We start from the raw sequence: 56,335 nt of genomic DNA on the forward strand, positions 1-56,335 counted from the left end.
GCCCAGCTCCATGATGTCTTCCAGTTCGGCAAAGGCCATCTCGGGCTCGATCATCCAGAACTCGGCGGCGTGGCGCGGGGTGTTGGAGTTCTCGGCGCGGAAGGTGGGGCCGAAGGTGTAGACGCGGCCCAGGCCCAGGGCCAGGGCTTCGGCTTCCAGCTGGCCGGACACGGTCAGGTTGGCCTGACGGCCGAAGAAGTCCTTGGAAAGATCCTTTTCACCGGCGGGCAGGGCGGTCACGCGGAACATCTCGCCCGCGCCCTCGCAGTCGGAACCGGTGAGGATGGGCGTATGCACCCAGGAAAAGTGCTGGCTGTGGAAGTAGTCATGCACGGCGCGCGCCGCTTCGGAGCGGATGCGGAAGGCCGCGCCGTACTTGTTGGTGCGCATGCGCAGGTGGGCGATGCCGCGCAGGAACTCGTCGGAGTGGCGCTTCTTCTGCAGGGGGAAGGATTCGGGATCGGCCAGGCCGAACACGCGGATGCTCTCGGCACGCACTTCCCACTTCTGTCCCTTGCCGGGGGAGGCCACCAGCTCGCCGGTGACGGCCACGGAAGCGCCGGTGTTGGCATCGCCCAGGCCTTCGTGGGCGGCGGTGCCCGCATCCACGATGCACTGCATGTTGGTCAGGCAGGAACCGTCGTTGATCTCCACGAAGCTGAAGTCCTTGGCATCGCGGCGGGTGCGGATCCAGCCGCAGACGGTGATCTGGCGCTGCGGGGCCTCGGAGGCCAGGGCATTGACGATAAGGGTGCGTTGCATGACGACTCCTTGTGTCGCAAAAAGGTAGAATGTGTATGGATAAGGCTCTTGCCGTATGTTCGGGACAGGGGACGCGGTCCTGTGAGCGGAACGCACCCCAACACGCTACTATAACGGCAAAGACGGCGCCCTTCAAGGCCGGGAGCCGGGGCGGCGCCGGGGGATGGAGCTTGGTTTTTGGGCGGGAACGTGCTTAGATGGAGGGATAGGACTGCCCTCCATCCCCGGCAGTCATGAAACAAGGAGACTCGGACATGAAAAAGATCGCCACGCTGGCCCTGTGCGTCCTGATGCTGGCCCTGACGGCCCCCGTGATCCAGGCGGCCACCCCCCAGGCCGGAGCGCCCAAGGCCGACAAGCCCGCCAAAGTCGATGCCCGCAGCACGCCCGTCTGGGTGGAGCTGGAAGGGACGGACAGCATCGGTGCCCGCCTGGGCATGCGCCTCAAGGAAGCCTTCAACGGCAGCAACCTCTTCAGCCTCACGGACAAGGACATGCCCAAGATGCGCCTGCTGGTGAGCACGCAGTCCGAATTCCCCGGCCGTCCGGGCGTGGGCTCCGTGTACTCCATCTGCTGGACCTTCACCCAGGGCGAAGGCTACCTGGGCTATCTGCTGGCCCGCGAAGTGGGCACCCTGACCTATGAGGAGATCGACACCCTGGTCAACCGGCTGGTGGAGCGCACCGACGGTCTCTCGGTCAAGTACAGCAACCTCTGGAAGTAGTTTTTTCTGGGAAAAGCTCGCTCTGCGCTGTTGAAAAAGCCGCTGTCCCCTTGGGGACGGCGGCTTTTTGCATGGCAGGACATGCACGCGGGAAGATGTGTTGACGAGGGGAAAGGAGGCCCTTTTGGCTGGCGCGACAAAAGGGCCTCCTTCCCCCTCGTGCTCCCCCTTCCTCCCCAAAACGCGCTCATGGCGTCCCGTGCTCCGCCAGGACGCGGATATCCGTCATGACGGGTGGTCGGGGGAGCTGCAAGCAGCCGTGCCGTCATGGGGCAGACCGGGACAGACGCAGGAAGCGGAGGGGAAAAAGGTCAGTTCCCCATGCGGGTGACGTGCAAGCGGGCGGCCAGGGCCTCCAGCACGCGGGCGGGCGTGACGTTGAAGCCCAGGGCCTCCTGCGCCTCGTTGAACCAGAAGCAGCACTGGACGCGCTTCTCGCGGGGCAGCAGGGCCAGGGCCGTGTCCAGGGGGCAAAGGGCGTCGTCATTGCCGGACATGACCCGGCTCATGGATTTCTGGCAGGCCAGCAGTATCTGCCCGGCCAGACGGGCGTCCAGGGCGTTGCGGGCGCCGGTGCGCTCGAACAGGCCGCGACCGCTGGTGATGAACAGGGCCAGGGCCTCTTCCCAGGGCTGGAGGGCCGGATCACGGGAGAGGCTGTCGGGCCAGGGCAGGGTCAGGCAGAGGGAGCGCGAGACCAGCGTGGGCAGGAGCTGTTCGCGCTGGGCGGCCAGCAGGACGAAGCAGGAGGAGGGCGAGGGTTCTTCCAGCGCCTTGAGCAGGGCATTGGCCGCATTGCTGCGGTTCTGTTCCACGCCCATGAGCAGCACCACGCGGCGGCCCTGGCCGTGGGGAGCGTCGCGCAGCTTTTGCTTGAGCTCGCGGATGTTGTCCATGTTCAGGGCGCGGATGGGGCCGGGATGGGCCTCGTCGTCGGCATTGCTGATGCGGCCGTCGTAGGCCAGCACGTCCAGATGCTCACCGGCATCGATCTGCATGCAGGTGGGGCAGATGAGGCAGGGCCCGCCCTCGCCGCCCGGCTGCTGGCAGTTGGCGCAGGCGGCCCAGTAACGGGCCGCGGCCAGGCGCTGGGGCTCGGTGCCGCCTTCCAGCAGCAGGACCTGCGGCGGGTTGGCGGCCAGGCGGTGGAGCACCTCGCGGATGCGGTCGAAGTCCGGCGTGCTGATGTCCTGGAAAAGCGGCATGGCGTCCCTCGCGGTGCGGGAGCGTGACGGTCACGCACATGGCAGGACTGCCCTGATGCGCCTCAGGCTCCACCAAAGATGGTTGGAAGGAAAAGGACCGGCCGGACAGGGCGGCATACGCCGCCGGCCGTCATGGTCCAAGCTCCCCCTGATAAAAGTTTTTGGAAAAGAGAGGGGGGAGCGCGAGGGGGGAGAGGGAGAACCTTTTTTCAAAAAGGTTTCCCTCTCCCCCCTCGCAGGATCTATCTCAAGCGCGAACGCTTAACGGACGATGGTCTGGGCGCGGTCGGCACCCACGGAGATGAAGGAGACGCGCACGCCGGTGAGCTCTTCGATGCGGGCGATGTAGGCGCGCACGTTGTCGGGCAGCTGCTCGACGCTGGTGCACTGGCTGATGTCGTCCTCGAAGCCGGGCATTTCTTCATAGATGGGCTTCACGCGGCCCAGGGCGCCTTCTTCCTGCGGGGGGTATTCCAGACGCTGGCCGTCCAGTTCGTAAGCCACGCAGATCTGCAGGGCGGGCAGGTTCTGGAGCACGTCCAGCTTGGTCAGGGCGATGTCGGTAAGGCCGCACAGGCGCACGGTCTCGCGCAGGATGACCACGTCCAGCCAGCCGCAGCGGCGCGGACGGCCGGTGGTAGCGCCGAACTCATGACCGTTGGTCTGGATGTAGCGGCCGGTGTCGTCTTCCAGCTCGGTGGGGAAGGGGCCGGAGCCCACGCGGGTGGTGTAGGCCTTGACGATGCCCACCACGCGCTCCAGGGCGGAGGGGCCCACACCGCTGCCGGCGGCGGCGGAGCTGGCCACGGTGCTGGAGGAGGTCACGAAGGGATAGGTGCCGTGGTCGATGTCCAGGTGGATGCCCTGGGCGCCTTCGAACAGGATGTCCTGACCGGCGGCCTGGGCCTTCTGGATCTCGGAGGAGGCGTCCTTCAGATAGGGCGTGATGCGCGGGGCGATGGCCAGCAGCTCTTCGCAGACCTGGTTCTCGTCCAGGGTGTCGTACTTGTAGAGCTCGCGCAGCAGGACGTTCTTTTCCAGCAGGGCGTGATGCACTTTTTCGCGCACCAGCTGCGGGTTGGTGAGGTCACCGGCACGCAGGCCCACGCGGGAAGCCTTGTCCTCATAGCAGGGGCCGATGCCGCGGCCGGTGGTGCCGATCTTCTTGCCGGCACGCTTGGCTTCGCGGGCATTGTCCAGGCTCTTGTGGTAGGGCATGATCAGGTGGGTCTTTTTGCTGATGCCCAGACGGCTGGGGGACACGTCGATGCCCTTGGCCGCCAGTTCGTCCACTTCCTTGAGGAAGACGAAGGGGTCCAGCACCACACCGTTGCCGATCAGGCAGTTTTTGTCCTCGTGCAGGATGCCCGAGGGGATCAGGTGCAGGATGGTCTCCTTGCCCTGGACCTTGATGGTGTGGCCGGCGTTGTTGCCGCCCTGGAAACGCACGATCAGCCCGCTCTGCGCGCTGAGCATGTCCACAATCTTTCCCTTGCCCTCGTCGCCCCACTGGGCGCCGATAATGACCGTATTTGCCATATATCCACCTGCACTGCCCGCATGGCGCGGGCCAAGGCTGAAGTTTTGTCGTCCACACGCGAAAACCCCGTAGCCTGACGACTAAGGGGAACAACGTTGGCCGCAATGCCTTAGTTTTTTCTAGCCGCTAACAGCGGACAAGTCAAATGCCGGGGCCGCCGGGGGAGAAAAATGGGTAAAATTTTATGAGATCCGCGTTCCGGCAGGGCCGGGGCCGCGAAAAAAGGGGGAAAGGGACATCCCTGCCGGGATGCTCCTTCCCCCCTTTCATGACGCTGCCGGAGCAGCGGGACCGTTATTGGTAGGCGCCTTCACGCGTGCACTTGGAGGCATCGAACAGGGTGCCTTCCATGCGGTACTGTTCGAAGATGTAGGCGTTCTCCTTGTGCTCGCTCCAGCGCGCGCCGCCGCAGGCATGGGTGAGGATGCGCGGCTTGGGCAGGGCGGCCGGGTCACGCATCTCGAACTCGTCGGAGGCACCCACGCCCTGCAGGGCCAGGGTGGGCACGTCGGCGCTGGACATGAAGGCATCGCTGATGCGCAGCTCGCCGCGCTGATGGGGTTCCTTGACCATCAGGAGGGCGTGGGGACGGCCGGGAGCGTAGGTCGCGGTCTGGAAGACGGTACCGTCGGGGTATTCCTTGCCGTCGTTGTAGGCACGCTGCACCATGGGGCTGTCGCTCTCGCCGTGGTCGGAGACCAGGATGATGCGCGTGTTGTCGTAGATGCCGGCTTCCTTGAGCTGGTCGAAGAAGATCATCAGATAACGCAGCAGGTGGCGTTCGGCGTAGTAGTGTTCGGGCAGCAGGCCGTCGACGAAGAAGAGCTGGCCCACGGTGGCCGGATAGGGGTCGGCCACGATCTCGGGCTGGCCGTCCTTGAGGTCGGGGGCGTAGTGCCACATGTAGTGGGACAGCATGGTGTAGAAGACCTTGGCCGTGCTGCGCGGGGCATCGGTGGTGATGCCCGAGGTGAAGGCGAAGCGGAAGAAGGCGTCGCCCGCGCGGCAGGCGTCCATGCTGGCCACCAGGATGCCGTCGCCGGCGTCATGCCAGTTGCCGTCGTCGTAGATCTTCTGCTTGATGATGTTGGGCGAGGCCTGGAACAGGCCCAGCATGGCGAAGAAGCTGCTGAAGTCCCGCAGGCTGGTGCCCTGGTGGTACTTGAGCTGGAAGTCGTCCTTGACCTGGGGCACGGTGGTGACGTTCTCCACCTTGCCGAGGTGACGCTCATAGAAGTCCTGGTTGAAGAACTCCAGGCCGTTGAGCATGCAGACATCGTAGCCGTGGGCCGCGAAGTTGCGGGGCATCACGGCAAAGGCGCTGTTGATGTTCTCTTCCAGGGTCACGTCGCGGCGGGCGTTGACGGCCGCCGGGCTGTAGGCGTGGCCGCCGTAGATGCTGGGCAGGCTCATGACCGTGGCGTCGGCCATGGAGATGGTGTCGGGGTACCAGACGAAGCCGTCCATGCCCTTGCGGAAGCCGTTGGTGAACCAGGGGTCGTCCAGCATCCGCTCGATATGGCCGCCGGTGAACATGTCCATGACGATGACGATGACGTTTTCGCCGTCCTTGGAATAGGACTGCATGTCAGCCACATAGGCGGGCGGGGTGAAGCTGGTCTTGGCCTGTTCGGGCTCTTCGGCGGTCAGGGCGTTCCAGGCCGTGAGGGCCACCAGGGAGAACACGGCGATGGAGAGCACGCGCGGCAGCTGCAGGCGCACCTTGGGGAAGGCGAACAGCAGGGCCGTCAGGCCCAGGGCCACCAGCACGGGCAGCAGGCCGTCCTTGAAGGTGCTCATGGGGCCGGTGAGGGCGGCCTCACGCAGGAAGCGGATGCCGTCCAGGGCGCCGAAGTGGCCGGGCAGCACGAAAAGGTTCACGAAGGCGAGGCTCAGGGCCCAGAAGGCCACGAAGGCCGGGATGGTCTTGGCCTTGGCCGGGAACCAGAGCCAGAGCACGAAGACCACGAAGAAGGTCAGCGAAAGGTAGCGCACCATGCCCAGCAGCACGTCCAGGGGACCGGCGGCGAAGAAGTTGGGGTCGCTGGCGTAGGACTGGAAGGGCACGTACAGGAAGATCAGGATGGCCAGACCGGCGCAGGACAGGCTGTAGACCGAGCGCATGGTGGCGGCCATGACGGTGTTCATGCCGCCCTGGGCAAAGCCGGGCTTGCGGAAACGGGGCAGGCGGATGGGCAGGCGCAGGTTCTGGAGCAGGAAGAAGACGTTGTTCATGGTCCAGAAGATGAGCAGGGCCGAGGCCGCGTTGTACAGCAGCGCCAGGAAGAAGAAGGCGATGATGATGGCCTGCAGGGTGTCCTTGCGCGTCAGGCCCGGGGTGGTCAGCGTGGCGATGATGTTGACCACGGTCATGACGATGGGCAGGGCGTTGACGCCCCAGAGCAGGCCGTCGGGCTGCGAAAGGTCGGGGATCATCAGGCAGGGCTGGCCCTGCAGCTGGGTGAGCCCCAGGATCATGTAGTACGCGCCGGTCAGGAAGGGGATCTGCAGGGCCACGCCGAAGGCCGAACGGACGGCCAGCAGCGGATGGTAGGCATAGCGCTTGTAGAGGTTGTTGATGCGGCGCTGGCGTTCGGCCCCCTTGGATTCCTTGCGGATGCGGGCCAGCTGCGGGGCCATGATCATCTGGAGTTTCTTTTCCCGGGCCTGGGTGCCCACGGCCAGACGTCCCAGGGGGATGAAGGCCACGGCGCTGATGCAGGACAGGACGAGGATGCTCAGGCCGTAGTTGTGGGTGAACTGGAGGCTGCCGAGATAGATGGCCCGGTAGATGATCTCGATGGGCAGGATGAATATTTCATACAGAAGCGACATGGCGTTTCCTTGAAAGCATATCCGGCAAGGGCCGTGCTATTTCGTTTTGGTGGCGGCAGCTTCGGCCGCGTGTTCGGCGTCCATGCGGGCCAGGGTGTCCACGGTCCACTGGGCGATGGCTTCACCGCTCCGGCCCCAGCAGGCCACGGATTCCTCGCGGAAGGCGGCGATGGCGGAGGAAGGCGTCTTGAGGGCGCGTTCCACCACGGGCACGATGTTGTTGAAGTCCTCGGGCGAGACCACTTCGCCCAGACGGGCGGCCACGGTGTCTTCCCAGATGACGCCCAGGTCCGCCACCTCGTAGAGTTCGGGGTTGCGCACGGGGATGTCCAGGGTGATGACGGGCTTCTCGTAAAGGAAGGCGAAGTCGAAGCGCACGCACGACTTGTCCGAGATCATGACGTCGGCCCGGCTCATGGAGGCGGTGGCATCCATCTCGGTATCGAAGCTGACGTTGGGGTAGTCGCGCAGCATCTCGTGGATGGTGTCCAGCATCTCGGTCTCCACCTTGAGGGACTGGGGATGCGGGCGCAGGATCACGTCATAGCCGGCCTTGGCCAGATCCAGCAGGAAGTTGGGGCCGCAGATGTTGAGGCAGCCCTTGTTGCCCCACGAGGGGGCCACCAGCACCACGGGCGGGGTGCTCCGGCCTTCCTTCTTGCGGGCTTTGGCGGCCAGCTCGTCCAGATAGGGCAGGCCCAGGGAGACGCATTCCTTGGGCGGCAGGCCGCGCAGCTCTTCCACCTTGCGGATGCTGGGCAGCATGAAGTCGCCCACCATCAGGACGGCGTCGTAATGGTCCAGGGAGCCTTTCTGGTACATGGCGATGTCGCCCACGCCGTGGCAGATATGGGCCAGGTTGGTCACGCGGCGCGGACGCGGCATGGGGAAGCCGGGCGTGCCGATGTTGGGCGTGGTGGAGAGCATGATGTCGGCGCGGCGACCGGCGGCGCGGGCAAAGGCCGCGGAACCCGTGCCGATGTAGCGCGAGTTCATGAGGTCGTTCTCGATGGTCAGGGCCGGGTCTTCCACATCCATGGTGATGTAGGAGAAGGGCACGCCGCGGCGCAGGAAGGCGTCGATGACGGGCTTGAAGGTGTAATAGTAGCTGCGGCCTTCGGAGAACATGAGGATGCGCTCGTGGTGCAGCTGCTTTTCGGGACGGCGCTCACCCTTGGCCCTGCCCATGATGGCGTAGACGATGTTCTTGACGAAATAGAGCACCGTACCCACCAGGCTGATGGCCAGGTAGACCAGCACGTTGCCCGTGCCGGGGTCGAGGTAGGCGTAGGAGGGCGCGGGGAACAGGGCTTCCAGCACCAGCCAGAGCCCCAGATAGGCGCCCACGGAAATCAGAAAACCGCGCTTCATGCCAGTTGTTCTCCGCGTTGCAGCAGTTTCAGGTTGCGGTCCATTTCCGCGATGCGGCCACGACCGTAGTCGATGCACTCGCGGTAGAAGCCCCACAGGCCCCAGATGTAATCCACGATGATCATGGCCTTGAGCAGGCGGGTGCGGTCCGCGCCGCTGGCTTCGATAAAGGCGTCCAGCAGGGGGCCGGAAAGACGGGTCTCGGTGACGAAGCTGGCGTAGTCCCAGTAGGGCGAGCAGAAGCAGGCGTACTCGAAGTCGATGAGCTTGATGTCGTCGCCCTTGCGCAGAATGTTCTCCAGCACGAAGTCGCGATGGCAGAAGCGCTTCTCGTCGCTGTCCATCTCGCGGGCGAAATCGTAGAACAGGCTGCGCTCATGGTCGGCCAGCAGGTTGACGCCGCTCTGGCGTTCGTAGAGCTTGACCTCGGAAAGCACGGAGAGCACGGCGCTGGGGCCGTACTTTTCGCGGAAGCCTTCGGGCATGCGGATGTCATGCAGGCGGCGCATGATGTCCACCACCCCGCGCACCTCGAACCGGTCCAGGGTGTCGTGGTTCAGGATGCGGTAGCCTTCCAGAAAGTCCGTGGTCTTGATGCCGCCCGCGTAGAAGTGGCACTCGGGCGTGATGTCCAGATCCTTCACCATCTCCAGCATGGCCGCTTCCACGCTGCGGTCGATGATCTGGTCGGTGCCCTGGCCGGGGATGCGCAGCACAAGGCCCTTGCCGTCCAGCTGGATGTGATAGGTGTCGTTGGTCAGGCCCTTGAGCTTTTCGGCCATCTGGGTCTCGGAGCACTGGTCGGCCAGTTCGTCGGGCGTCAGCAGGCCCAGGGAAAGGGCGTCGCTCAGGCTGTCGATCTCGCAGAGCAGCATCTTCACCCGCGTGGCGTAGACGGGCACGCGGTCCAGGATGCGGATGACGGAGTCTTCCCAGTAGTCGTCCGGGCCGCTCCTGTCCAGTTCCTCGCGGATGAGGGCCGCGGCCTCCTCGGTCCAGTAGGAGACGCCGGACATGCAGTAGCCCGAGGGCGAATCCTTGCGCACGGAGACCACGCGGTCGTCGGCATCGGTGATCAGCTCCCATTCATGGCCCTGCTGGGTCTGCTGGCAGATGAACTGCGAGACCCCGGGACGCACCAGGGGCACCACCGGACGGCGGATGTAGGTGTCACCGTCGATGACCAGGCTGTCGCCCAGGCGGTGGGCCACCAGCTGGAGGGAGGAATAGTTGTTGGCCGTGGCATACTGCGCCGAGATGATGAGCTGGACGCCGTATTTGTCCACAAGATAGTTGAAGCATTCGTGCTTGTAACCGACCACCAGGGCGATGTCGGTGACGCCGTCGGCATGGAGCTGGCGGATGGTACGTTCCACCAGCGGATATCCGCCGATGTTGAGCAGGGGCTTGGGCTTCAGATAGGTGAAGGGGCGCAGACGCGTCCCGAAGCCGGCACAAAGAATGTTGGCACGCATGGGAACCACTCCTGTGCGTTGTGCAGGGATGTGACGGACATCCCCGATGCTGGTGAGGGGGACTGCGCTTGCGCAGGAAAACCTTATCCCCCGGGGTTCGCGATCCCGGATGCCGTATCCGGGGTGCGGAGGTTTCTCACGACACGCAAAAAAAGGCAAGGGCTGTCTGGCGGTTGTCGCCGGACGGGGCAGGCCGGGAGGTGCGGAAGACGGCCCGGCCCATGCTGTACAAGGCGAAGCGTTAGTTTTTTGTGAGCGGGATGCAGCGCGGGAAGGGCCCGGCTCAGTCGTCCTTGCGGGAGGGGGCCGTATCTCCCGGCGCGGGGCGGAACGAAAGGACGCGGCAGCGGTGCGGCGCGGGAGCTTCCGCCTGGCCCTGCATCAGGTCGAAGTCGGGGGCCAGGGGCTGGGCCGCGGGGGCGGGGCCGTCTTCATGCGGCTGGGCCTGCTGTGCCCAATAATAGTTGAACAGCTGGTTCTTGTAGCGTTTGGCCTGGATCATGGAAAAGACCAGGACGGCCTCTTCCCAGCGCTGGGTCGGTTCGAAACGGCTGGCGATGGTGGCGTACTTGCTCCACAGCGACATGAGCGACGCCTCGTCGAGGGCGTCCAGCTGGCGGGCAAGGCGGGTGAGCAGTTTTTCCATGGTTTCCTCCGGCAGAAGCGCGTATATCGCGCCGTCGTTATGGCCCATTTGCGGGCCTGCGTCAAATCCGGCGCCCCTCCGGGCCGGGAAGGCGCCTGCCGGCGGGCCTTTCTCCCCCCGGGGGACGCACTGGTGGAGAGGGGCGTTTTGTGCTACACCATTGCCGCGCCGCGAAGCGCTTTCACCTTTTTTGCTAGGCATACCTGGAGGCATCATGACGACCGACCTGAAGGCCATGTACAAGAAAGTCCACAAGGACGCTTTTCCCGAGACCATGACCATTTTGCTGGGTGACGAAAAGCTTGTGTACCACAAGCGCGTCTGGACCCTGGACAACGAGGAAAAAGGTCTGCGCTACGGCGAAAACCCCGACCAGCCCGCTGCCCTGTATGAACTGCGTGAAGGTGGCATCACCTGCGGCGGCCTGCGCTGGCGTGGCCCCGGTCAGGGCATCGTGTCGGCCATGACCGAAGCCCAGATGATCCAGGCCGGCAAGCATCCCGGCAAGACCAACCTCACCGACGTGGACAACGGTGCCAACATCCTGCAGTACCTCAGCGAGCGTCCCGCGGCCATCATCCTCAAGCACAACAACCCCTGCGGCGCTGCCTGGGACGACGGCGGCGTGGCCGCTGCCCTGGACAAGGCCTTCTGGTGCGACCGCATCGCCGCTTTCGGCGGCGCGGTGGTGGTCAACCGTCCCTTCACCCGCGAGGCCGCCGAGATGGTGGCCGCCAGCTACTTCGAAGTGGTGGCCGCTCCTGCCTATGAAGAAGGCGCCGTGGAGATCCTCAAGGGCCGCAAGAACCTGCGCATCATGGAACTGCCCGGCCTGGGCCGCCTGGACGAACTGACGCAGTCCGCCTTCCTGGACATCAAGAGCCTGGCCGACGGCGGCATCGTGGTGCAGAAATCTTTCGTGAACCGCATCCTCACCGATGCCGACTTCCTGCCCGCCGAAGCCACGGACAAGAACGGCGTCACCGTCACCGCCCGCAAGCCCAACGCCCAGGAAATGGCCGACCTGCGCTTTGCCTGGGCCGTGGAAGCCGGCGTGACCTCCAACTCGGTCATCTTTGCCCGCAACGGCGCCACCGTGGCCATCGGCACCGGTGAACAGGACCGCGTGGGCTGCGTGGAACTGGCCATCCACAAGGCCTACACCAAGTACGCCGATACCCTGGCCTTCCGCGAGCACAACCTCTCCTTCTACGAGCTCAAGCAGAAGGCCGCCACCGACGCCGCCCTCAAAGCCGCTCTGGACGACATCCAGGCCCGTACCCAGGAAGCCCGCGGCGGTCTGCCCGGCACGGTGCTGATCTCCGACGGCTTCTTCCCCTTCCGTGACGGCGTGGACGCCGCCATGGCCCAGGGCGTCACCGCCATCGGCCAGCCCGGCGGCTCCATGCGTGACACCGAAGTCATCGCGGCCTGCAACGAAGCCAGCCCGCAGGTGGCCATGGTCTTCACCGGTCAGCGTTCCTTCAAGCACTAGTCTCCCGCAGGGCACGACACCGGCCGGTGTCGTGCCCTTTTTTCATACCCGCGGCCCTGCCGCCTTCCCGTCAGCCAAGGATGCCCGCCGTGTCTTCCCATCCCCGCACGCCCCGCGCAGGGGCCTCGTCCGCCCGTATCTGCATCTCCGCCCTGTCCGGGGGCGGCGGCAAGACCCTGCTCTCGCTGGGCCTGGCGCGGGCCTTTTCCCGGCAGGGGCTGGCCGTCCAGCCCTTCAAGAAAGGCCCGGACTATATCGACGCGGCCTGGCTCTCGCTGGCGGCCGGACGGCAGGCCAGCAATCTGGACCCCTATTTCCTGTCCCCCGCGCGTCTGCGGGCCCTGTTCCGTCATGTGATGGGGCGCAGCGGGGCCCGGCTGGCCCTGCTGGAAGGCAACCGCGGCCTTTTTGACGGCATGGACGTGCGCGGCTCCTGCGCCACGGCCGAACTGGCCCGCACGCTGGACTGCCCGGTGCTGCTCAGTCTGGATTGTACCAAGATGACCCGCACGGCCGCTGCCCTGGTGGCCGGGGTACGGAATTTCGAGCCCGGCCTGCGTCTGGCGGGCGTGGTGCTCAATCAGGTGGCCTCGGCCCGGCATGAAGGCATTTTGCGTGAGGCCATCACCACCTACACGGACGTGCCCGTGCTGGGGGCCATTCCCCGCCTGCGCGAGAACCCCCTGCCGGAACGGCACATGGGGCTCGCCTCGCTGTGCGGTGACGATCTGAGCCCGCAGGCCCAAGAGATATTGGAAAAACTGGCCGATGTGGTGCGCGACCATGTGGATATGGACCGCGTGTTGTCCATCGCCGACGACCTGCCCGCTCTGCCCGAAGAGCCGGATTTCTGGGACGAGACCGCCTGGGCCGGGGAGGGCGCTGTGGCCTCTTCCGGCGAAGGGCAGCCTGTGGTCTGCTCCGAGGCTCCGGCCCCCGCTGCCGGGGCTGGGACGTCCCCCCGGGCGGATGCCCCGCGCATCGGCTATGTGCGCGACCGGGCCCTGTGGTTCTATTATGAGGAGAACCTCGAAGCCCTGCGCCGGGCCGGTGCGGAGCTGGTACGCCTTTCCCTGCTGGATGACGCGGCGTGGCCGGAGCTGGACGGCCTGTATCTGGGCGGCGGTTTCCCCGAAGACTGGGCCCGGGAGCTGTCCGCTTCGCCGCATCTGGCCCGGCTGGGTACACTGGCCGCCAGGGGCTTGCCCATCTACGCCGAATGCGGCGGCTTCATGGTCCTGGCTTCGGCTCTGGAGCGCGACGGACAGCGCTGGCCCATGAGCGGCATCTTTCCCGTGGAGACCCGCTTCTGCCCCAAGCCGCAGGGCCTGGGCTATGTGCGGGCCGACGTGGTGTTGCCCAATCCCTATTTTCCCCAGGGCTCTGTCCTGCGCGGACATGAGTTCCACTACTCCCTCTGCCACGAGCCTGCCGCCGTCAGCGGCCGTCTGGATCATGCCCTGCGCCTGCGCAAGGGCACGGGCATGGGCCGCGATGCCGAGGGCCACGGCCGGGATGGTCTGGTGAGCGGCCGGGTCTGGGCCGCCTATTGTCATATCTTTGCCCCGGCAGTGCCCGGATGGGCCCCCCGTTTCGTGGAGCTGGCCCGTTGCTACCGCCAGGAACGGATGGGAGGATAGCATTTTTATGAGGGGGGAGAGGGACACCTTTTTGGAAAAAGGTTCTCCCTCTCCCCCCTCATGCTCCCCCCTTTCCCTTCCAAAAACTTTTATCAGGAGGCGTCGCAGGATATGGCGGGCCTGCTGACAGTGCTATGGCGGGTACGATCAACGGATAGCGGCCTGTCTGGTGTTGATGAGATGGAAAAGGCAGCGTTCCCGGAATATTGGCTCCGGGAACGCTGCCTTTTTTGCTGTGGGGGAACGGAGGATGCGGGAAGGGAGCGGTGACCGGAGGCAGCCCGAAGGGCCTGCCCATGGTTGATGCAGGCCTCTTGTGGGGCCCGGCAGCAGAGATATGGGGCTCCCCCCAGTGTGTCCTGTGCGTTCCTAAAAACGGTTCAGGATGAGCTTGTCCAGGGCCAGCTTGGGCACATAGTGCACCTGTTCGGCGTCACGCCAGTAGCCCAGGGCGCCGCTTTCGGGTACGTCGGCCACGCGGCGCACTTCCTTGGCCACGCCAAGGCCCAGGACCAGCGTGGGGCGCAGCTCGTCGGGAAGCTGGACCAGCTCGCTCACGCCGCTATGGTCGAACGAGGCGATCATGCAGCAGCCCCAGTCACGGCTGGAGGCCGCCAGCTGGATGGTCTGGGCCGCGATGCCGGTATCCAGCCAGACCAGGTCGCCCGCGTTCTTGGGCATGCTCATGACGATGAAGCCCGTGGGGCGCTCACCGGGGAAGGGCCCCCCCCAGTCCTTGAGGGCCGCCGCCCATTTGGTCATGCCGAACAGACGCCGGCAGGTCTCGCCGGGACCCACGAGGCTGTAGCGCAGTTGCTGGGCGTTACGGGCGCAGGGGGTCAGGCGGGCGCAGTCTACCAGCCATTCCAGATCCGCCATCTGCAGCGGACGCTCTTCTTCGAAACGGCGGCAGGTACGGGCCGCCAGTGCCAGTTGCTTGAAATCCATATGGGCTCCGCAGGTGAGAAGGGATCGCCGGGATCGCCCGGCGGGGAGGAGAAAAAAATAGCACCTGCCGGAGCACGCGTCTACCGTGGGCAGAGCGGCTGCGGCGAAGCGGAAGGCATGGTCGGGATACGATGTGGCGACACGGCCGGGAAATGCTGGCGGCAGGGCGAACAGACCGGCAGTCACGCAAACGGGGCCGCGGAAGTTGCCTGCGCTGGGCCGTAGGGGAGCCATCGTGCCGTCCGCAGCTCTCGGGCACGGCGCCATGCAGAGCCTGGGCGTATGGCCTGTGGGCGGTCAAAGATAAGAAAGGGGAGACGCCTGTGGGCATCCCCCCTGAAAAATCATGGCGGCCTGGCCTAGCGGTGCTGGCTCGTGTGATCGAAGGCCAGGGCGTAGAGATGGTGGAAAAAGTCCACATACTCCACATGCACATGGTCCGGGGTCTTGATGCGCGCCGGGGCGAAATTGAGGATGGAGGTGATGCCCGCATCCATCAGGTGCTGGGCCGCACGCTGGGCGCGTTCGGGCGGCGTGGTGATGATGCCGATCTCGATGTTCTGCTCGGCCACCATGGCCTTGAGGTCCTTGGTGCAGTGCACTTCCAGACCGTGGACGATCTCACCGATCTTGAAGGGGTCGCAGTCGAAGATGCCCACGATGTTGAAGCCGCGGGCGCGGAATTCACCGTGGTTCAGGATGGCTTTGCCCAGGTTGCCGACGCCCACGAGCGCCATGCGCCATTCGCGGTCGACCCCCAGGGAGGAGGTGATGGCCGCAATAAGGGAGGTTATGTGATAGCCCACGCCGCGGATGCCGAATTCGCCGAAGTAAGCCAGGTCCTTGCGGACCTGGGAGCCGTTGACCCCGCAGGCTTCGGCCAGGGGGTTGGAGGAGATGACTTCAACGCCGTCGCGCGCAAAATTTTCCAGCACCTGCACATAGGTGGCCAGGCGCTGGATCGTGGCGCGGGGGATGTGTTTGCTTTTGGGTTCCGTGGGCATAATCAATACCTGCTCAAGCTTGTGATGCTTTTGTGAAATTTAGTCTTTTCAATTTACTGGAAAAAAAAAGAATCCGCAAGCACCGGAAATACAACCTTTATTCCTTGCATGCCCGGGCTGGCGAAATGATATGCCAATATAATCAGTCTGCTGGCGGTGTGAATGGGGGAAAAGGAAAAAAGTTGGATTTTAGAAAATATTTTTAAAAGTTTAGGGACATCCTTTCAGCACCCGGGGTTGAGGCCGGTCCGCAGAAAAAAAGACATTTTGTTACATTATGAAATAATTCCGTGAAGGGGCGAACAACCACGGCCTGCGCAGGATCAAAAAAAAGGGGGGACCGAAGTCCCCCCGTTGCAGCATTACTGCCTGGACGGCCTACGCATAGGGGTTGGCGTACAGCAGGATGAAGCTGATAACCAAGGCGTAAATGGCCAGGGATTCGATGAAGGCGAAGGCCAGGATCATGGTACCGGTCACTTTGCCGCTCACGTCAGGGTTGCGGGCGATACCTTCGCAGGCGCCCTTCAGGCCCAGACCCATACCGATACCGCAACCGAAAGCGGCGATGCCGATGCCGAGAGCGGCGGCCAGGCAGGTGTAACCCAGGGAAGCGGAATCAAGCTGGTTGGCGGCGAAAGCCATGGAAGCCATACCCAGCAGGGCCACGGTGTTCAGGGCGATCATCAGAAGTTTGCGCATGTGACACTCCTTCAACAGTTTGTATAAGTTGGGTCGTTTCCGACCATTCCCCACATATTCGGGGCTGCCGCAAGGGCAGCGGGCTGATTAATGTTCCGGGGCCTCGATGGCGCCCTTGATGTAGAACATGGTCAGCATGAAGAACACAAAGGCCTGCATGGTCTTGCCCAGCAGGAACAGGGCGTAGATCGGGATGGTGCCCAGGATGGGAGCCATGATGAAGAAGAGCACCATAACGATTTCTTCACCGCGGATGTTACCGAAAAGACGGAGAGACAGAGAGACGGGACGCGACAGGTGCGACACGATCTCCAGGGGGAACATCAGCGGGATGAGGAACTTGGAGGGCCCGGTGAAGTGGTGCACGTAGTGCGCCTTCCAGCGGATGATGCCCAGGGCGTTGTAGAACACGAGCACGAACAGGGCCATGCTCACGGTGGTGTTCAGGTTGGCCGTGGGGGCGTCGAAGCCGGGGATCAGGCCCAGCAGGTTCATGCCGAAAATGTAGATGAACATACCGGCCAGCAGCGGCACGAAACGGCGGCCGGCCTCGCCCATCGTGTTGCAGATGAAGTTCTCGATGGTGTCGATGAGAGCTTCAAAGAAGTTCTGCATGCCTCCGGGCACCAGGGTCAGGCGACGGCGCACGAGATAGGCCACCACGAAGAGCACGGCCATACAGACCCAGGAGTAGAAGACATGTTTGAATTCCACCACCTGTCCGCCGATCGTGATCTGGTCCATGTTGCAGAACGTGGAGAGTAATACCGGATGCGGCAAACCACCAGCCATGAGACATGCCTCCTGCTCGGTTAAGGTGAAAAATCCGGCGCTAGCGCTTTCCGGCCGCGCGGCTTGCCCACGCGTAGGTAATGAGCGCCAATGCCGTGGCGGCGGCCAACCCTCCCAGCAGGGCCGTCAGCGGCGCCCCGCACACTGCAAGGGCCACATAGGTCACCACGGCCAGTACGGCCAGTCTGCCTCCCCAGCGCAAGAGCACCACGCGCAGGAACGCCGTACTGTATTCACCAAGGGGCTGCCGCAAGAAAAAGCGGGCCAATCCCCAAAAAGTCCAAGTAATCATTGCCGCGCCCACGCCAAACCAGAACAGGCCGGGCATGTGCGCATAACCGACGCCGCCCATCCCAAGGCAAATGCCGGTAAACAAAATCAAATTCCGCACCAGCGGCAGAATGACCGGATGACTTATACCCCGACGCCAGAGCCAGTTGTCAATATCTTTCAGCAAGGGTCCCAACATTATCCGTCATTGCGGTCGTGACCGCCGGTCTTCGTGCCTTCGCCCTCGGGGGCTTCCGGGCTGGTCGTGCCGGTGCGCAGCTGCGCACTGGGGGCCCTGCCGCCGGTTTCCCGGCTGACGGCGGCGGTTTCCGCCGCGCAGGCCCGGGCGATGCTGTCCGGGACGACCGTTTTTTTCTTCACCGTGACGCGCTCCGGCCTGTCGGCCAGGGCTTCGGCACGTTTTTGTTCTTCTTCGCGGGACATCTTGCGCAGCAGACGCTGGGTATCCTCATAGACGTTCATGAAACCGGCGATGATCCCGATGACCAGGAAGACCAGCTTCAGCCAGGGACCCGTCTCCAGCCAGGCGTCGAGTCCGTAGCCTATGGCGAAACCCACCAGCGGGCCGCTCACCATATGCATGCCGATGGTGCCCGTGGTGGCAAGGGATTCCATGCCCTTGCTCTGCTGTTTGAAAATGTCCTTCAGTGACACGTTTTCTCCTGCCTTCGGCTGTGATGACGGGCGGGTGAGGATCGCAAAATCCTTTGGACCCCCTGAAGCCGTGTCAATGTACAAATTATCACAATGGCATCGCTGCGTCAATGCAATTTGTGGATTTGCACCGGCTCCCCGTCTGGAAGACCTTGTGAAGTGTTGCGCTATCTTATTGAAAAATAAATTGTTTTTTAACTATCTGACATATTTTATAAAAAGGATCGAAAACCCCGGAAGCGTCAAAAATCCGTACCGTGCGACACCGGCAAAAGCGGGCCGTCTCAGGCGCGACGCTGCCAGCAGCTCACGCTTTCCACGTGCGGGCTGTGGGGGAAGAGGTCCAGGGGCGTCACCTGCACCAGCTCATAATCGGCGGACAGCATCCGGGCATCGCGGGCCAGGGTGGCCGGGTTGCACGAGATGTAGACCAGGCGCTCCGGAGCCAGATGGAGCAGGGCCTCCAGCGCTTCCGGGGCCACACCGCCGCGCGGCGGGTCCAGCAGGGCATGATCCCAGTGCCCGGGGCCGTGCTTGCGGGCCAGGGCCGTCAGCAGGCGGGCGGCGTCCCCGGCCTCGTAGCGGCAATGGCCGAAGCCGAAACGGCGGGCATTGCGCTCCGCCAGGAGCACGGCGCGGCGGTCGTACTCCATGCCCAGCACCTCTTCAAAGTGTCCTGCGGCCAGCAGGCCAGGAGCCCCCGCACCGCAATAGACATCCAGCAGACGGCGGGGCGTCACGCCCGCCTGGGGGGAGAGGAGCAGATCCACGGCCGTGGCGGCCAGCAATTCGGCGGCCCGGCTGTTGACCTGGAAAAAGGATGCGGGATCGATACCGAACCAGCGGCCGCCCAGGGGGAGATACAGCGGCGCTCCGTCGTCCGGCAGGGCCTCGTCCCGGCGGTCGAGGCAGAGCACGCGCGTCTCTCCGGCCACCAGAGCGTCAGGGGTGGCACGTTCCTCATGGACGAAGGCCTGGATGTGCGGGAAGGCGTCCAGCAGTTCCCGGCCCATACGGGCCACGGTACGGCGCTGTTCCGCCGTGCCCGGGCTGGTGACGCAGGTGAGCCACCAGCGGCGTCCCGGAGCATCGTCCGCGGCGGCCTGTGCCGGAGCGGGATCGGGCCAGCCGTAGCGCACCACCAGGAAGCGCCAGAAACCGCAGTCTTCCGTAGCCGGGCGTTCCCGCCGGGGGCGGCGCCCGCGATTCTTTTCCGCCCGGGGCCGCAGGCGGCCTTCCTCGGCGGCGCTGCGCGGCGGCACATAGGCGGGCAGGCCGCTGCGGGCGGCCAGATCGGCGCAGGCCCTGACCAGCTCCAGCCCCTCGCCGGGCGGCAGGGCGCAGCCGGGCACCGGCAGCACCTGCAGGCCGCCGCGTCGGCGCAGGCCCAGGCACAGGCCGCTGCCGTCGGCAGGGCCGAAGGCGAATTCCATCTTGTTGCGGAAGGCCCGCTGTTCCGGGGAGCCCAGAGCGGGCCGCAGGGGCAGGGCCGCATCACGGCCCAGACCGCCGATGCGCTCCAGGGCATCGCGTACCAGCTGGCCTTTCCAGCGCAGCTGGGCCGCATAGGGCAGGCGCTGCCAGGGGCAGCCGCCGCAATCCTCGCCGTGGGGACAGATGTCCGCCGCCAGGGCCACGTCCTCCAGCACCGCCGTACGCTGGGCCTCCCAGAAGCGTTTCTGGCGGCGGATGATGCGGGCCCGTACCGTCTGGCCGGGCAGGGAGCCCGCGACGAAAATGACAGGCCCGCCGTCCTCGGGGCGGTGCAGGCCGCGGCCGTCGTGGCTCAGGGCGTCGATGCGGCAAACGATCTCATCGGTCATGGCGGAACAGGGGGTTGGAGTGGCGGGGAACAGGCCGGAGAGGCCTGCGGCACGATGATCTTTCTTGTAGCGGCTTTGCCCCGGGCTGGCAATGCGCGGCAGGGCGGAGCAAAGGGGGACAGCCGTCCCTCTGCGGCGGGAAAAGCGCGTCCGGCGCGGAAAAAAAGCGGCGGAAGGCAAAAAAGCATTGCCTCCCGGCGCTTCCTGTGCTATGCAACGCAACTGGCCTACGCCTCTGTCTGGCCCCGACTACCGCGCGTCCCACCACAGGATGCGTGGCCTGTGGCGCGGCCAAGAACAAAAATCACTTGACTTTTCTTGTAGCATGAGGCAAACAGGCCTCTCTCTTTTCGGAGGTTTAAGAGCATGTACGCTATTATTGAAACGGGCGGCAAACAGTACCGCGTCGAAGAAGGTTCCAAGATCGTTGTGGAAAAGCTCGCTGGCGAAGCCGGCAGCGAAATCAAGCTGGACAAGGTGCTGATGCTTGGCGGCGCCGACGTGAAAGTGGGCGCTCCCTATGTGGAAAACGCTGCCGTGACCGCCGAAGTGGTGGAACAGGGCCGCGGCGCCAAGGTCATGGTGTTCAAGCGCTGGCGTCGTAACGACTCGCGCAAGCTGCGCGGTCATCGTCAGGACTGCACCACCATCCGCGTCAAAAGCATTAACGGCTAGCTTGACGGCGTGTCCCTGCGGGGACGCACGGCAATCTGCCTTGTAAGGAGTATACCATGGCTCATAAGAAAGCAGGCGGCTCTTCGCGTAACGGCCGCGACAGTGCGGGCCAAAGACGCGGCGTGAAGCGCTTTGGCGGCCAGAACGTGCTGGCTGGCAACATCATCGTGCGTCAGCTCGGCACCAAGATCTATCCCGGCACCAACGTGGGCATGGGCAGGGACTACACCCTGTTCGCCAAGGTTGACGGCGTGGTGCGTTTTGAAAAGTACATCCGCAAGCGTCGCGTGCTCACCCGCGTGCATGTGGAAGCCCCCGTTGCCGAATAACGGCGCGGCAAGGCGTGATTTTTGAAGGGAAGAGGCCGCAGGGCTTCTTCCCTTTTTTGCTTTTTTCAGGCCCCTGTGGCCTGCGGTACGCCCGCAAGGCGTCCCGAAGATCAGGGTGGTGACACCCGGGAGATTTTTCATGCGTTTTGTGGACGAAGCTACTATCCAGGTCCGGGCCGGCAAGGGCGGCCACGGCTGCGTGTCTTTCCGGCGTGAAAAGTTCGTGCCCCGCGGCGGGCCGGACGGCGGTGACGGCGGCAAGGGCGGTTCCGTCATCCTCAAGGCGGACAGCCGCCTGCTTTCCCTTTATGACTTCCGCCTCAAGCGCCAGTACGAGGCCCGCAACGGCCAGCCCGGCATGGGCAGCCAGTGCAACGGCCGCAAGGGCGATGACCTCATCCTGGGCCTGCCCGTGGGCACCCTGGTCTATGCCCGCGACGAGATGGGCGAAGAATACCTGCTGGCCGACCTGCGCGAGCCCGACATGGAAGTGGTGGCCGCCCAGGGCGGTCGCGGCGGCATGGGCAACGAGCATTTCAAGACGTCCACCATGCGCGCCCCGCGTTTCGCCCAGCCCGGCGAACCCGGCGAAGAACGCGAGCTGCGCCTGGAACTGAAGATCCTGGCCGACGCCGGCCTGCTGGGCCTGCCCAATGCGGGCAAGTCCACCTTCATCTCGCAGGTCTCGGCGGCGCGGCCCAAGATCGCGGCCTATCCCTTCACCACGCTGACGCCCAATCTGGGCGTCATGATCGACGAATACGATCCTGACCGCCGCATGGTCATCGCCGACATCCCCGGCCTCATCGAGGGCGCCCACGAAGGCCAGGGCCTGGGCCACCGTTTCCTCAAGCATGTGGAGCGCACCCGCTTCCTGGTGCACATCCTCAGCATCGAGGACGTGAGCGACGACAATCCCTGGGCCGGTTTCGAGCTCATCAACGAGGAGCTGCGCCGCTTCGACCCCGAACTGGCCGAACGTCGCCAGATCGAAGTGGTCAACAAGATCGACCTGGTGGACGAGGAGCGTCTGGAAGAGCTGCGGGCCCGCGCCCGCGCCGACGGCCGCGAGGTCTTCTTCATCTCGGCCCGTGACGGCATCGGCATCGAGGATCTGGTGGCCGCGCTCTGGAAGCTGCGCGACGAAGTGCAGGTGCACGAGCCCCTGCACCACTTCGTGGAAGCCGAGAACGTGGACGAAGAGGAATTCGAGGACATCGAAGTCATCTACACCCGCGAGTGATGCGTGCGGGGCAGGGATGCGGGACCGCCGCTTGGCAGGCCGCGTTCCTGCCCCGTTTTTCGTCACTCAGGAGGAGAAGCATGAAACATATCCTTCTGTCCTGCCTCCTGCTGCTGGCCCTGTGCGCCACCGCTCTGGCCGCCCCTGTGGAGAAGCAGACCTTCCGCGTGGTCGCCCCCGAGGGCTGGACCGTGACCGCCGTGCCGGACGTGAGCGAAGGCGTGGTGCTGGTGGCCCCGGACAAATCCGTGAGCGTCACCATCGTCACCGCCGCCAGCGGGACCATGACGCCGGAACAGCTGGCGGCCGATTACGAGCAGAAGCTGCACGCCGCCCGTGTGGCGCAGAACGGCAACTATTACGGCCTCAAGGGCATGGCGGGCGATCTGCCGCTGGAGGTCTGCCTCTGGACCTTCGACGGCATGCACGGCGTGGCCAGCATCGTGGGCCGTACCGGCCATCCCGCCCTGCAGGGCATCGTGGACTCGCTGGAGTTCTACAAGTAGTCCCGTACCCCAGTGTTTTATGAGGGCGGGGGGACTTTGTTCTGCTGTCGCTGCCCGTAACGCCCGTATGGTAACGGGCACGGCCCTCCGGGCCGCCTTTCGGCCGCTCTGCAGAAAAGTCCCTCCGCCTTCATGCCTTCTCACCCCTTCAAAAATGTTGTCCGAATCCCTGTGAGGAAGACGGGAAACGGCAGGGCCCCGGCCTTCTGTCTTCCGTGCTGCCTTCAGCAGCCATCGAGCAGGGGGATGCATAGCTGCCTGTGCTCCCCTGTGCCGGGAAAAGTCTCGCAGGCTGCCGGATGGGATGCTTCCGAAGGACATGCGCCTCTAAGGGCATAGGAAGGCCTCCCTCGCGCGCCGGCAAATGGCGGCCCCTCCGGGACAGCGCCCGCTGGATGCAGAACACTGCGGATACCGGCAGCCGCTATAGGCGCCTTCTTCGCTGGCGCGGCCGCAGGGTGCTGGCTGTTTGTCGTGCTTTGGGCTATGGTCAGGCGGCGTCCGCCGGAGGCGGACAGGAATTTTTTAGAGCCCTTGTTAGGAGCGATCATGGAAAGACAGGCCGATTGGCGACAGGAAAAAGCACAGGCGCTGGCCCGTGCCCGTGTGGTGGTCATCAAGGTGGGCAGTGCGGTATTGACCGATGCCCAGGGGCTGAGCACGCCCGTGCTGGAAAGCCTGGCCCGTCAGATGGCCGCCCTGCGCACCGCGCCGGACGGGCATGAGCGCCGTCTGGTGCTGGTCTCTTCCGGGGCCGTGGCGGCCGGTCGCGCCGTCCTGCGCGCCCACGGCCACAGCGGCGAGACCTCCGGCCTGTCCGCCCGCCAGGCGGCTGCCGCCGTGGGACAGGGCCAGCTCATGCGCGCCTGGGACGAGGTCTTCCGGGCCTATGATTTCCCCACCTCGCAGGTGCTGCTCACCCGTGACGACCTGCGCGCCCGCCAGCGTTTCCTCAATGCCCGCAACACCTTCGCCGAGCTCATGGACTGGGGCGTGCTGCCCATCGTCAACGAGAACGACACGGTCTCGGTCAGCGAGCTGAAATTCGGCGACAACGACTGTCTGGCCAGCCTGCTGGTCAACCTCATCGGTGCCGACCTCTACATCAACCTGACCTCGGCCCCGGGCGTCTACGCGGCCAATCCGCAGGAAGTGCCCGACGCGGGCATCCTGGAATGCGTGGAGGACGTGGCGGGCCTCGATCTGGGCCGCATGTGCGGCGGCAAGACCAGCGTGGGCACCGGCGGCATGTACTCCAAGCTGCAGGCCGCGCGCCGCGCCGCCCAGCTGGGCGTGCCCACCCTCATCCTGCCCGGTCGCGAAACGGACGTGCTGGCGCGCGCCTTTGCCGGTGAGGCCGTGGGCACCTGGGTCCGTCCCGAGGAACACGCCATCCCGCGGCGCAAGTTCTGGCTGGCCTACCAGTCCGATCCGGCGGGCACGGTGCTGGTGGATGCCGGTGCGGCCGAGGCCCTGCTCAGCAAGGGCAGCAGCCTGCTGCCCGGCGGTGTGCGTCAGGTGCTGGGCAATTTTCAGAAGGGCGCGCTGGTGCGTGTGGCCCGTCTGGGCGAAAGCGACGGCCACGCCAGCCTGGGCGTGGGCCTGTCCAATTACAGCGCGGCGGACCTGCGCAAGATCATGGGCCTGCGGCGCCATGAGGTGGCCGCCATCCTGGGCGATGCCCACTATCCCGAGGTCATCCATCGCGACAACCTGCTCATGGATGCCGCCATCTAGGCAGCAGCGTTTGCCGGGCGGCAGGGCGTATCCGTAGGGCATGCAGCGCTGAAGAGCGGGGCTTGGCCCGACGGCGGGAGCCGGAGCGGCTTCCCTCCTTGGGCGGAGGAGCCCGGAAGACGGGCAGATCCTTAGGAGTTGGTGAGCGATGGTCATATTGATCGCAGGGGAGAGCCATACGGGAAAGACCCTGCTGGCGCAGAAGCTGCTGGAGGCATACCGCTATCCCTGCCTGTCGCTGGATCACCTGAAGATGGGGCTCATCAGGAGCGGCCAGTGCGCGCTGTCTCCTGAAAGCGATGGTGCCGAGCTCACACGCTACCTGTGGCCCATCGTCAGGGAGATGATCAAGACATGCATAGAGAACCGCGAGAACATGATCATCGAGGGATGCTATATCCCCTTTGGCTGGGAAAATGATTTCCCGGACGAGTACAGAAAAGAAATCGCCTATGTCTGCCTCGTGTTCAGCGAGGGCTACATCAAAGAACGATATGCGGACATAGCCAGATATGAAAGCGTGATCGAAAACAGGAAAGAAGCATGTCCTGCGCCTGAGAGCCTGCTTGAGGGAAATCGGCGCAATTTGCGGCAGTGCATCCTGCATTCCTATAAGTACATTCTGATGGACAAAGACTATGCCCTGGATATCGAAATGATACGGCGGCTCCTGCATACGGCAGCGCCCAAGGCCGATGCCGTTGCGGGATAATGAAGTCTTTTTCCCGTGCGCCTGCCCCAGCAGGCAGGGCATAGAGGCATCCTGCAATCCACTGCTCTCTGTCATCAAGGAGGGACCATGTCCGGCAAAACAACTGTCATGAAACCCGGTGCGGCCATCGCCGCCTGCTTCGGCAAATTCGCCCGCTGCTACGGTCGCAGCTGCCGGGCCGAGTTCATCTGGTTCCTGCTGTTCTTCCTGGTGCTGGGGGCGCTGGCCGTGTGGTTCACCTCGCCCATGATCGTGGGCATGCTCTGGGCCCTGCTGATGATCCCGCTCAGCTCCGTGGGCATCCGCCGTCTGCACGACCTGAACCTGCCCGGCGGCATCTGGACGGTCTGGCTGACCATCACCGTCATCCTGCCCATGTTCGGCCTTTCCAACTACATGAACAATGAAGGGCATTTGTCGGACTACATGCTCTATCTGCACTATGCCTGGCTGTTCGTCACCGGTACCTTGCTGCTTTTCCTCTGCTTCGCCAGCGGTCAGGAAGGCCCCAACAAGTACGGTCCGGCGCCGTGCGTGAAGGCCGCCGTCGCTGCGGACGAGGAAAAAACGGCCAAGGAAGACTAACCATCTTTTCCTGTTCGATACATTACATGATGAAGCGGAGCCCTCGGGCTCCGCTTTTTTCATGGCGCACGGGGCGGCCCTAAAGAGGCCCCGCATCTTTGTGCGAGCTCTTCATATCCGCAATGGCCGGGCTGCCCCATGAGCGGCCATCCGTCATCTTGCGCATCGACTTTTTTGCCTGTCATCAAAAAAGGCCCGCGGCCCGCCATCTGGCGGGACGTGGGCCTTGGTAAAGCGCGCTGGGGAGGGATGGGGGTACGGGGGAAGGGGACACCTCTCGCGCCAGCAGAGGGGGCCCCTTCCCCCGTCCAGTTCGTTACGCGAAGTCGTAGCCGGCCTGCAGGGCCTTGGCGTTGACCGGGATCAGTTTGGCGTAGTGGGCGCTGACCACGCGGTTGAGGGCTTCCTGCACGGCTTCCAGGGGCAGGGCGCCGGTGGCCTTGATCCAGGCGCCCAGGGCCACCATGTTGGCCAGTTTCACATTGCCCAGTTCGTGGGCGATGTCGTTGACCGGGATGTAGACCGTGCGGTGCTTGCCGTCCAGCAGGCCTTCGGAGATGAGCGAGGCGTTGACGATCTGCACGCCGTCGGGATGCAGCCGGGGCTGGAACTTGGCCAGCGAGGGCTCGTTGAGCACGATGATGGAGCGGGGCGTGTTGACCAGGGGCGAACCCACGGGATGCTCGTCCAGCACCACGGTGCAGTTGGCGGTACCGCCGCGCATCTCGGCGCCGTAGACCGGGATGAAGCTCACTTCGAGGCCGTGTTCCATACCGGCCTGGGCCAGCAGGTTGCCGATGAGCATGACGCCCTGGCCGCCGAAACCGGCGATGATGACGTCCTGATACTTAGCCATGCTGCACCTCGCTTTCGGCCGGGGCGGTCACGTCTTTGTACACGCCCAGAGGGAATACAGGGATCATGGCCTCGCTGATGCGCTTGTTGGCGCTGACGGGGTCCATATGCCAGTTGGTGGGGCAGCCGGAGAGCAGCTCCACGAAGCCGAAGCCCAGGCCCTGCAGCTGTACTTCGAAGGCCTTGCGCAGGGCCTTCTTGGCCGCGCGCACATGCTTGACGCTGTCCAGGGCGCAGCGTTCGGAATAGGCCACGCCCGAGAGCTGGGCCATGAGCTCGGCCATGCGGATGGGGCCGCCTTCGTGGCGGGCCATGTCGCGGCCGCGGGGGCTGGTGGTGGTCTTCTGGCCCAGCAGGGTGGTGGGGGCCATCTGGCCGCCGGTCATGCCGTAGACGGTGTTGTTGATGAAGATGCCGGTGATGAGTTCGCCGCGGTTGGCCGCGTGGATGGACTCGGCCAGACCGATGGCGCCCATGTCGCCGTCGCCCTGATAGGTGAAGACAACGCTTTCGGGGCGGGCACGGCGCACGCCGGTGGCCACGGCGCAGGCACGGCCGTGGGGGGCTTCGAGGCCGTCCACGTTGAAGTAGTCGTAAGTGAAGGTGGCGCAGCCCACGGAGGCCACCAGGATGGTCCTGTCGGCCACGCCCAGCTCGTGCAGCACCTCGCTCACCAGGCGGTGGGCGATGCCGTGGTGGCAGCCGGGGCAGTAGTGGGTCACGCGCTCGTTGAGCACGGGATTGGTGTCGAAGACCAGGGTCTCGCCATCCTGGGGCACAAGGGCCTGTTCAAGTTCGTGCGCGTGCATCTTAGTTCTCCTTGCAGGCCTGACGGATGGGATCTTCCAGGGCATCGGCGCCGATGAACAGGCCGGGCATGACGCCGTGCCAGTCCACCTTGGCGTTCTCGCCCATCAGGGACAGGCGCACATCTTCCACCATCTGGCCGGTGTTCTGTTCGATGACCAGGAAGCGGCGGCCCGGAGCCAGGGCGCGCAGGGCGTCGGCCGGGAAGGGATAGAGCGTCTTGGGACGGAACAGGCCCGCCTTGAGGCCTTCTTCGCGCAGCTTGCGGATGGCGCTGCGGGCGATGCGGGCCATGGAGCCGAAGGCCACCACCACGAGTTCGGCGTCGTCGGTGTTCCAGCATTCGGCGCAGGCTTCGGCCTGCATGGCGGCGTACTTTTCCATGAGCAGGCGGTTGCGGGCGGCCAGGGCGCCTTCGGCCAGGTACACGGACTTGAGCAGACGGGGCTTGGCGCCGGGGCCGCGCTTGCCGTAGCCTTCCATGCGCCAGGGCGCGGCCAGTTCGGCCAGGGCCTCGGGGCTCAGGGCGTCGGCCGGGGGCTGACGGCGCACGGGCTCCTTGATCTGGGCCACGATGGCGTCACCCAGCAGCATGACCGGGTTGGCGTACTTGAAGGCCAGAGCGAAGGCGCGGAACATCATGTCGTAGCATTCCTGCGCGGTGGAGGGGGCCAGCACCAGGTTGCGGTGGTCGCCGTGACCGCCGCCCTTGACGGCCTGGAAGTAGTCGCCCTGCGAGGGACCGATATCGCCCAGGCCCGGGCCGCCGCGTTCCATATTGACGATGACGGCCGGGATATGGCTGCCCGCCATGTAGGAGATGCCTTCCTGCATCAGCGAGATGCCGCAGCTGGACGAAGAGGTCATGGCCGGGATGCCGCAGGCGCCGGCGCCCAGCAGCATGTTGATGGCGGCCACTTCGCTTTCGGCCTGCACGAACTGGCCGCCGCATTCGGGCAGCCGGAGGGACATGGTCTCGGGGATCTCGTTCTGCGGCGTGATGGGATAGCCGAAATAGCAGCGGCAGCCGGCGTCCAGGGCGCCAAAGGCCACAGCTTCATTGCCCTTGATGAGAATGCGGTCGTGACTCATGCGGTCTTCTCCGTTTTTTTGGATTTGAAGACACGGATGGCCACGTCCGGGCACATGAGCGCACAGGAGGCGCAGCCCGTACAGCGGCCTTCGGTTTCCATCACCTCATAGCCCTGGCGGTTGAACCGTCCCGAGGGGCGAATGATGTGCGCCGGGCAGACCGTTACACACAGGCCGCAGCCTTTGCAGCGTTCTTCCAGAAAAACAATTCGCGACATGCTGTTCCCCTGATCGATACAGATTGCACATGGCGCGGCATCCTGCCACAGGGTGCCGCACCATGCGGTGTTGACACTTATCATGCCCCGAAGGGCCGGTTGCGGATGCGTCCGGCTCCGTCCGTACCGGAAAGCCGGGCAGCCGCAAAAAACGCCTACCGGATGAGCATGGCATCCCCGTAGGAGAAGAAGCGGTAGCCTTCCTTCACGGCCTCCTGATAGGCTTCCAGGATGCGTTTGCGGCCCGCGAAGGCCGAGACCAGCATCAGCAGGGAGGACTCGGGCAGGTGGAAATTGGTGATGATCCCGTCCACCACGCGGAAGGGACGGCCGGGGTAGAGGAAGATGTCCGTCCAGCCGGCAAAGGGCTGGGCACGGCCGCAGACCTGGGCCACGCCTTCCAGCGTGCGCACCGAGGTGGTGCCCACGGCGATGACGGGCCGGTGCCGGGCCTTGGCCTCGGCGATGGCGTTGGCCGTCTCTTCGGGCAGTTCCACGTATTCCCGGTGCATCTGGTGGTTGCGGATGTCTTCGCAGCGCACGGGGCTGAAGGTGCCGTAGCCCACATAGAGCGTCACTTCGGCCCACTGGAAGCCGCGCCGGCGCAGGGTCTCGCGCAGCTCGTCGGTAAAGTGCAGGCCCGCCGTGGGCGCGGCCACGGAACCGGTCTTCTCCTCGCGGGAGTAGATGGTCTGGTAACGGCTGAAATCTTCTTCGGCGTCGGAACGCTTGATGTAGGGCGGCAGGGGGATGTGCCCGGTGGCGGCAAAGGCGTCGGCCACGTCGCCCTTCCAGCACATGCGCACACGCCGGTGGCCGAAGGTGCCGCATTCAAGGATGGTCACGCTGATGCCCGCGCCGAAGTGCAGGGTCTCGCCTTCGCGCACGCTGCCCCCGGAACGGACCAGGCCGTTGACCTCGGCGCTCCAGGTGTCCTCACGGCCCTTGACGGGCGTGGCGGCGGCCCGCACCAGCGGCAGGGGCGTCAGCAGTAGGAATTCCACCTTGCCGCCGGTACTGCGGCTGCCCAGCAGGCGGGCCTGCAGCACGCGGGAGTTGTTGGCCACCAGCAGGGAGCCTTCGGGCAGGCAGTCCGGCAGGTCGCTGAACATGTGGTGCTCCAGGTCCAGGGCGCCGTTGCGGCGCATGGTCAGCAGGCGCGACGTGCCCCGCTGCTCCGGCGGATACTGGGCTATCTGCTCCTGAGGCAGCTCGTAGGTATAGTTTTGCAGCAGAAAATCATCTTCGGAAACGAAAACAGGCGGCATGGGTCTTTTCCTTCACTTCTCTTCGGGCCGCGTGGCGGCCGCAACATCTGCCGTCGGACAGGGCCGGGCGATGCCGTTTTCCATGCCCGCCCCGCAGGGGGAGGGGCAGCCGGGCAGCCGGAGAGACGCTTGTCAGTCCGTGCCGGAGAGGCTATCCTTTTCGGGCTGTCCGGCCTTCCGGACGACAGTTGAAGGAGTATAGCCAATGCGACGCCTACTTGTCACCTTGATCCTTGGGGTCTTCCTGGCCAGCGCCGCCGGTTGCGCGGACCTGGGCATCAGCAACCCCTTTGAATCCACGCCGACCGCCGCAAACAGCCAGCTTTTGGGCATCAGTCTGCCTGCGGGCATGGAACTTTCCACGCAGCACTGCGCCCGCACCACCGGCAGCGACGGCCAGCCCCAGGGCATGGAGACCGCGTACGGTCAGGCCGACCGGATGCAGGTGGCGCAGAGCCTGTTCAACAACATGCAGGGGGCGGGCTGGAACGTGCGCATGAGCCTGCGCAAGGCCGACCGCATCATGCTGGCCTTTGAGAACGGCAACCGTCTTGCCGTGATCAGCCTGTATTCGCAGACGGTCTACAGCTGCGTGGCCGAGATCTGGGTCTCGGAAAAGATGGCCGACGGTTCCTCCCTGAACCTCCTGCCCCTGCGCGGTGAGGGCGGCCAGAACAGCGGCGGTTTCGGCGGCTTTGGCGGCAGCTCCGACGGTGTTTCCGGCGGCGGCTTCGAAAGCAACGGCCCCGCCACGGGCGGCGGTTTCGAGACGCCCGACGGCGGCAGCACGCCGCCTCCGGTGGGCAACAGCGGGGGCTGGGGCTCCTCTTCGGGCGGCAGCAGCGGCAGCGGTCTGCAGGAGCGTCTGCTGTGAGCGCGTCGCCCTTCCACAACAGCCGCCGTTTCGCGGGCAAGCGTCTGCATCTGGGCGTGTGCGGCTCCATCGCCTGCTACAAGGCGCTGGATCTGCTGCGCGCCCTGCACGCCCTGGACATCCACGTTTCCGTCACCCTCACCGACGGCGCGCGCCGTTTCGTGACGCCCCTGCTTTTCGAGGCCCTGGGCGCCATGCCGGTCTATGGCCGCATGTTCGAGGGCGACGAGGTCTTCGATCATCTGGAGCCGGGCCAGCGGGCCCAGGCCATGCTGGTGGCCCCGGCCTCGGCCGATGCCCTGTCGCGTCTGGCGGCCGGAGCGGCGTCGGACATGCTCTCGGCGCAGGCGCTGGCCTTTGACGGGCCGCTGGTGGTGGCCCCGGCCATGAACCCGCGCATGTGGCGGCACCCGGCCACCCAGGACAATGTGGCCACCCTGCGGCGGCGCGGGGCCCGGGTCGTCGTGCCCGGCTGCGGCGGCACGGCCTGCGGCGATACCGGCCAGGGCCGTCTGGCCCCGGTGGAGGATCTTTTTCTGGCCGCCCTGCGTGCCCTTTCGCCGCAGGACATGGCGGGACAGCGCGTCATGCTGACTATGGGCCCCACCCGCGAAAAGTGGGACGGCGTGCGCTACTGGACCAATCCCAGCAGCGGCACCATGGGTGCGGCGCTGGCCACCTCCGCCTGGCTGCGCGGGGCCGAGGTCACGGCCGTGTGCGGGCCCGGCTGCCCCGACCTGCCCGCCGGGGTGGAGCGCATCGGCGTGGGCAGTGCCCGCGAGATGTTCGAGGCCGCGTCCGACTGCTGGCCCCGCATGGACATGGGCCTGTTCTGCGCCGCTGTGGCGGACTTTTCGCCCGAACCGCTGGGCCCGCAGAAGTTCAAGAAAGAAGGGCGGCAGGACGGCTTCAGCATCCGCTTCACGGCCAATCCCGACATCTTGCGGACCCTGTCGCACCAGCGGCGGGAAGGGCAGAAAGTGCTGGGCTTCGCGGCCGAGACCACGCCCGACATGGACAGCCTGCTGGAGCTGGCCCGCGGCAAGCGTGCCCGCAAGGACGCCGATCTGCTGGCGGGCAACCGCGTCAACAGCGGCGACAGCGGCTTCGGCGCGGCCACCAACAGCATGGCCGTGGTGGACCGTACCGGCCATGAAGAGATTTGGCCCAACCAGAGCAAGGCCGACGTGGCCTGGGATCTTTGTTCGTGGCTTTTGCGCCTGTAAACCCGCTGGCGGCCCCCTGGCAGGCACGCGGCCTCGACTGGCTGCTCATGCCCGAGGATCTGCCCCCGGAGCTCTCCCTGTGCGTCATGCCGGACGCCGTCCCGGCCGCGCCCGTGCGCCGTCCGCAGCCTGCGGCCCCGCGGGCGCCCCGTCCCGTGCGTCCTTTGCCTTCCCAGCTGCAGCAGGAAGGCCAGGGCAGTGCGTCCGCCGCACCGGCACAGGCCGTGAGGCAGGGCGGTGCCCCCGTGGCTTCTCCCGCTCCCGCAGCGCCCGCCCCGGAACAGCGGCGCCCGTCCCGTCCGCAAGCCGCGGAACAGGCCCCGGAGACCGCCGCACCGGTCAGGAGCTGGCGGCCCCTGCCGCCCCACGTCTGGCCCGCCGTCTGGCAGGAGCGCCTTTCGCGCACCCGGCAGGGACGGGTGGTCTGGACCTACTGGAACCTCGGCCCGGACCTTTGCGAAGCGCAGGCCCCGGGCAAGGCGCAGCGCAGCGCCTTTTTCCGCCGTCTCATGCAGGATCTGGCCTATCCGGCGGGCACCAGCACCTTCTGGCCCGCCTGTCTGCCCGATCCTGACGCCATGCCCGCCTCCCCGGCCCCGGCCGAGGGGGAGGACAGGCCCCGCTACCAGCCCAATGCCGACGTGTTCTGGTCCGGCGTGCAGGCCCTGCATGCCCGTGCCGTGGTGGTCATGGGCTCCGTGGCGGCCCGCGCCCTGGGGCTGCCCGCCGGGGTGCGCCCCCTCCAGCAGTTGCGGCATCGCGGCACGCTGGTCTGGGTGCTCTGGGACGTGGAATTCCTTCTTGATGAACCGCAGCGCTACGCGGCCATGCTGGCCTTTGTGCGCCGGGCGCTGCAACAAATCTCCAGACGCTGAAAACAACGCCATGTTCACTGCTATCGGACTGATGCTCACGGGCATCGCCCTGGGCTTTGCCCTGCGCTCTTTCCAGTGGCCCGAACTGCTGGGCCGCGCCATCTCTCCCACCATCATGCTCATGCTCTTCGCCCTCGGCGTGGCCGTGGGCGGCAACGAGACCCTGATGACCAATTTGCCCGTACTGGGCGGCAAGGCCCTGATCCTCACCGTGGCCTGTGTGGCGGGCAGCCTCATCTGCATCGTGGCCGTGCGCCGTTTCTTTCCCGATGCCGGGCCCCGGCGCCATGCGGCCGCTGGGGCCGACAGCGAGGACGCGGGCGCGGCCATGAGCGTGCGCCGTGACCGGGAAGACGGGGAGGGCCGGGCATGAGCGGGAGCCTGATGATCCTGGGCTGTTTCGTGCTGGGCGTGCTGCTGGCCTGGCTGGGCTGGATACCGGACTATTTTCTGGAGCACGACGGCACGCTCTACATGCTCTATGTGCTGATGTTCCTGGTGGGCATCTCCATCGGGCACGACCGCCGTCTGGGCGAGATATTGCGCACCCTGCGGCCCCGGGTGCTGCTGCTGCCCCTGGCCACCACCGTGGGCACCTTTGCCGGGGCGGCCCTGGCCAGCATCACGCTGGCCTATTCCCTCAGCGAATGCCTGGCCGTGGGTTCCGGCTTTGCCTATTATTCCCTTTCGTCCATCTTCATCACCCAGTACAAGGGCGCGGAGCTGGGCACCGTGGCCCTGCTGGCCAACATCATGCGCGAGCTGGCCACATTGCTTTTCACGCCGCTCATGGTACGCTGGATCAGCCCGCTGGCCGCCATCTCGTGCGGCGGCGCCTCCACCATGGATTCCACCCTGCCGGCCATCACCCGCTTCGCGGGCAAACAGTGGGTGTTCGTCTCCATCGTGCACGCCATGATCCTGGATTTCAGCGTGCCTTTCTGGGTGACTTTCTTCTGTACCCTGTAACGCAAGGAGCTGCGCCATGGCCCGTATGCGTGCCGTCAAACAGCAACTGAAAGATCTGCTTTCCGCGCCCGACTGGCGTGACCATCTGTCCGAACTGCGCTCCATGGGCCAGCCCGCCGTGGGGCCGCTCTTCTCCTTCCTGCTGCTGGAACCGCTCATGCGCCACAAGGCCGCCCTGGCCCTGGGGCAGGTGGTGGCCGGTCTGGAAGAGGGCAGCGCCGAAGACATGCACAACATCATGCGCCGTCTCATGTGGCACATGAACGAGGAGTCCGGCAACATCGGCTGGGGCATCCCCGAAGCCTTCGGCGAAGTGCTGGCCGCCTGTCCCCGCGCGGCCAAGGAGTTCCACCGGGTGCTCATCTCCTATGTCATCGACCTGGGCCGGGACGACAACTTCTGCGATCATGGCCCGCTGCGCCGCTCCTGCTTCTGGGCCATCGGCCGTCTGGCGCAGGCCCGGCGGGACCTGGCCGTCATCGCCCGTCCCTGGCTGCTCAAGGGGCTGGAGGACGAGGACATTCCCTGCCGCGGCATGGCCGCCTGGGCCCTTGCCCAGCTGCCCCGCGACTTCATGGATGCCCCGGCCCTGCGCCGTCTGGCCGAAGCCGGACATGAGGAGATCTGCGAGGTCTTCGACGGCGAGAAGGTAGTGGAAAAGACCGTTTCCGAGCTGGCCCGCGAGGCCCTGGGGTAGAGTGATGCCGTGTTGAGGGGGAGAGGGGAACTTTTTTGGGTAAAAGTTCCCCTCTCCGCCTCAAGCTCCCCCTTTCCCTTCAAAAAACGCTGTTCCGGTCATTGGGCGGGGAGCGTGGCGCCCCTGTCCGTACCGTGTTTGATGGTCCCCCGGTAGTGCGGGGGACTTTTTTTGTGCCCGGTGGACGGAGCGGGGGAAAGGATGGGCCGGGGACAGATACCACAGGATGGGGCAGGCAGGACGGGAGCGGGGCGGGGAGGATGGCGCGGACGTCTTGGGATGGAAAGAAAGGCAGGGGAGCGGGCAGTTCGGACAGCGTCCGCTTTTTGAGGCTGACGGGCTTGAAATATATGCAAAAGGCCACCCGAGCGGGTGGCCTTTTGTGTTCATGGGGATGCCGGAGCAGGGCAGGCCCGCTCCGGGGGATTTTTTACAGGCCCTTTTCCTGCATCAGGCAGACCAGGTCGCAGACGCGGTTGGAGTAGCCCCATTCGTTGTCGTACCAGGCCACGACCTTCACCAGATTGCCGTTCTGCACGGTGGTGTAGGGCGCTTCCAGGATGGAGGAATGCGGGTCGCCCTTGAAGTCCATGGAGACCAGGGGCAGGGTGTTATAGCCCAGGATGCCCTTGAGGTAGGTCTCGCTGGCGTCCTTGAGGGCGGCCAGCAGGGTCTCGGTATCGGTCTCCTTTTCCAGGATGCCGTTGAAGTCCACCACGGAGACCGTGGGGGTGGGCACGCGCAGGGAGTAGCCGGTGAATTTGCCGGCCAGTTCGGGGATGACCTTGGCCACGGCCTGGGCCGCACCGGTGGAGGTGGGGATGATGTTGCAAGCGGCGGCGCGGGCACGACGCGGGTCCTTGTGGGCCATGTCGAGAATGCGCTGGTCGTTGGTGTAGGAGTGGATGGTGGTCATGTTGCCCAGCTTGATGCCGAAGTTGCGCTGCAGCACCAGGGCCACGGGCGCCAGGCAGTTGGTGGTGCACGAGGCGTTGGACACGATGTGGTGCTTTTCGGGATCGTACTGGTCGTGGTTCACGCCCATGACGATGGTGATGTCTTCTTCCTTGGCCGGAGCGGTGATGATGACCTTTTTGGCGCCGTTGTCCATGTGCACGGACGCCTGGGAGGCCTTGCGGAAGATACCGGTGCTTTCCACCACCACGTCCACGTCATACTGGCCCCAGGCCAGCTGATGGGGATCGCGCTCGGCGAAGCAGTGGATGTTCCAGTCACCGACCTTCACTTCCTGACCGTCCACCTGGGCGTCCAGGAAGGCGCGGCCATAGACGGAGTCGTATTCCAGCAGCTGGAAGTTGGTGGTGGCGTCGAAGAGGTCGTTGATGGCCACCACTTCCACGCGATCAGCGTAGCTCTGGCGCAGGGCGCGGAACACTTGGCGGCCGATGCGGCCGAAACCATTGATACCGACACGAACTTTTTTCATTGTATTCACCTTTGCCCTTGCGGGCATACTGTCTTGATGGGGGCGGAGCGGCACGGCGGCGGGCAGGGCCCTGATGCCGTCATGCCGGGGCGCATGCCGCCTGGCCTGGCGGATCGGGACGTGCGGCAGGGCCGGCTAGTCTTCGTAGACCGAGTAGGCGTGTTTGGCCATCAGCTCGTAATTGTTGCGCAGGGCGTCATGCAGACGGGCATTTTCGATGGCCACGGCGGAGATGGCGGCCACGGCCATCATGAAGCTGTCTTCGTCGTCGGTGAACTCGCGCTCTTCGGAGGAGTAGACGCGGATCAGGCCGATGACCTTGCCGCCCACGCTCAGGGGAGCGGAAAGCACGGAGACCAGGCCCTCAGCCTTGGCGGATTCGGGATACTGGAAGCGGCCGTCAGAGGTGGCGTCCTTCAGGTGGATGGCCTTGCCGGACAGCACTTCGCTGTCCAGGCCGCTGCGTTTCACTTCCACGGGGCCTTTGCGCATGTAGGTGGCGGAGAGGCCGTAAGCGGCGCTGGGCAGCAGGAAGTGCCCGGTGCTGTCCAGCAGGCGGATGGTGCAAGCCTTGCAGTTCATGGTCTGTGCCGTGTGCTCGCTGATCTTGTGCAGCACGTCCTTGGGATCAAGGCTGGCATTGATGGCCAGGGCCACATCACGCAGGGCGCGGAAATAATCCTGGGGCATGGAAGACCTCCTTTGGATGGGGTGACGCCTTCCCCGGCAGGCGTCGGTGATTGCCGTTGGCCGCCCCGGGCGCAGGCGCGTTACCGGGGATGACGGACGCGCGCGGGACGGCGGGGATGGGATAGTCGTCGGCCGGTCGCCCGGCAACGGGATATCCGGATGGGACATGCGGCGGGTTCCCGGCTGTGCCCCGGGAAAGGAGGTGGGAGCTCTCCTGTCCGGCATGCCTGTCCAGGCAGGCATGCCTCAGGCTCAGCTCTTGAACATGAAGCGCCGCATAGAAACATTAAGCACGATGCCCAGTAATGTGAAGTTCACTACCGTGGCACTGCCGCCGTAGCTGATGAAGGGCAGGGGGATGCCCACCACGGGCATGAGCCCGATGACCATGCCCATATTGATACATATCTGCCAGAAAAAGTAAAAGAAGACACCCACGGCCAGCATGCTGCCGAAACGATCCTTGGCCTGGACCACCGTGGAGAAGATGGACAGCAGGAACAGGCAGAACAGCGTCACCAGGGCCACGCAGCCCACAAAGCCCCATTCCTCGCCGAATACGGCCAGGGCAAAGTCCGAGTGGCGCTCGGGCAGGAAGTTGAGCTTGTTCATCATGCCTTCCATGTAGCCCTTGCCCCACAGCTCGCCGGAACCGATGGCGATGCGCGACTGCAGGATGTGGTAGCCCGCGCCCAGGGGGTCGTCGCCGGGATTGAGGAAGGTGAGCACGCGCTGCTTCTGGTAATCGTGCATGAGCACGCACCACATGAGGGCGGCCACGCCGGGCACGGCCAGCAGGCAGGTGCCCAGCACATAGCGGCGCAGGCCGTGGAACAGGATCATGCCGCCCATGATGAGCAGCACCATCATGGCCGTGCCGAGGTCGGGCTGCTTGAGGATGAAGACCACGGGCACCAGCCCCACGGCCAGGACGGAAAAGAAGTTCTTCCAGCCCAGGGGCTGACTGTCGCGGGCCAGCAGGCGCGCCACCAGAATGAGCACGGCGATCTTGATGGGTTCCGAAGGCTGGATGGTGAACAGGCCGAAGGAGATCCAGCGCTTGGCGCCGTAGAAGGTGGAGCCGACCAGGGGCACCAGCATCAGCAGTACCAGGAAGATCAGATAGGCGGGCCAGGCCAGATTGCGCAGCTGCCGGTAGTCGAACAGCGTGGTCAGCAGCATGCAGCCCAGGCCGCACAGGCCCCAGACCAGCTGGCGCTGGTAGAAGCTCTCGAAGGCGAAACCGGTCTCCACGCGGGTGCCGCTGGCGGAATAGAGGTTGGCCACGCCCGTGAAGTAGAGCAGCAGCATGCAGGCCAGCAGTGCCCAGTTGATATAGCCGAGAAGGCGCTTGTCCATGGGGCGTTCCTGTTGTCGTCAGCGGCGACGGCGCTTGGGGGGATCGTTGCTGTCGTTGGTCATGCCCGGCAGGGGGCCTGATACGGTGCCCAGCATCCTGCCGGCGGGCTGGGGCGCTTCCGGCGCCCTGTAGCCGGGCGCGGCGGTATCCGGCCCGAAAAGATATTCGTAGACTTTTTTGGCCACGGGGCCGGCCACGCTGGAACCGCCGCCACCGTGTTCCACCATGACGATGACCACATAGGTCTTGCCGTTCTTGCTGCCCCAGGTGGCGATCCAGGCATGGTCGCGGTGCAGGTAGGCCAGCTCCGCGGTGCGCAGGCGGCGGTCGTTGGCGGTCATCTTCAGTTTGGTCACCTGGGCCGTACCGGTCTTGCCGCCCATGTCGGCATTGTGGCGGCCCACCACCTTGGCGGTGCCGCCCCCGGCCGTGCGGCGCATGGCCTGGACCACGAAGCGCAGATGGCCCAGCTCGGCGGGGATGCGGCCGCGCACCTCGCGGGGGGCATCTTCCAGCAGCTGGGGCTTGAGCAGGTCGCCGCCGTTGAGCATGGCCGACACATAGACGGCCATCTGGATGGGCGTGACCAGAGTGAAGCCCTGACCGATGGAGGTGTTGAACGTATCGCCGCGCACCCAGACCTGCTTGCGGTAGCGCTGCTTCCAGTCACGCGAGGGCACCAGGCCCGAACGCTCGTGGGGCAGGTCCACCCCGGTGGGGCGACCGAAGCCGCATTGCTTGGCAAAGGCCGAAATCTTGTCGATGCCCAGGCGTTCGGCCATGATGTAATAGTACACGTCGCAGGAGTTGATGAGCGACTGCTCCAGCGTCTGGCTGCCGTGCCCGCCGCGCCGCCAGCAGCGGAAGATCTGGTTGCCCAGCTTGGTCTGGCCGCCGCAGAAGACGGTCTCGCGGGGATCCACGCCGTTCTCGAGGAAGAACACGGCCATGAGCAGCTTCCAGACAGAGCCCGGCGGGTAGACGCTCTGGATGACGCGGTTCTGCAAAGGATAGCGCTTGCTGGTGCGCAGGGCCTCCCAGTCGCGGCGGGAGATGCCCGCGGCAAACAGGTTGTTGTCGTAGGCCGGGGAGGTCACCAGCGCGCGCAGCTTACCGGTGTCCGGCTCCATGACCACCACGCAGCCCGCCTCGCCGGCAAGGGCGTCCCAGGCGGCCTGCTGCAGGTCGCGGTCCAGCGAAAGGGCCAGCTCCTGTCCGGCGCTGGGGGCCTCGCTCAGGCTCTTGGCCAGCATGCGCCCGTGGGCGTCCACTTCCATCTGGTACAGGCCCTTGTGGCCGCGCAGGCGCTTTTCCAGCTCCAGTTCCAGACCGGCTTTGCCCACCAGATCGCCCATGGCCAGATCGGGATCTTTCTCCATCTCGGCGCTGTTGGCTTCGGCCACATAGCCGAGCACGTGGGCGAAAAGGTCTTTTTCGGGATAGTGGCGGTTGGTGCGGACCATGATCTCCAGGCCGGGCCAGTTGACCAGCTCGGCCTCGATGCGGGCCACCTGGCCGAAATCCAGACCGGAGACCAGCGGCAGGGCCTCGAAGGGCTTGGTCTTGAAGCGGTCCTGGTTGTAGCGGTTCTGGAGCTGCTCCAGCGGCGTGTCCGTCCACTGGCTGATCTGGGCCAGGGTGGCGGGGATGTCCGGGCAGTCCTCGCGGATGATGGCCAGGCCGTAGGCCGTGCGGTTGTCGGCCAGGATATTGCCGTGATCGTCGAAGATGCGGCCGCGCGGGGCGAAGATGCGCTCCGTGCGCAGGCGGTTTTTCTGGGCCTGTGTGGTCATCTCCGGCCCCAGATGGAGCTGGAGGTACCAGAAGCGGGTGACGAAGACGAAAAAGAAGATGCCCACCAGCACCTGCAGGAGCAGGATGCCGCTGCGCGGCGGCTGGTAGCGTTCGCTTTCCACTTGTATGGTCAGCCAGGAACGCCAGTTCTTGCGCTTGCGGCGGGGGGCCTCCGTCAGGGGAGAGGCCGGTTCCGGAGCGGCAGAGGGGAAGATACGCCTATTCTTCGTCATGCGAACATGCCAGGGGCCGCGTGGCCGTCAGAAGCAACCAGGCCACGGGCAGGTAAAGGGCCTGGATCAGGCTCCTGTCCAAAAATCCCTGCGGATCGAAATGCACGGCATAGAGCGGGGAGAACAGCCAGCCCAGGCCGAAGCAGGCCCCGCCCAGGCAGATGGAGAGTAGCAGCACGAGGAAGAAGTTCCCCAGGCCCAGCAGCCAGCGCAGCAGGCGGTAGATCAGGCAGACCAGCGCGTACCAGACGATGGTGGCCCCGAAGGGGCTGGTGCCGATGCCTTCCTGCAGCAGGACGAAGAGCGGCAGCAGCCAGCAAAGGTTTTTGTAGTCCCTTTCCTGCAACAGGATGACCAGCCCCACCACCAGGGCATCGAGGCAGGGGACGAGGCTTTGCACGCAGATGCCCAGGGCCACGAAGCACAGCCACCAGAAGATGTTGCGCACGGCCTGCATGGGCTAGCGCTCCCTTTTGGGGTGCCGGGGCGGGCCCACGAAGTCCGGGGCGGGCTCGCTGGGGCGCAGGGGCCGGTTGATGCCGCTGGGCTCCAGCAGCAGCACCTCTTCCAGACGGCGCACGTCCACCAGGGGCCGGGCCGTGACGGCCAGAAACTGGGTGGAGTCCGAGGGGGCCACGCTGTCCACGGTGGCCACGGGGATGCCCTTGGGATATTTGCCGTCCAGACCGGAGGTGATGAGGATCTCCCCGGCGGTCACCGGGGCGTCGCGTTCCACAAAGCCCACTTCCAGCGGCTGTTCCAGACCCTGTCCGCTCAGGATGCCGGCCGAGCGGCTCTGCTGGGCGAACACGGCGATGCGGCTGCCCGGGTCGGTGATGAGCAGGACCGTGGCGGCATGGGGGCTGGCCCGCAGCACGCGGCCCACAAGGCCCATGTTGGTGACGATGGGGGTGCCGGGGCGGGCGCCCGAGGTGTAGCCCCGGTTGATGGTGATGCTGTCCTGGATGGCGTTGGGGCCCATGCGTCCGGCCAGGATGCGGGCGCCCACGGGCTTCCAGGCGCTGTCCACGGGCAGCTGCACCAGCTCGCGCAGCCGGGCCAGTTCCGCCAGATCCTCGCCGTGGGAGACGATGCGGGCCTGCAGTTCGGCCACCTGGGCGCGCAGGCGCTCGTTTTCTTCGCGCACGCCCACCAGATCCACATAGCGCCGCCAGGCGTCCATGACGCTGCCCTTGACGGAATCGAAGGTGCCCAGCACCGTGCCGCTCATCTCCAGGCCGACGTTGGCGGCGATGTCATCGAGCGTGTGCGTGCGCTGGTTCCAGGAATACATGCCCAGAAACAGCACCAGAAGGCCGCCCGCCATGAGGAGAAAGCGTCGGAATGTCACAGTGGCACCCGTGAGAGCAGCAGGAAAAAAAAGGACGGCCGTGCCGGAAAAAGGCGACGGGCCGTCCTGCACTTGCAAAGATTAGTCGATGCAGACGTCTTTGAGCACGTGGATGTTGTCCAGGGCCCGGCCCGTACCCATGACGACGGTGGACAGGGGATCGTCCACCACGGTGATGGGCAGGGAGGTCTGCTCGCGCAGCAGCTGGTCGAGGCCCTTGAGCAGCGCGCCGCCGCCGGTCAGCACGATACCGCGGTCCACGATGTCGGCGGCCAGTTCCGGGGGCGTCTGTTCCAGGGCGATGCGCACGGCCTGCACGATGCTTTCCACCTGTTCGGAGATGGCTTTGCGCACTTCCTCGGAGGTGATGATGATGTTCTGCGGGATGCCCGTCACCAGGTCGCGGCCTTTGACCTCGATCTGCTGTTCGGGATCCATGGGATAGGCCGAGGCGATCTTGATCTTGATCTCTTCCGCCGAGGCTTCGCCGATGAGCATGTTATACTTGCGTTTGACATGCGTCATGATGGCTTCGTCCATCTTGTCGCCGCCCACGCGCACGGAGCGGGCATAGACGATGCCGGCCAGGGAGATGACGGCCACTTCCGTGGTACCGCCGCCGATGTCCACCACCATGTTGGAGGTAGGCTCCTGGATGGGCAGGTCGGCGCCGATGGCGGCGGCCATGGGCTCCTCGATGAGGTAGACCTCACGGGCACCGGCGGACTGGGCCGATTCCTTGACCGCACGCTTTTCCACCTGCGTGATGCCGGTGGGCACACAGACCATGATGCGGGGGCGAACCAGATGACGGGAATTGTGCACCTTGGTGATGAAGTGGCGCAGCATGGCCTCGGTCACCTCGAAGTCGGCGATGACGCCGTCCTTCATGGGACGGATGGCCTTGATGTTGCCGGGGGTCTTGCCCAGCATGCGCTTGGCGTCGGCGCCCACGGCCAGGACCACGGTGTTGCCGCGCGAATCTTTCTTGACCGCCACCACGGACGGTTCACGCAGGACGATGCCCTGACCCTTGACATAGACACAGGTGTTGGCCGTGCCCAGGTCGATGGCCAGGTCATTGGAGAACATTCCCAAGAAGAAATCCACAATTTTGGACATTACGCTAGCTTGCCTCGTTCTACTGGTATGCGTATGTTGCTGCCGGTCGTGCGGAGAAGGGAGGGCGGAACCTGTGGGGGATGCCGTAAGGCTCCGGGCCGGTTCCCGCGGGAACCATGGCCTTGAAGGCGAAAAGCGCACGGCAGCAGACAAAACTTGTTCGGCTAAAATGGGCTTGAAGTCAAGCTGTTGCGGACACAGTACAAATTTTTTCTCCTGTCCGCGGCCCTGAAAAATCCGCTAAAAAGGCGTGAATCATGCTGCTTTGGCATACCCTGGCCACCTATTTCCGGCGCAAATACGGCGTCCGGGTGCAAAAAATTCCACTGGATGCGGGCGCCACCTGCCCCAACCGGGACGGCACGCTCTCCGCGCGGGGCTGCATCTTCTGCAACGACAGCGGCTCCGGTTCCGGCATGGGCCTGCGCGGTCTCGACCTGCGCGCCCAGTGGGACGCCTGGTACACCAAGTACACCACCACGGACAGCGACCGCCTGTTCATGGCTTATCTGCAATCCTTTTCCAATACCTACGGCCCGGCCTCCCGGCTGGCGCATCTGCTGGAACAGGTGGCGGCCCTGCCCGGCTGCCGGGGCATCGCCGTAGGCACGCGGCCGGACTGCCTGGACGGGGAAAAGCTGGCCCTGCTGGCCGGCTGCGGGCTGGACGAGATCTGGCTGGAGCTGGGCCTCCAGACCTGTCGGGACGACACCCTGCGCCGCATCAACCGCGGGCACACGGCGCGTCAGGCCGAAGAGGCCGTACGCGCCGCGCTGGATGCCGGGCTGCTGGTCTGCGGGCACCTCATGGCCGGGCTGCCCGGCGAGGACGAGGACGATTTCCTCGACGGTGTGGACTGGGCCGTCTCGCTGGGCATGCAGGGCCTCAAGCTGCACAACGTCTATGTGCCGCAGGGCACGGAACTGGCCCGGCAGTGGCGGGCGGGCGGCTACCGTCCCCTTGCCCGGGACGAATATGTGGACATGCTGTGCGCCGCCCTGCCGCGCATCCCCTCCACCGTGGTCATGCAGCGCATCCAGGCCGACCCTGCGCCGGGCGAGCTGCTGGCCCCTGCCTGGGCCCTGGAAAAGCGCGGCATCATCACCGACCTGCGCCGTGCCCTGGCCGCCCGCGGCCTCTGGCAGGGCTGCCGCGCCGATGCCGCGGAGGCCCGGCCGGAGTGGTTCGGCGGGTAGGGGACAGGAACGTTTTTTTGAGGGGCTGGGAACTATGGTGCTGTGACCGCGGTCTCCGGGAAGGGGAAGGTGAACAGACCGGGAGCGCCAGGCCATCGGGGAGATAGCATGCGGGGCAGGCCGCCCCGCAGACAGGCAGGCAATGGGCCGTGCCCTTCCTTGCGAACGGACGGGCTTTCTGGCATACTTTCTGCCTGCGGATTCCTGTGCGCGGGGCATCTGTTCCCCAAGGAGTATGACATGCAGCCAGAGCTTCTTCTTTTCGACATCGGCAATACCTGCATCAAGGTCGGTCTGGCCGACTCCCGGGGGGTGATGACCTCCTACAATCTGCGCACGGACCCCGCCCAGACCTCGGACAGTCTGGGCCTGACCCTGCTGGAGCTGCTGCGCCACGCCGGTGCCGGGCCCCGTTTCACGGCCTGTGTGGCCTCGTCGGTGGTGCCGGGTTTCGATCCCCTGTTGCGTGAAGCCGTCCAGCGCTATCTGGGCTGCCCCCTGTGGATGGTGCCGCAGGACATGCCCATCCCCCTGCAGAACCATTACGAGCGCCCGCAGGAAGTGGGCGCCGACCGCCTGGTGGGCGCCTATGAGGCGCGCCGTCTGCATCCCGGCCCGGAATCCCTCATCGTGGTGGACTTCGGCACGGCCGTCACCTTTGACTGCATCAGCGGCAATGCCTACCTCGGCGGCCTGATCTTTCCCGGCCCGCGCACGGCCATCTCGGCCCTGGCGCGCGAAACGGCCCAGCTGCCCCGCGTCAACCTGGACGTGGACGCCCTGGAGCCCGCGCCCGGCCGCAGCACGTCGGTGAGTATCCAGCACGGTCTGGTCTTCGGCTTCGCCTGCATGGTGGAAGGCCTGACGCAGCGCCTGAAAAAGGGTCTGCCCGGTGACTGCCTGGTGCTGGCCACGGGCGGCTTTGCCCCGTCCATCGCGCGCATCAGCCCCGACGTCTTCGATGCCGTGCTGCCCTCGCTCTTGCTGGAGGGCCTGCGCCGCCTGTATTACGAACGTCACCCCTATTGAGGGCCGTACCGGCCGTGCCGCCCCGTGCGGCAGTGGGCCCGGGCCTGCCGTCGCGCGCAGGGCCCGGATGCCCCCTTGTGGGGAAGAAAGATTTTTGCGGCAGGGCTTCCCTGCCGCCGGACAATGGCCCCGCCACCGCCCGTGGGGGCGCAGCGGAGAAAACGACTCTTTCGCGCGGCGGAAGAATCAACCTTCAAAGGAGCGATTATGAGCAGCAGCATTGCGTCTGTGTATGCCCGCGAGATCCTGGATTCGCGCGGCAATCCGACCGTGGAAGTGGAAGTTTCTCTGGAGTCCGGCCACAGCGGCCGCGCGGCCGTGCCTTCCGGCGCCTCCACCGGCAGCCGTGAGGCCCTGGAACTGCGTGACGGCGGCAAGCGTTACGGCGGCAAGGGCGTGACCAAGGCCGTGGAGAACGTCAACAGCGAGATCGCTGACGCCCTGCTGGGCCTGGACGCCCTGCAGCAGGTGCAGCTGGACAACACCCTCATCGACCTGGACGGCACCGACAACAAGAGCCGTCTGGGCGCCAACGCCATGCTGGGCGTGTCCATGGCCTGCGCCCGTGCCGCCAGCGAATACCTGGGCCTGCCCCTGTACAAGTACCTGGGCGGCGTCAACGCCAAGGTGCTGCCCGCGCCCATGATGAACATCATCAACGGCGGCGCCCACGCCCCCAACAACCTGGACATCCAGGAATTCATGATCATGCCCCTGCGCGCCCAGAGCTTCCGTGATGCCCTGCGCATGGGTTCCGAGATCTTCCACGTGCTGAAAAAGCTGCTGGAAAAGGACGGCCACGTGACCAGCGTGGGCGACGAAGGCGGCTTTGCCCCCAACCTGAAGAACCACGACGAAGCTTTCAGCTACATCGTCAAGGCCATCGAAGAAGCCGGCTACATCCCCGGCAGCGAAGTGGCCCTGGCCATCGACGCCGCCGCTTCCGAATTCTATCAGGACGGCAAGTACGTGCTGAAGGGTGAGAACAAGACCTTCAACAATGCCGAAATGGCCCAGTGGCTGGCCGAGTTCACCAGCAAGTACCCCCTGATCTCCATCGAAGACGGCATGGCCGAAAGCGACTGGGACGGTTGGGGCATGCTGACCGCCAGCCTGGGCGAACGCACCCAGCTGGTGGGCGACGACGTGTTCGTGACCAACCCCTCCATCCTGGCTGAAGGCATCGCCGAAGGCGTGGCCAACTCCATCCTCATCAAGCTGAACCAGATCGGCACCGTGACCGAGACCCTGGACACCATCGAGATGGCCAAGGAAGCCGCCTACACCACGGTGGTCTCCCACCGTTCCGGCGAGACCGAAGACAGCTTCATCGCCGACCTGGCCGTGGGCGTCAACGCCGGCCAGATCAAGACCGGCTCCCTGTGCCGCTCCGAGCGCATGGCCAAGTACAACCAGCTGCTGCGCATCGAAGAAGAACTGGGCGACGGCGCCGAATTCTTCGGTCCCATGCTGGCGGAATACTACGCCCTGGACGAGAGCGAAGACTGATCCGGCGGGCGCAGGCACGGCCTGCCGTCATCCGTATTCCCGAGGGGGCCGCAAGGCCCCCTTTTTTATGCGGCAGGGAAAGCTTGCCGGACAAAAGCGCCGCCTTCATCAAGAGAGGGCGGCGCTTTGCATTTGGGGGAGGGGCGTCAGACGGAGCCCTTCTCCGTCGGAGAAGAGGCCTCCGGAGCATGTGGCTATTTTCGCTCCAGTTCGTGGGCATCCACGTAGGCGTCGAAGGTCTCCAGATCCATGGGCGGGGAGAAGAGATAGCCCTGTCCGTACTTGCAGTGCGAGGCAAGGAGCTTTTGCAGCTGATCTTCGGTCTCCACGCCCTCGCAGAGGATCTCGATGCCGAGGCGGCGGGCCATGTCCACGAGCGAGGAAATGATGATCCAGACCGAGCGCTGCTTTTCCTGCCCGAGGGCCAGGAGGGCCCGGTCCAGCTTGATGGTGTCGAAGCCGAAGGAATGCAGCATGGCCATGGAGGAATAGCCCTTGCCGAAGTCGTCGAGGCTCAGGCCGATGCCCGCACGGCGCAGGGCATCAAGGGTGCGGATGAAGGCTTCTTCATCCAGACAGGCCATGCTTTCCGTGACCTCCACATGCAGCAGGTGGGCGGGAACATCGTGGCGGGCCGCGATGCCGAGGACGGTCTCGACATAGTTGTCGTGGAAGAACAGGGCCTTGGACTGGTTGATGCTGATGGGGGGCACCTTTTTGCCTTCGTCCAGGCGGCGGCGTATCCAGGCGCAGACCGTATCCAGGACAAAGAGGTCCAGTTCGCGGATGAAGCCGTTCTGCTCGAACAGGGGGATGAATTCGTCGGGATAGACCATCTTCCCGTCCGGGCCCTGCCAGCGGATGAGGGCCTCGGCCCCGATCAGTCTCCTGTCCGCAAGGCAGACCTGGGGCTGCATGAAGACGGTGAACTCCCCGTGTTCCAGGGCGTTGACCATGCGGTTCTCGATGTCGTTGGCCTTGAGCTGCCGGGCCCCGATGAGCTCGTTGTAGATCAGGAACTGCGAGCGGTAGCCGCCGGAAGCGATACTGGCTTCCGCCGTTTCGGCATAGAGCAGATAACGGGAGACGAAGCTCATGGATTCGTTGATGTTTTTTCCCGTCCCCGACGTGGGCTGCGGTTCGTGTTCTTCCATGTCGGCGTCGTTGCGGATGACGTACACGCCGCAGGAGAAGCTCACCGGGCGCTGGTACAGCTTGCGGGCCATGTCCGCGACGCTGCACAGCTCTTCCATGCGCTGGGTGAAGCTCGTCTCGTCAGGGCATTTCCAAAGCAGGAGATACCGTCCCGAGCCGCTGTAGGCGGCCAGTTCCCCCTGACGGCTGCGCAGGGCGAACTCGCGGTTGCAGAAGCGGATCAGGCTGTCCCCGGTGCGCAGGCCGCAGGCCCGGTTGATGAGCTTGAGCTTGCGGATGTTGATGGTGGACAGATAGTAACGCCGCGGGTCCTTTTGCAGGATCTTGGCCGCATCCATAAGGAATCTGGCCCGGTTGGGGCTCTGCGTCACGGGATCGGTGAGCGCCGCCGCGCGGAGATCGGTCAGACGCCGCCTGTTGTGGCGCATGACGAGGAGCATGATCAGGCCCAGCAGCAGGCCCAGACCGCAGAGCGTCTCCACCAGGTTCCGGCGCAGGAAACGGCGGATGACGTCCAGCAGGGAATCCGGCGCGACGGAAAGGAGCAGGGCGTCGATGGTGGCCGTGGTGGTGGAGGTGATGACCTTGTCCAGCACGGAAGTCACGAGGGGCGAGGCATGGGGCGAGATGCCCAGTACCATGGGATACATGGCCCGGGTGGGGAGCAGGAGCCCGTCCTTGGGCGGATCGTCCTGGAGGGCAGCGGCGGGATAGGGCCAGAGGTAAACGTCCACTTCCCCTTTCTCAAAAGCTTTGCGGCAGGCGTCGATATTGGGGAAGATCTTGGGGATGTCCTCGGGGTAGGCGCTCTGGTAGGCCAGCATCACGCTGCGCATCTCGCGGGTGAAGCCCACCGTGCAGGACTGGCCGGGGATATTTTTGTCATGGAGCCGGCCCACCACCGTGATGGGCGCGTTATAGAAGGGCCTGCCCGAAAAGATGTTCTGGCTGCGCAGGAAGGAAAGCTGGGGATAGACGTCGGGCATGATGTCCGCCGTACCGTCGGCCAGCGCCTTGAGACAGGCGTCATAGGAAGGCTGGGGAAGGAATTCGAAACGGATGCCGCTCTGGCGTTCCAGCATCTTCAGGAAGGCATAGAGGAAATTGCCCCCGAATTCGGGGTCCATCATGTCCTGTTCGCGGCTGTAGGCCACGCGGATGGCGGGCTTGGTGGCCAGCCACCGGCATTCGGACCGGGTGAAGACCACGGGCACGTCCGAGGAGATGTTGAGATAACTGTCGTACAGGCGGGCCAGATAGCTGGGATGATTCAGGAGGATCTGGAGCATGGCCTCGTTGAGGGGAGCCATGACCTCCATATCGTCCTTGCGGGTGACGAAGAAGAAAGGATCCGTGGAGATGGTGGCCACCACCTTGGTACCATTGCCGCGCAGCACACCGTCCACATAGCCGTCGATGCGGCCTTCGGCCAGGGCCTGGGCCATCTCGTAACTTTCCTCAAAAAAAACGGGGGTGAACGAAAAGCCGTTCTGTGCCGCGAAACGCGTCATCACGACATATTGCTGGGAATCGTTGAAAAAGCCGATGCGCATGCCGTTGAACGCATCGAGATCCATGTAATATATGTCGCTCATGCTGGAGACATGCAGACAGGTGTTCTCGTATCCGGCACGCAGTTTGGAAAAGCTGTAGAGCCGGGAACGCTCGGGCGTGAAGCTGATGCCGCAGGAAAGGTCGATGGTGCCGTCGTCCAGGCGCTGGGCCAGCTCGTCGAAGCGGATCTTGACCCACTTGTATTCCCATCCCGTATAGCGCGAGATGGCCGTGAGCAGGGCCACGGCAAGCCGGAAAGGTGTTCCCCTTCACCTTCGAAAACGCCGTGCTGGTCGAAATAGCCCACACGGATGATCTTGGATGCTTTATAATTGGCGGCGATGTCTTCGGGAGAGAAAAAATGGAAAGTCGTCCTGTTCAGGGGCAGGCTCGTTTCCGCCTGGACCGGGCTTTTCCCGGAGGCGGCGGCGAGAGCTCCCTGGGGAACGGGCAGGAGCAGGCAAAGCAGGAAAAGCAGCAAAGTTCGGAGCATGGTACGTTCTCACATCATGCCGCCGCATCGGAGACATGGCATCACGGCAGGGACTTCCCGGGGACGGGAAGGGCCGTTCAAAGCATGAATGTACAACGCATCATGCTCGGAGCGCAAGACGCTTCGGGGCCTATGGGTCAGGGATATCGCGGACTTGAGCTTGCCGCGCTCCCGGAGTATACTCCGCCCCTTCCACGCGCCGGCCCCGGCGCCAACGTCAGCCACGAGGTCGCCATGATCCTTATTGATGGAAAGCAGACTGCCCGCGACATCCGCGCGGAACTCAAGGCCCAGGTGGAGGCCGCTGTGTCGGCCGGCCGCCGCGCTCCCGGCCTGGCCGTGATCCTGGTGGGAGAAGATCCCGCATCGCAGGTCTACGTGCGCAACAAGGAACGTGCCTGCGCCGAGGCGGGCATCCTTTCCTTCCCCTACCGTCTGCCTGCCGATACCACGCAGGAGGCCCTGCTGGCCCTCATCGCCGAGCTCAACGGCCGTGACGACGTGGACGGCATCCTTCTGCAGCTGCCCCTGCCCAAACATCTTTCCGCCTCCGCCTGCCTGCTGGCCATCGACCCGGCCAAGGATGTGGACGGCTTCCATCCCGAGAACGTGGGGCGCCTTTCCCTCAACCTGCCCGGCATGGTCTCGTGCACGCCGGCGGGCGTCATCGAGCTGCTGCGCCGCTACAACCTGCCCACCCGCGGCAAGAAGGCCGTGGTGCTGGGCCGTTCGGACATCGTGGGCAAGCCCCTGGCCCTGCTGCTGGCCCGTCCCGGCGAATTCGGCGATGCCACGGTGACCCTGTGCCACTCCCGCACGCCCGATCTGGCGGCGGAATGCCGCAGCGCGGATTTCCTCTTCCTGGCCATCGGCCGCCCGCGCATGATCACGGGCGACATGGTCCGCGAAGGCGCGGTGATCATCGATGTGGGCATCAACCGTACGGACGACGGCCTGTGCGGCGACGCGGACTTCGAATCCGTGAGCGGGAAGGCCGCGGCCATCACGCCCGTGCCCGGCGGCGTGGGCCCCATGACCATCGCCATGCTGCTGAAGAACACCGTCCAGGCCTGGGAAGGCCGTGCGTAACGGCCCGCTCGCGGCATAAACCTGACTTGTATTGGGGGAAGGAAGCATCCTGCGTCCTTCCCCTTTTTTCGTCCTGCCGGTCATCCCTGGCGGATGGGGTACTGTGCTGCTGTTGCTTCGATACCCGTGATGTCCGGCCGTCTGCGGAGGGCCCGTCTTCCCTGCTGCCGGTTTGTCCGCAAGGCCGGGGGGGCGCTGCGGCGGACAGGCGGAGGAAGCCTGTGTTGCAGGGCGGGACATGCCGGATGGCCTGCGTACAGTGCGGCACAAGACAAGGAACGTACTCTGGCCGTGGTAGACACGGCCGCGTCCCCGAAAGGCGGGACGCCGGCAAATAAGAAGGAAGGAGACGCATCATGCGCGTGATGATGGCCCTGCTGCTGGGTCTGTATCTGGTCGTGCCCGCGCGGGCGGCCGACGGCGGGCCGGTCCTGCTCCTGCCGGGGCTGTCCGGCCCGACGGCGGAAGCGGCGCCGGGCTACCGCTGTGCCGATTTTCTGGAAGAGGCGGGCCTCAGGCCGGAAGGGCTGGAATATCTTTTTTGCCGTCCTGCCACGGAACCGCGTACAGGACGCCGGACCCTCACGGCCCGCTATCGTGTGCCGGGGCCGCAGGCCGCCGCCGTGGAGACGGCCTTGCGGGAGCGCACCGGCATGGCCGCTCTGGAACGCCGGATGGGCATCTGGCAGCTGCCGGAAGGCGGGGAAGGTCGGTTCGTCCTGCGGCAGAGCGCAGGGGAGGGCAGGCCCGGCGGACAAATGGCGGGCACGTTTTTTTCGGTCCAGGGGCTGCGGGACGGTCTTTCCGAGGATGGCGCCACCGGCAGCGAGGCCGGCACGCTCCCGTCTGCCGGGCGCTCTGTCCCTGCGGCACAGGATGACGGGATGGCCGGAGCTGCCGGAAGCGTCGCGAAGGGGAGCCCGGCCGCTGTACCGGGTGCCGCAGCTGAGGAGAGGGCGGCCCTTGCGGACAGCGCTCCAAAGAAGGGGCCGTCCTGCACGGTAAGCATGGGAGAGGTCCCGCAGCAGGGGACGTTCGCACCACAGCGGGAAGACTGGGGAAAAGTGTCCTGGTTCGCGGTGACGGTACGTTTGGAGCTGCCCCGGTAGCTGGTGGTTCTGGAAGGCCTGTCCCGTGCTGCCGGCGCCGGCAGACAGGGGCGGCAGCCTTTCGGCAAGAGGCTTACTTTTGCCGGGGCGGCATCTCGGCCTTGATTTGGCGCAGGAGCCGGCGCTGTTCCGGGGACCAGAGCAGGGGCTTCAGCTTGCGTGTCCAGGGCGAGGTCAGGCGGGCGAACATGCCCACCAGGACGGCCGAGAGCACGGTGCCTTCGCGCAGGCCCACGATGCTGCCCAGCACGGCAAGGCCGAGAAGGCACGAGGCCAGGACCAGCGAGCAGTCGAACAGGACCTTGATGTTGCCGAAGTTCTTGCGGGAACGTGCCGCGATGACGATGACCAGGCCTTCGCCGGGGATGACCGTGGCATTGCTCATGATCTCAAGACTGATGCCCGCGCCCAGCACGGCACTGCCCACGATGCACATGACGATCTGCCAGACATAGACGTCCGTGACCAGCGCGCCGGTGAGGTGCATCCAGAAGTCGATGAACACGCTGAAGATGAGCACGGCCGGGATCTGCAAGAGCTCCGCGATGCCCAGTCTGCGCCGGAGCAGGATGCGCTGGAGCAGCAGGAAGAGCAGGTTGCAGGCAAAGGTCGTGGTGCCCAGGGTCAGGCCAAAGATGGCGGCCAGCGTATAAGGCAGGGTCGTGATGGGGGTGGTGCCCAGGTGGGCCTGGGTGATCAGGGCGATGCCCAGGGCGTTGAAGAACAGCGAGACGGAAAGACAACCATACCGTTTGACGACATCCGAAGTTTTCACGATGGCCCCCTTGCACGCGGCATGTCCGGGAAACAGCAACCGCCCCTTCCCTGGACGGCTGCCGGGAGCTGCCTGCTGGTCTGCAGCATATCCCCAGAGTAATCATCATGCCCGCATTCGCAAGGGCATCACGAATATCCATGAAATCATGGCTGTTATGGAAACACACCCCTGCTCCCACCGTTGGCGCGGTGGGGCAGGGGATGTATCCGGGGCATGCCTCGTGCTTCTGGAAAGGCTGCCTGAAGAGGGGGACGACCTGTAGGGGTGGGAGATCAGGCCGCCCCCCCACCGGAAGGAGGACGCCAGGCCGGATGACGGATCAGGGACGAAAGGATGCCTCCGGCCTGGAGATGGATGCTACAGCAGGGCTGTATAGATGCCGCTCATGTCGGCTACCGTCATTTCCTTGGGGCTGTGGGCCAGCAGGCGTTGCTGGGTCCGCAGGACGGCCTCTGCGAAAGGCTGGGCCTGGGAAGGCTCCATGCCGTAAGCGGACAGTCTCTTGAGCGGGAGGATCTTTTGCAGCAGGGCATCGAGGCTGTCCATGGCGTCGGAGGCGGGGCAGCCCAGTTCCCGGCCCAGGAGCTCCTGCAGGTCTGCCAGGCCCGGGACCTGCTGCTGTTCGTAATGCCGCAGCACACCGGCAAAGACGGCGTAGTTGGACTCTCCGTGCGGGATATGGAACGTGGAGCCCAGCGGATAGCTCATGGCATGCACGGTGGCGCATCCTGCCGTACCAAAGGCAAGCCCGGCATAGGTGCTCGCCAGCAGGAAGTCGCCAAGGCGGGGACGCAGGCTGTCCCTGCCGTGCAGGGCCACGTCCGTGTAGCCGGCCAGGATGAGCCGGATGGTTTCCGCGGAGAACATGCGGGTAAAGGGGCTTGCCGCGGTGGACAGGTAGGACTCCACGGCATGGACCAGGGCATCGAGCGAACTGGTGGCAAAGACGGGATAGGGCAATTTCTCCAGCAGCTCGGGCACCAGGACGGCATGACGTGCGTACAGGCTGTCGTGGACGAGACCCACCTTGATCCCGAGGCAGGTGCGGTTGATGATGGAGATATTGGTGACCTCGCTGCCCGTGCCGCAGGTGGTGGGCAGGATGATGAGTTCCTTTTCCTGCTTCGGTTCCTTGCAGTCAAAAACGGCACTGGTATCACTGCCGGCCGGAGCCACCGCCAGGACTTTGGCCACGTCGATGACGGAACCGCCGCCGATGGCGATGATGCGGCGGAAATCATAGCGGGAGGCCGCTGCCAGCAACGCGTCCACCATGGTGTCGCTGGGCTCTCCCTGGCCGTAATCTTCCAGAAAAAGCGCCTTGGCACGGCAGTCGAGACCGTCAAAAAAGGGTTTGAAGATATACGCGTTGCTGAGGACGAGGTCTTCCTCGCCGATGTCGAAGCCTGCCAGGAAGTCCTTGCAGGTGGGGAACATGTGGATGGTCGGTTTGCAGACGAACTGTTTCATTACCGTTTCCGGCCCGGTGTTTCCCGGGCGATGGGTTAGATGGTTTCGGCTGTGGCCGTGGTCTGCCAGACCGCATCACAGATGCGCGTCCCGCCGTGGCAGTCGCCGATACTGTGGACAGGCACGGCCATGCCGCGCAGGGCTTCGGCAAGCGCCGTACGGGGGCGGTAGCCCGTAGCCAGCACGATGCGGGAGCAGGGCAGGTGCTCTTCGGCATGTCCCGTCCTGCACAGGACGGCTTCCCCTTCCCCGATGCGGTCGACCCGGCAGGAGGTCAGCGTCCTGATGCCGTATTCCTTCAGATGCAGGAGCATGACGGCCCGGGAGCGGGGCTCGATGTCCATGCAGAGATCCTCGCGCATCTCTGCCACCAGAGGATGGCAGCCGTTTCGGGCAAGGAAGAGCGCCGTCTCGCAGCCGACCAGTCCGCCGCCGATGATGAGGACGTCCTGTCCGGGGGTGGGCCCCTGCTGCTGCAGGACCTGTTCCGCAAGAAGGAAACGCTCCGGTGCAAGCCCGGGGATGGGCGGGATGACGGGCTCGGAGCCGACAGCCAGCAGCACGACGTCCGGTGCCAGTTCGGACACCAGTGAGGGCGTGGCCTTGGTGGAGCAGCGGATGTCGGCGCCCAGATCCCGGGCCTGCCGTTCCAGCCAGACGGCGTAGCCTGCCAGCTCTTCCTTGAACGGAGGCCGGGCCGCAAGAGGGATCTTGCCGCCGCAGGCGGCCTCTTTTTCCAGGACCGTGACCCGGTGGCCCCGCCGGAGTGCCGTACAGGCAGCCACGAGCCCGGCCGGACCGGCACCGACGATGAGGACATGCCGCGGGCTGGCGACCCGGCGCGGCAGGGGGCGGTATTCATTGCCCACACGGGGATTGACGGCACAGCAGATGTCGAGCCCGCGGGACAGGCGGCCGATGCAGCCTTCGTTGCAGCCTATGCAGGGACGGATGTCTTCCTCCCTGCCCTGCAATGTCTTGAGCGGCAGTTCGGGATCGGCCAGCAGGGCGCGCCCCATGACCACGAAATCGACCTTTCCGGCCGCGATGAAGCTGTCGGCCAGGGAAGCGGACGTGATCCTGCCGATGCCGATGACGGGCCTGGAGGCCTGGATGGCCTGGCGTACGGCTGCCGCCTTTTCGATATGCGTGCCCCGGGGCAGGGCCAGGGGCGGCGTCACCCACATGCCGCCTTCCCGCATGCCGGCCGTCACGTCGAAGGCGTCGATGTCCTCCCGGGCCAGGATGCGTGCTGCGGCCACGCCGTCTTCCAGAGTCAGGCCTCCGCTGGCGGGTTCCGCCACACCGAGGCGCAGGATGATGGGGAAGTCCGGTCCGACAGCCGCCCTGACGGCCCGGATGGCCTCCACGGTGAAGCGGACGCGATTCTCCAGGCTGCCTCCGTAGCCGTCCTGCCGGGCATTGGTGAAGGGCGAAAGGAACTGCTGGGGCAAATAGCCGTTGCCCGCATGCAGCTCCACGGCGTCGAAGCCTGCTTTCTGGGCCCGCAGGGCCGCGCCGGCATAGTCACGCAGGACCCTGTCGATATCTTCCTGCCGCATGGCGCTGGTCTCGTCATTGCCGAAACGGGTCACCGAGGGCGAAAGGAGCGGCAGGCCGGTCACGGCCCGGGAGGTCTGTCTGCCGGCATGGCACAGCTGGACGGCGATGCGGGCCCCCGCCGCGTGGACGGATTCCACCAGACGCCTAAGGCCGGGCAGCAGGCCATCGTCATCGATACCGAGCTGATGCGGGAAGCTCTTGCCGTCGGGGCTGATGTAGGTGGCTTCCGTGATCAGGAGACCGGCACCGCCTTTGGCCCTTTCCTGGTGGTAGGCCACCAGCCTGTCGGTCACTTCGCCCCGGGTGGAACAGTAGTTCGTCACCATGGCGGGGAAGACGATGCGGTTGCGCAGTTCCAGCCGCCCCATGCGGGCCGGGAGCAATGTCGTATATGTCATGTTCGTTCCTTGACTGTATGGCCGGTCATGCCCTGGATGTCAGATGATGCGGTAGACGCCGGGGGCCACCTGGGGATGGCGTTCCGTGATGGCCGGGTCGTGTCCGGGCAGGATGTCGTCCGCGGATCGGGTCATCCGGCTGACGGTCTCGAGGGCCTGGAGGGCTTCGGTGACATCATAGTGGATGCCGCAGGGGGTCATCTCGCTGATGTTCCGGTAACGCGGGACGACATCGCTGCAGATGATCTTCGTCCCGCCTTCGGTCTCCACCGCCACGGACATCAGGCCGGGCGTATGGCCGCCCGTCCTCAGGCAGGTGATGCCTTCGCAGATCTCCTCGCGTTCATCCTGGACCAGATGGACCCGTCCGGAAAAATGCAGGTGGAGCAGATGCTCGATGGCCTTGAAGTTGTAGTGCT

General features: G+C 65.2%; 52 protein-coding genes (2 of these 52 cut by a window edge). 21 read left to right on the forward strand and 31 right to left on the reverse strand.

Annotation, left to right across the window (positions count from 1 at the left end; all coding sequences use genetic code 11):
- Positions 1–762 carry the 5' portion of an asparagine--tRNA ligase gene (gene asnS, locus Q4I12_RS05100; protein ID WP_302260840.1) on the reverse strand. It extends 603 nt beyond the left edge of the window, so only the first 762 of its 1,365 coding nucleotides appear in the window; it begins with the start codon at positions 760–762; the stop codon falls past the left edge of the window.
- 254 nt (positions 763–1,016) lie between these two features.
- Here asnS and Q4I12_RS05105 point away from each other — a divergent pair, with 254 nt between their 5' ends.
- Complete coding sequence (locus tag Q4I12_RS05105) at positions 1,017–1,487, forward strand: hypothetical protein (RefSeq protein WP_302260841.1); 471 nt, start codon at positions 1,017–1,019, stop codon at positions 1,485–1,487.
- A gap of 311 nt (positions 1,488–1,798) precedes the next feature.
- Here Q4I12_RS05105 and Q4I12_RS05110 read toward each other — a convergent pair whose 3' ends face one another.
- The 6 genes from Q4I12_RS05110 to Q4I12_RS05135 form a co-directional block, all read right to left on the reverse strand.
- Positions 1,799–2,692, reverse strand: coding sequence for a DNA polymerase III delta subunit-related protein (locus tag Q4I12_RS05110; protein ID WP_302260842.1), 894 nt, complete (start codon positions 2,690–2,692; stop codon positions 1,799–1,801).
- A gap of 261 nt (positions 2,693–2,953) precedes the next feature.
- Positions 2,954–4,231 carry an adenylosuccinate synthase gene (locus Q4I12_RS05115; protein ID WP_302260843.1) on the reverse strand — a complete coding sequence of 426 codons (1,278 nt, stop codon included), beginning with the start codon at positions 4,229–4,231 and terminating at the stop codon, positions 2,954–2,956.
- A 295-nt stretch (positions 4,232–4,526) separates the two neighbouring features.
- Positions 4,527–7,067, reverse strand: a complete 2,541-nt coding sequence (locus Q4I12_RS05120) for a YidC/Oxa1 family membrane protein insertase (protein WP_302260844.1) — start codon at positions 7,065–7,067, stop codon at positions 4,527–4,529.
- 36 nt (positions 7,068–7,103) lie between these two features.
- A complete protein-coding gene (locus Q4I12_RS05125) occupies positions 7,104–8,438 on the reverse strand; it encodes a CDP-glycerol glycerophosphotransferase family protein (protein ID WP_204625672.1) in 1,335 nt (444 codons plus the stop codon).
- Complete coding sequence (locus Q4I12_RS05130) at positions 8,435–9,913, reverse strand: phosphotransferase (protein ID WP_168934777.1); 1,479 nt, start codon at positions 9,911–9,913, stop codon at positions 8,435–8,437. Before Q4I12_RS05130 ends, Q4I12_RS05125 begins: the two co-directional genes overlap by 4 nt.
- 283 nt (positions 9,914–10,196) lie before the next feature.
- Positions 10,197–10,559 (reverse strand): hypothetical protein, encoded by a 363-nt coding sequence (locus Q4I12_RS05135; RefSeq protein ID WP_204625674.1) that lies wholly within the window; start codon positions 10,557–10,559, stop codon positions 10,197–10,199.
- Between the two features lie 214 nt (positions 10,560–10,773).
- On the opposite strand from Q4I12_RS05135, the gene Q4I12_RS05140 reads away from it, so the two are divergent.
- The gene (locus tag Q4I12_RS05140) at positions 10,774–12,054 is read left to right on the forward strand and encodes an IMP cyclohydrolase (protein ID WP_278337909.1); all 1,281 of its coding nucleotides are present in this window, start codon (positions 10,774–10,776) and stop codon (positions 12,052–12,054) included.
- Between the two features lie 80 nt (positions 12,055–12,134).
- Entirely contained in the window at positions 12,135–13,694 is a 1,560-nt protein-coding gene (locus Q4I12_RS05145) for a cobyrinic acid a,c-diamide synthase CobB (protein ID WP_437438851.1), read from the forward strand.
- A gap of 369 nt (positions 13,695–14,063) precedes the next feature.
- Here the strand turns inward: Q4I12_RS05145 and Q4I12_RS05150 are convergent, their stop codons facing one another.
- The 7 genes from Q4I12_RS05150 to Q4I12_RS05180 all read right to left on the reverse strand — a co-directional run bounded on the left by Q4I12_RS05150 (position 14,064) and on the right by Q4I12_RS05180 (position 19,908).
- The gene (locus Q4I12_RS05150; protein ID WP_297139165.1) at positions 14,064–14,642 is read right to left on the reverse strand and encodes a nitroreductase family protein; all 579 of its coding nucleotides are present in this window, start codon (positions 14,640–14,642) and stop codon (positions 14,064–14,066) included.
- Positions 14,643–15,001: 359 nt separating this feature from the next.
- Positions 15,002–15,646 (reverse strand): redox-sensing transcriptional repressor Rex, encoded by a 645-nt coding sequence (locus Q4I12_RS05155; protein WP_072336188.1) that lies wholly within the window; start codon positions 15,644–15,646, stop codon positions 15,002–15,004.
- Positions 15,647–16,024: 378 nt separating this feature from the next.
- Complete coding sequence (atpE, locus tag Q4I12_RS05160; RefSeq protein ID WP_006007371.1) at positions 16,025–16,348, reverse strand: ATP synthase F0 subunit C; 324 nt, start codon at positions 16,346–16,348, stop codon at positions 16,025–16,027.
- Positions 16,349–16,435: 87 nt separating this feature from the next.
- Positions 16,436–17,140, reverse strand: coding sequence for a F0F1 ATP synthase subunit A (atpB, locus tag Q4I12_RS05165; RefSeq protein ID WP_040369730.1), 705 nt, complete (start codon positions 17,138–17,140; stop codon positions 16,436–16,438).
- Between the two features lie 40 nt (positions 17,141–17,180).
- A complete protein-coding gene (locus Q4I12_RS05170; RefSeq protein ID WP_239463801.1) occupies positions 17,181–17,597 on the reverse strand; it encodes a hypothetical protein in 417 nt (138 codons plus the stop codon).
- Positions 17,598–17,608: 11 nt separating this feature from the next.
- Positions 17,609–18,085 (reverse strand): AtpZ/AtpI family protein, encoded by a 477-nt coding sequence (locus tag Q4I12_RS05175; RefSeq protein ID WP_302260854.1) that lies wholly within the window; start codon positions 18,083–18,085, stop codon positions 17,609–17,611.
- Between the two features lie 284 nt (positions 18,086–18,369).
- Positions 18,370–19,908 (reverse strand): class I SAM-dependent RNA methyltransferase, encoded by a 1,539-nt coding sequence (locus Q4I12_RS05180; RefSeq protein ID WP_302260855.1) that lies wholly within the window; start codon positions 19,906–19,908, stop codon positions 18,370–18,372.
- 366 nt (positions 19,909–20,274) lie between these two features.
- Here Q4I12_RS05180 and rplU point away from each other — a divergent pair, with 366 nt between their 5' ends.
- The 7 genes from rplU (at position 20,275) to Q4I12_RS05215 (ending at position 25,695) form a co-directional block, all read left to right on the forward strand.
- Entirely contained in the window at positions 20,275–20,583 is a 309-nt protein-coding gene (gene rplU / locus Q4I12_RS05185; protein ID WP_006007380.1) for a 50S ribosomal protein L21, read from the forward strand.
- 56 nt (positions 20,584–20,639) lie between these two features.
- A complete protein-coding gene (gene rpmA / locus Q4I12_RS05190) occupies positions 20,640–20,912 on the forward strand; it encodes a 50S ribosomal protein L27 (RefSeq protein ID WP_040369732.1) in 273 nt (90 codons plus the stop codon).
- A 139-nt stretch (positions 20,913–21,051) separates the two neighbouring features.
- Complete coding sequence (gene obgE / locus Q4I12_RS05195; RefSeq protein ID WP_204674038.1) at positions 21,052–22,155, forward strand: GTPase ObgE; 1,104 nt, start codon at positions 21,052–21,054, stop codon at positions 22,153–22,155.
- Positions 22,156–22,235: 80 nt separating this feature from the next.
- Complete coding sequence (locus Q4I12_RS05200; RefSeq protein ID WP_289616301.1) at positions 22,236–22,661, forward strand: hypothetical protein; 426 nt, start codon at positions 22,236–22,238, stop codon at positions 22,659–22,661.
- Positions 22,662–23,210: 549 nt separating this feature from the next.
- The gene (proB, locus tag Q4I12_RS05205) at positions 23,211–24,398 is read left to right on the forward strand and encodes a glutamate 5-kinase (protein WP_302260859.1); all 1,188 of its coding nucleotides are present in this window, start codon (positions 23,211–23,213) and stop codon (positions 24,396–24,398) included.
- Between the two features lie 148 nt (positions 24,399–24,546).
- Entirely contained in the window at positions 24,547–25,110 is a 564-nt protein-coding gene (locus Q4I12_RS05210) for an ATP-binding protein (RefSeq protein ID WP_302260861.1), read from the forward strand.
- A gap of 87 nt (positions 25,111–25,197) precedes the next feature.
- Positions 25,198–25,695 (forward strand): DUF805 domain-containing protein, encoded by a 498-nt coding sequence (locus Q4I12_RS05215; RefSeq protein WP_204625686.1) that lies wholly within the window; start codon positions 25,198–25,200, stop codon positions 25,693–25,695.
- 316 nt (positions 25,696–26,011) lie between these two features.
- Here Q4I12_RS05215 and Q4I12_RS05220 read toward each other — a convergent pair whose 3' ends face one another.
- The 5 genes from Q4I12_RS05220 to queA form a co-directional block, all read right to left on the reverse strand.
- On the reverse strand, positions 26,012–26,551 hold the full coding sequence (locus Q4I12_RS05220; protein ID WP_204674043.1) for a 2-oxoacid:ferredoxin oxidoreductase subunit gamma family protein: 540 nt from the start codon (positions 26,549–26,551) through the stop codon (positions 26,012–26,014).
- The gene (locus tag Q4I12_RS05225) at positions 26,544–27,359 is read right to left on the reverse strand and encodes a thiamine pyrophosphate-dependent enzyme (RefSeq protein ID WP_204626451.1); all 816 of its coding nucleotides are present in this window, start codon (positions 27,357–27,359) and stop codon (positions 26,544–26,546) included. The genes Q4I12_RS05220 and Q4I12_RS05225 overlap by 8 nt, the downstream gene beginning before the upstream one ends.
- A gap of 1 nt (position 27,360) precedes the next feature.
- The gene (vorB, locus tag Q4I12_RS05230) at positions 27,361–28,449 is read right to left on the reverse strand and encodes a 3-methyl-2-oxobutanoate dehydrogenase subunit VorB (protein ID WP_204626452.1); all 1,089 of its coding nucleotides are present in this window, start codon (positions 28,447–28,449) and stop codon (positions 27,361–27,363) included.
- Entirely contained in the window at positions 28,446–28,667 is a 222-nt protein-coding gene (locus Q4I12_RS05235) for a 4Fe-4S binding protein (protein ID WP_302260864.1), read from the reverse strand. Before Q4I12_RS05235 ends, vorB begins: the two co-directional genes overlap by 4 nt.
- Positions 28,668–28,822: 155 nt before the next feature.
- Positions 28,823–29,935, reverse strand: a complete 1,113-nt coding sequence (queA, locus tag Q4I12_RS05240) for a tRNA preQ1(34) S-adenosylmethionine ribosyltransferase-isomerase QueA (RefSeq protein WP_297139990.1) — start codon at positions 29,933–29,935, stop codon at positions 28,823–28,825.
- Between the two features lie 205 nt (positions 29,936–30,140).
- Between queA and Q4I12_RS05245 the strand changes: the two genes are divergently transcribed.
- Genes Q4I12_RS05245 through Q4I12_RS05270 form a run of 6 tightly spaced genes read left to right on the forward strand, consistent with a single transcriptional unit; the run spans position 30,141 to position 34,576 of the window.
- A complete protein-coding gene (locus Q4I12_RS05245) occupies positions 30,141–30,809 on the forward strand; it encodes a hypothetical protein (protein WP_297139992.1) in 669 nt (222 codons plus the stop codon).
- Positions 30,806–32,035, forward strand: coding sequence for a bifunctional phosphopantothenoylcysteine decarboxylase/phosphopantothenate--cysteine ligase CoaBC (gene coaBC / locus Q4I12_RS05250; RefSeq protein WP_204674047.1), 1,230 nt, complete (start codon positions 30,806–30,808; stop codon positions 32,033–32,035). The genes Q4I12_RS05245 and coaBC overlap by 4 nt, the downstream gene beginning before the upstream one ends.
- Positions 32,017–32,910: a hypothetical protein gene (locus Q4I12_RS05255; RefSeq protein ID WP_302260868.1), complete on the forward strand. Its 894-nt coding sequence runs from the start codon at positions 32,017–32,019 to the stop codon at positions 32,908–32,910. Before coaBC ends, Q4I12_RS05255 begins: the two co-directional genes overlap by 19 nt.
- A 10-nt stretch (positions 32,911–32,920) precedes the next feature.
- Positions 32,921–33,283, forward strand: a complete 363-nt coding sequence (locus Q4I12_RS05260; protein WP_168934798.1) for a LysO family transporter — start codon at positions 32,921–32,923, stop codon at positions 33,281–33,283.
- Positions 33,280–33,879 (forward strand): LysO family transporter, encoded by a 600-nt coding sequence (locus Q4I12_RS05265; protein ID WP_302260870.1) that lies wholly within the window; start codon positions 33,280–33,282, stop codon positions 33,877–33,879. The genes Q4I12_RS05260 and Q4I12_RS05265 overlap by 4 nt, the downstream gene beginning before the upstream one ends.
- Positions 33,880–33,895: 16 nt before the next feature.
- Positions 33,896–34,576, forward strand: coding sequence for a DVU0298 family protein (locus Q4I12_RS05270; RefSeq protein ID WP_168934799.1), 681 nt, complete (start codon positions 33,896–33,898; stop codon positions 34,574–34,576).
- Positions 34,577–35,006: 430 nt separating this feature from the next.
- Here Q4I12_RS05270 and gap read toward each other — a convergent pair whose 3' ends face one another.
- From gap to Q4I12_RS05305, 7 genes are all read right to left on the reverse strand, one after another.
- Entirely contained in the window at positions 35,007–36,023 is a 1,017-nt protein-coding gene (gene gap, locus Q4I12_RS05275) for a type I glyceraldehyde-3-phosphate dehydrogenase (protein WP_168934800.1), read from the reverse strand.
- A 135-nt stretch (positions 36,024–36,158) separates the two neighbouring features.
- Positions 36,159–36,713: a GAF domain-containing protein gene (locus Q4I12_RS05280; RefSeq protein WP_168934801.1), complete on the reverse strand. Its 555-nt coding sequence runs from the start codon at positions 36,711–36,713 to the stop codon at positions 36,159–36,161.
- A 252-nt stretch (positions 36,714–36,965) separates the two neighbouring features.
- Positions 36,966–38,072 carry a rod shape-determining protein RodA gene (gene rodA, locus Q4I12_RS05285; RefSeq protein WP_302260871.1) on the reverse strand — a complete coding sequence of 369 codons (1,107 nt, stop codon included), beginning with the start codon at positions 38,070–38,072 and terminating at the stop codon, positions 36,966–36,968.
- A gap of 18 nt (positions 38,073–38,090) precedes the next feature.
- A complete protein-coding gene (gene mrdA / locus Q4I12_RS05290) occupies positions 38,091–40,100 on the reverse strand; it encodes a penicillin-binding protein 2 (RefSeq protein ID WP_302260872.1) in 2,010 nt (669 codons plus the stop codon).
- The gene (locus Q4I12_RS05295) at positions 40,087–40,557 is read right to left on the reverse strand and encodes a hypothetical protein (protein WP_302260874.1); all 471 of its coding nucleotides are present in this window, start codon (positions 40,555–40,557) and stop codon (positions 40,087–40,089) included. The genes mrdA and Q4I12_RS05295 overlap by 14 nt, the downstream gene beginning before the upstream one ends.
- Positions 40,558–40,560: 3 nt before the next feature.
- The gene (mreC, locus tag Q4I12_RS05300) at positions 40,561–41,451 is read right to left on the reverse strand and encodes a rod shape-determining protein MreC (protein ID WP_302260875.1); all 891 of its coding nucleotides are present in this window, start codon (positions 41,449–41,451) and stop codon (positions 40,561–40,563) included.
- Positions 41,452–41,532: 81 nt separating this feature from the next.
- On the reverse strand, positions 41,533–42,573 hold the full coding sequence (locus tag Q4I12_RS05305; protein WP_006007445.1) for a rod shape-determining protein: 1,041 nt from the start codon (positions 42,571–42,573) through the stop codon (positions 41,533–41,535).
- 257 nt (positions 42,574–42,830) lie between these two features.
- Between Q4I12_RS05305 and mnmL the strand changes: the two genes are divergently transcribed.
- The 3 genes from mnmL (at position 42,831) to eno (ending at position 46,307) form a co-directional block, all read left to right on the forward strand.
- Positions 42,831–43,769 carry a tRNA modification radical SAM protein MnmL/YtqA gene (mnmL, locus tag Q4I12_RS05310; RefSeq protein ID WP_302260877.1) on the forward strand — a complete coding sequence of 313 codons (939 nt, stop codon included), beginning with the start codon at positions 42,831–42,833 and terminating at the stop codon, positions 43,767–43,769.
- A 240-nt stretch (positions 43,770–44,009) separates the two neighbouring features.
- Positions 44,010–44,798, forward strand: a complete 789-nt coding sequence (locus Q4I12_RS05315; RefSeq protein ID WP_297158299.1) for a type III pantothenate kinase — start codon at positions 44,010–44,012, stop codon at positions 44,796–44,798.
- Between the two features lie 207 nt (positions 44,799–45,005).
- On the forward strand, positions 45,006–46,307 hold the full coding sequence (gene eno, locus Q4I12_RS05320) for a phosphopyruvate hydratase (RefSeq protein WP_006007454.1): 1,302 nt from the start codon (positions 45,006–45,008) through the stop codon (positions 46,305–46,307).
- A gap of 194 nt (positions 46,308–46,501) precedes the next feature.
- On the opposite strand, the gene Q4I12_RS05325 is transcribed toward eno, so the two are convergent.
- Positions 46,502–49,261, reverse strand: coding sequence for an EAL domain-containing protein (locus tag Q4I12_RS05325; RefSeq protein ID WP_302260880.1), 2,760 nt, complete (start codon positions 49,259–49,261; stop codon positions 46,502–46,504).
- Positions 49,262–49,743: 482 nt separating this feature from the next.
- On the opposite strand from Q4I12_RS05325, the gene folD reads away from it, so the two are divergent.
- Both folD and Q4I12_RS05335 read left to right on the forward strand, forming a co-directional pair.
- Positions 49,744–50,598: a bifunctional methylenetetrahydrofolate dehydrogenase/methenyltetrahydrofolate cyclohydrolase FolD gene (folD, locus tag Q4I12_RS05330; protein ID WP_302260882.1), complete on the forward strand. Its 855-nt coding sequence runs from the start codon at positions 49,744–49,746 to the stop codon at positions 50,596–50,598.
- Positions 50,599–50,954: 356 nt separating this feature from the next.
- The gene (locus tag Q4I12_RS05335) at positions 50,955–51,707 is read left to right on the forward strand and encodes a DUF4952 domain-containing protein (RefSeq protein ID WP_302260884.1); all 753 of its coding nucleotides are present in this window, start codon (positions 50,955–50,957) and stop codon (positions 51,705–51,707) included.
- A 73-nt stretch (positions 51,708–51,780) separates the two neighbouring features.
- Here Q4I12_RS05335 and Q4I12_RS05340 read toward each other — a convergent pair whose 3' ends face one another.
- From Q4I12_RS05340 to Q4I12_RS05355, 4 genes are all read right to left on the reverse strand, one after another.
- Positions 51,781–52,482, reverse strand: a complete 702-nt coding sequence (locus Q4I12_RS05340; RefSeq protein ID WP_297159932.1) for a YczE/YyaS/YitT family protein — start codon at positions 52,480–52,482, stop codon at positions 51,781–51,783.
- A 360-nt stretch (positions 52,483–52,842) separates the two neighbouring features.
- Entirely contained in the window at positions 52,843–53,955 is a 1,113-nt protein-coding gene (locus Q4I12_RS05345; protein WP_302260886.1) for a 4-hydroxybutyrate dehydrogenase, read from the reverse strand.
- Positions 53,956–53,990: 35 nt separating this feature from the next.
- Positions 53,991–55,916 (reverse strand): oxidoreductase, encoded by a 1,926-nt coding sequence (locus Q4I12_RS05350; RefSeq protein WP_302260887.1) that lies wholly within the window; start codon positions 55,914–55,916, stop codon positions 53,991–53,993.
- Between the two features lie 39 nt (positions 55,917–55,955).
- Positions 55,956–56,335 carry the end of an N-acyl homoserine lactonase family protein gene (locus Q4I12_RS05355; RefSeq protein WP_297159939.1) on the reverse strand. The gene runs 397 nt beyond the window's last position, so only the last 380 of its 777 coding nucleotides appear in the window; its start codon lies beyond the right edge, outside the window; its stop codon occupies positions 55,956–55,958.

It is taken from the genome of Desulfovibrio piger (assembly GCF_951793255.1).
Taxonomy (GTDB): Bacteria; Desulfobacterota; Desulfovibrionia; order Desulfovibrionales; family Desulfovibrionaceae; genus Desulfovibrio.

Bases quoted from the DNA above. Each gene is read 5' to 3' on its own strand.
- Q4I12_RS05210 (WP_302260861.1), top strand. From the start codon at position 24,547: ATGGTCATATTGATCGCAGGGGAGAGCCATACGGGAAAGACCCTGCTG.
- Q4I12_RS05345 (WP_302260886.1), bottom strand. From the start codon at position 53,955: ATGAAACAGTTCGTCTGCAAACCGACCATCCACATGTTCCCCACCTGC.
- Q4I12_RS05295 (WP_302260874.1), bottom strand. From the start codon at position 40,557: ATGCAGGCCGTGCGCAACATCTTCTGGTGGCTGTGCTTCGTGGCCCTG.
- Q4I12_RS05280 (WP_168934801.1), bottom strand. From the start codon at position 36,713: ATGCCCCAGGATTATTTCCGCGCCCTGCGTGATGTGGCCCTGGCCATC.
- proB (WP_302260859.1), top strand. From the start codon at position 23,211: ATGGAAAGACAGGCCGATTGGCGACAGGAAAAAGCACAGGCGCTGGCC.
- Q4I12_RS05235 (WP_302260864.1), bottom strand. From the start codon at position 28,667: ATGTCGCGAATTGTTTTTCTGGAAGAACGCTGCAAAGGCTGCGGCCTG.
- eno (WP_006007454.1), top strand. From the start codon at position 45,006: ATGAGCAGCAGCATTGCGTCTGTGTATGCCCGCGAGATCCTGGATTCG.
- queA (WP_297139990.1), bottom strand. From the start codon at position 29,935: ATGCCGCCTGTTTTCGTTTCCGAAGATGATTTTCTGCTGCAAAACTAT.
- Q4I12_RS05155 (WP_072336188.1), bottom strand. From the start codon at position 15,646: ATGCCCACGGAACCCAAAAGCAAACACATCCCCCGCGCCACGATCCAG.
- Q4I12_RS05145 (WP_437438851.1), top strand. From the start codon at position 12,135: ATGCCCGCCGTGTCTTCCCATCCCCGCACGCCCCGCGCAGGGGCCTCG.
- Q4I12_RS05200 (WP_289616301.1), top strand. From the start codon at position 22,236: ATGAAACATATCCTTCTGTCCTGCCTCCTGCTGCTGGCCCTGTGCGCC.
- Q4I12_RS05120 (WP_302260844.1), bottom strand. From the start codon at position 7,067: ATGTCGCTTCTGTATGAAATATTCATCCTGCCCATCGAGATCATCTAC.
- Q4I12_RS05180 (WP_302260855.1), bottom strand. From the start codon at position 19,908: ATGACCGATGAGATCGTTTGCCGCATCGACGCCCTGAGCCACGACGGC.
- Q4I12_RS05265 (WP_302260870.1), top strand. From the start codon at position 33,280: ATGAGCGGGAGCCTGATGATCCTGGGCTGTTTCGTGCTGGGCGTGCTG.
- Q4I12_RS05305 (WP_006007445.1), bottom strand. From the start codon at position 42,573: ATGTCCAAAATTGTGGATTTCTTCTTGGGAATGTTCTCCAATGACCTG.
- Q4I12_RS05315 (WP_297158299.1), top strand. From the start codon at position 44,010: ATGCAGCCAGAGCTTCTTCTTTTCGACATCGGCAATACCTGCATCAAG.
- rodA (WP_302260871.1), bottom strand. From the start codon at position 38,072: ATGGACAAGCGCCTTCTCGGCTATATCAACTGGGCACTGCTGGCCTGC.
- Q4I12_RS05215 (WP_204625686.1), top strand. From the start codon at position 25,198: ATGTCCGGCAAAACAACTGTCATGAAACCCGGTGCGGCCATCGCCGCC.
- obgE (WP_204674038.1), top strand. From the start codon at position 21,052: ATGCGTTTTGTGGACGAAGCTACTATCCAGGTCCGGGCCGGCAAGGGC.
- Q4I12_RS05110 (WP_302260842.1), bottom strand. From the start codon at position 2,692: ATGCCGCTTTTCCAGGACATCAGCACGCCGGACTTCGACCGCATCCGC.
- rpmA (WP_040369732.1), top strand. From the start codon at position 20,640: ATGGCTCATAAGAAAGCAGGCGGCTCTTCGCGTAACGGCCGCGACAGT.
- Q4I12_RS05335 (WP_302260884.1), top strand. From the start codon at position 50,955: ATGCGCGTGATGATGGCCCTGCTGCTGGGTCTGTATCTGGTCGTGCCC.
- rplU (WP_006007380.1), top strand. From the start codon at position 20,275: ATGTACGCTATTATTGAAACGGGCGGCAAACAGTACCGCGTCGAAGAA.
- Q4I12_RS05130 (WP_168934777.1), bottom strand. From the start codon at position 9,913: ATGCGTGCCAACATTCTTTGTGCCGGCTTCGGGACGCGTCTGCGCCCC.
- mnmL (WP_302260877.1), top strand. From the start codon at position 42,831: ATGCTGCTTTGGCATACCCTGGCCACCTATTTCCGGCGCAAATACGGC.
- Q4I12_RS05270 (WP_168934799.1), top strand. From the start codon at position 33,896: ATGGCCCGTATGCGTGCCGTCAAACAGCAACTGAAAGATCTGCTTTCC.
- mrdA (WP_302260872.1), bottom strand. From the start codon at position 40,100: ATGACGAAGAATAGGCGTATCTTCCCCTCTGCCGCTCCGGAACCGGCC.
- Q4I12_RS05135 (WP_204625674.1), bottom strand. From the start codon at position 10,559: ATGGAAAAACTGCTCACCCGCCTTGCCCGCCAGCTGGACGCCCTCGAC.
- gap (WP_168934800.1), bottom strand. From the start codon at position 36,023: ATGAAAAAAGTTCGTGTCGGTATCAATGGTTTCGGCCGCATCGGCCGC.
- Q4I12_RS05140 (WP_278337909.1), top strand. From the start codon at position 10,774: ATGACGACCGACCTGAAGGCCATGTACAAGAAAGTCCACAAGGACGCT.
- Q4I12_RS05115 (WP_302260843.1), bottom strand. From the start codon at position 4,231: ATGGCAAATACGGTCATTATCGGCGCCCAGTGGGGCGACGAGGGCAAG.
- Q4I12_RS05260 (WP_168934798.1), top strand. From the start codon at position 32,921: ATGTTCACTGCTATCGGACTGATGCTCACGGGCATCGCCCTGGGCTTT.
- Q4I12_RS05220 (WP_204674043.1), bottom strand. From the start codon at position 26,551: ATGGCTAAGTATCAGGACGTCATCATCGCCGGTTTCGGCGGCCAGGGC.
- Q4I12_RS05350 (WP_302260887.1), bottom strand. From the start codon at position 55,916: ATGACATATACGACATTGCTCCCGGCCCGCATGGGGCGGCTGGAACTG.
- folD (WP_302260882.1), top strand. From the start codon at position 49,744: ATGATCCTTATTGATGGAAAGCAGACTGCCCGCGACATCCGCGCGGAA.
- Q4I12_RS05125 (WP_204625672.1), bottom strand. From the start codon at position 8,438: ATGAAGCGCGGTTTTCTGATTTCCGTGGGCGCCTATCTGGGGCTCTGG.
- Q4I12_RS05105 (WP_302260841.1), top strand. From the start codon at position 1,017: ATGAAAAAGATCGCCACGCTGGCCCTGTGCGTCCTGATGCTGGCCCTG.
- atpE (WP_006007371.1), bottom strand. From the start codon at position 16,348: ATGCGCAAACTTCTGATGATCGCCCTGAACACCGTGGCCCTGCTGGGT.
- Q4I12_RS05245 (WP_297139992.1), top strand. From the start codon at position 30,141: ATGCGACGCCTACTTGTCACCTTGATCCTTGGGGTCTTCCTGGCCAGC.
- Q4I12_RS05225 (WP_204626451.1), bottom strand. From the start codon at position 27,359: ATGCACGCGCACGAACTTGAACAGGCCCTTGTGCCCCAGGATGGCGAG.
- vorB (WP_204626452.1), bottom strand. From the start codon at position 28,449: ATGAGTCACGACCGCATTCTCATCAAGGGCAATGAAGCTGTGGCCTTT.
- Q4I12_RS05150 (WP_297139165.1), bottom strand. From the start codon at position 14,642: ATGGATTTCAAGCAACTGGCACTGGCGGCCCGTACCTGCCGCCGTTTC.
- atpB (WP_040369730.1), bottom strand. From the start codon at position 17,140: ATGGCTGGTGGTTTGCCGCATCCGGTATTACTCTCCACGTTCTGCAAC.